This window comes from Cellulomonas sp. NPDC058312, from assembly GCF_042880135.1.
GTDB lineage: Bacteria > Actinomycetota > Actinomycetes > Actinomycetales > Cellulomonadaceae > Cellulomonas.
Genome location: NZ_JBHVZE010000005.1, coordinates 110,042 through 159,724 on the forward strand (window position 1 = coordinate 110,042; position 49,683 = coordinate 159,724).

Annotated in this window: 44 protein-coding genes (1 of these 44 running past the window's edge); 24 read left to right on the forward strand and 20 right to left on the reverse strand. The window is 75.6% G+C overall.

Features of this window, described 5'->3' with window-relative positions:
• On the forward strand, positions 1 to 365 hold the final stretch of the coding sequence (locus tag ACFVXN_RS15625) for a uracil-DNA glycosylase (RefSeq protein WP_389234399.1). It extends 418 nt beyond the left edge of the window; 365 of the gene's 783 nt are visible here — the last part of the coding sequence; its start codon lies off the left edge, out of view; its stop codon occupies positions 363 to 365.
• Positions 366 to 448: 83 nt separating this feature from the next.
• On the opposite strand, the gene ACFVXN_RS15630 is transcribed toward ACFVXN_RS15625, so the two are convergent.
• On the reverse strand, positions 449 to 1,342 hold the full coding sequence (locus tag ACFVXN_RS15630; RefSeq protein WP_389234402.1) for an SDR family oxidoreductase: 894 nt from the start codon (positions 1,340 to 1,342) through the stop codon (positions 449 to 451).
• Between the two features lie 227 nt (positions 1,343 to 1,569).
• Between ACFVXN_RS15630 and ACFVXN_RS15635 the strand changes: the two genes are divergently transcribed.
• The 9 genes from ACFVXN_RS15635 (at position 1,570) to ACFVXN_RS15675 (ending at position 10,508) form a co-directional block, all read left to right on the forward strand.
• The gene (locus ACFVXN_RS15635; protein WP_389234405.1) at positions 1,570 to 1,812 is read left to right on the forward strand and encodes a hypothetical protein; all 243 of its coding nucleotides are present in this window, start codon (positions 1,570 to 1,572) and stop codon (positions 1,810 to 1,812) included.
• Between the two features lie 8 nt (positions 1,813 to 1,820).
• Positions 1,821 to 3,173: a tripartite tricarboxylate transporter permease gene (locus tag ACFVXN_RS15640; RefSeq protein ID WP_389234408.1), complete on the forward strand. Its 1,353-nt coding sequence runs from the start codon at positions 1,821 to 1,823 to the stop codon at positions 3,171 to 3,173.
• Positions 3,174 to 3,196: 23 nt separating this feature from the next.
• On the forward strand, positions 3,197 to 4,171 hold the full coding sequence (gene mvk, locus ACFVXN_RS15645) for a mevalonate kinase (RefSeq protein ID WP_389234411.1): 975 nt from the start codon (positions 3,197 to 3,199) through the stop codon (positions 4,169 to 4,171).
• Positions 4,168 to 5,193 carry a diphosphomevalonate decarboxylase gene (gene mvaD / locus ACFVXN_RS15650; RefSeq protein WP_389234414.1) on the forward strand — a complete coding sequence of 342 codons (1,026 nt, stop codon included), beginning with the start codon at positions 4,168 to 4,170 and terminating at the stop codon, positions 5,191 to 5,193. Before mvk ends, mvaD begins: the two co-directional genes overlap by 4 nt.
• Positions 5,190 to 6,287 (forward strand): phosphomevalonate kinase, encoded by a 1,098-nt coding sequence (locus ACFVXN_RS15655; protein WP_389234417.1) that lies wholly within the window; start codon positions 5,190 to 5,192, stop codon positions 6,285 to 6,287. The genes mvaD and ACFVXN_RS15655 overlap by 4 nt, the downstream gene beginning before the upstream one ends.
• Positions 6,284 to 7,372: a type 2 isopentenyl-diphosphate Delta-isomerase gene (gene fni, locus ACFVXN_RS15660; protein WP_389234420.1), complete on the forward strand. Its 1,089-nt coding sequence runs from the start codon at positions 6,284 to 6,286 to the stop codon at positions 7,370 to 7,372. The genes ACFVXN_RS15655 and fni overlap by 4 nt, the downstream gene beginning before the upstream one ends.
• A gap of 82 nt (positions 7,373 to 7,454) precedes the next feature.
• A complete protein-coding gene (locus ACFVXN_RS15665; protein WP_389234423.1) occupies positions 7,455 to 8,393 on the forward strand; it encodes a nuclease-related domain-containing protein in 939 nt (312 codons plus the stop codon).
• Positions 8,394 to 8,437: 44 nt separating this feature from the next.
• Positions 8,438 to 9,310, forward strand: a complete 873-nt coding sequence (locus ACFVXN_RS15670) for a DUF664 domain-containing protein (RefSeq protein WP_389234425.1) — start codon at positions 8,438 to 8,440, stop codon at positions 9,308 to 9,310.
• Positions 9,311 to 9,395: 85 nt separating this feature from the next.
• On the forward strand, positions 9,396 to 10,508 hold the full coding sequence (locus tag ACFVXN_RS15675; protein WP_389234428.1) for an NADH:flavin oxidoreductase/NADH oxidase: 1,113 nt from the start codon (positions 9,396 to 9,398) through the stop codon (positions 10,506 to 10,508).
• Positions 10,509 to 10,517: 9 nt separating this feature from the next.
• On the opposite strand, the gene ACFVXN_RS15680 is transcribed toward ACFVXN_RS15675, so the two are convergent.
• Positions 10,518 to 11,261: a DUF2510 domain-containing protein gene (locus tag ACFVXN_RS15680; protein ID WP_389234431.1), complete on the reverse strand. Its 744-nt coding sequence runs from the start codon at positions 11,259 to 11,261 to the stop codon at positions 10,518 to 10,520.
• 260 nt (positions 11,262 to 11,521) lie between these two features.
• Between ACFVXN_RS15680 and ACFVXN_RS15685 the strand changes: the two genes are divergently transcribed.
• Both ACFVXN_RS15685 and ACFVXN_RS15690 read left to right on the forward strand, forming a co-directional pair.
• The gene (locus tag ACFVXN_RS15685) at positions 11,522 to 13,765 is read left to right on the forward strand and encodes a glycoside hydrolase domain-containing protein (protein WP_389234434.1); all 2,244 of its coding nucleotides are present in this window, start codon (positions 11,522 to 11,524) and stop codon (positions 13,763 to 13,765) included.
• Positions 13,762 to 15,084 carry a glycosyltransferase gene (locus tag ACFVXN_RS15690; protein ID WP_389234437.1) on the forward strand — a complete coding sequence of 441 codons (1,323 nt, stop codon included), beginning with the start codon at positions 13,762 to 13,764 and terminating at the stop codon, positions 15,082 to 15,084. The genes ACFVXN_RS15685 and ACFVXN_RS15690 overlap by 4 nt, the downstream gene beginning before the upstream one ends.
• A gap of 15 nt (positions 15,085 to 15,099) precedes the next feature.
• On the opposite strand, the gene ACFVXN_RS15695 is transcribed toward ACFVXN_RS15690, so the two are convergent.
• Positions 15,100 to 15,543 (reverse strand): hypothetical protein, encoded by a 444-nt coding sequence (locus ACFVXN_RS15695; protein ID WP_389234441.1) that lies wholly within the window; start codon positions 15,541 to 15,543, stop codon positions 15,100 to 15,102.
• A 115-nt stretch (positions 15,544 to 15,658) separates the two neighbouring features.
• Between ACFVXN_RS15695 and ACFVXN_RS15700 the strand changes: the two genes are divergently transcribed.
• Together ACFVXN_RS15700 and ACFVXN_RS15705 are read left to right on the forward strand one after the other, a co-directional pair.
• The gene (locus tag ACFVXN_RS15700) at positions 15,659 to 16,711 is read left to right on the forward strand and encodes a TIGR03885 family FMN-dependent LLM class oxidoreductase (protein WP_389234444.1); all 1,053 of its coding nucleotides are present in this window, start codon (positions 15,659 to 15,661) and stop codon (positions 16,709 to 16,711) included.
• Positions 16,708 to 18,468 (forward strand): alpha-amylase family protein, encoded by a 1,761-nt coding sequence (locus tag ACFVXN_RS15705; protein ID WP_389234447.1) that lies wholly within the window; start codon positions 16,708 to 16,710, stop codon positions 18,466 to 18,468. Before ACFVXN_RS15700 ends, ACFVXN_RS15705 begins: the two co-directional genes overlap by 4 nt.
• 84 nt (positions 18,469 to 18,552) lie before the next feature.
• Here the strand turns inward: ACFVXN_RS15705 and ACFVXN_RS15710 are convergent, their stop codons facing one another.
• A complete protein-coding gene (locus tag ACFVXN_RS15710; RefSeq protein WP_389234450.1) occupies positions 18,553 to 19,905 on the reverse strand; it encodes an alpha/beta fold hydrolase in 1,353 nt (450 codons plus the stop codon).
• Between the two features lie 197 nt (positions 19,906 to 20,102).
• On the opposite strand from ACFVXN_RS15710, the gene ACFVXN_RS15715 reads away from it, so the two are divergent.
• Positions 20,103 to 21,173 (forward strand): phosphotransferase enzyme family protein, encoded by a 1,071-nt coding sequence (locus ACFVXN_RS15715; protein WP_389234453.1) that lies wholly within the window; start codon positions 20,103 to 20,105, stop codon positions 21,171 to 21,173.
• Between the two features lie 140 nt (positions 21,174 to 21,313).
• Complete coding sequence (locus ACFVXN_RS15720; protein WP_389234456.1) at positions 21,314 to 21,682, forward strand: nucleotide pyrophosphohydrolase; 369 nt, start codon at positions 21,314 to 21,316, stop codon at positions 21,680 to 21,682.
• A 100-nt stretch (positions 21,683 to 21,782) separates the two neighbouring features.
• Here ACFVXN_RS15720 and ACFVXN_RS15725 read toward each other — a convergent pair whose 3' ends face one another.
• On the reverse strand, positions 21,783 to 22,205 hold the full coding sequence (locus ACFVXN_RS15725; protein WP_389234459.1) for a DUF2809 domain-containing protein: 423 nt from the start codon (positions 22,203 to 22,205) through the stop codon (positions 21,783 to 21,785).
• 138 nt (positions 22,206 to 22,343) lie between these two features.
• Between ACFVXN_RS15725 and ACFVXN_RS15730 the strand changes: the two genes are divergently transcribed.
• Entirely contained in the window at positions 22,344 to 23,075 is a 732-nt protein-coding gene (locus ACFVXN_RS15730; protein WP_389234462.1) for an HNH endonuclease family protein, read from the forward strand.
• A gap of 18 nt (positions 23,076 to 23,093) precedes the next feature.
• Here the strand turns inward: ACFVXN_RS15730 and ACFVXN_RS15735 are convergent, their stop codons facing one another.
• The 4 genes from ACFVXN_RS15735 to ACFVXN_RS15750 form a co-directional block, all read right to left on the reverse strand.
• A complete protein-coding gene (locus ACFVXN_RS15735) occupies positions 23,094 to 23,678 on the reverse strand; it encodes a PIN domain-containing protein (protein WP_389234465.1) in 585 nt (194 codons plus the stop codon).
• Between the two features lie 44 nt (positions 23,679 to 23,722).
• Complete coding sequence (locus ACFVXN_RS15740; RefSeq protein ID WP_389234468.1) at positions 23,723 to 24,148, reverse strand: helix-turn-helix domain-containing protein; 426 nt, start codon at positions 24,146 to 24,148, stop codon at positions 23,723 to 23,725.
• 72 nt (positions 24,149 to 24,220) lie between these two features.
• A complete protein-coding gene (locus ACFVXN_RS15745; RefSeq protein WP_389234471.1) occupies positions 24,221 to 24,964 on the reverse strand; it encodes a M50 family metallopeptidase in 744 nt (247 codons plus the stop codon).
• Positions 24,961 to 25,662 (reverse strand): DUF2993 domain-containing protein, encoded by a 702-nt coding sequence (locus tag ACFVXN_RS15750; RefSeq protein ID WP_389234474.1) that lies wholly within the window; start codon positions 25,660 to 25,662, stop codon positions 24,961 to 24,963. The genes ACFVXN_RS15745 and ACFVXN_RS15750 overlap by 4 nt, the downstream gene beginning before the upstream one ends.
• A gap of 137 nt (positions 25,663 to 25,799) precedes the next feature.
• Here ACFVXN_RS15750 and ACFVXN_RS15755 point away from each other — a divergent pair, with 137 nt between their 5' ends.
• Positions 25,800 to 26,039 carry an antitoxin gene (locus tag ACFVXN_RS15755; protein WP_389234476.1) on the forward strand — a complete coding sequence of 80 codons (240 nt, stop codon included), beginning with the start codon at positions 25,800 to 25,802 and terminating at the stop codon, positions 26,037 to 26,039.
• Between the two features lie 11 nt (positions 26,040 to 26,050).
• On the forward strand, positions 26,051 to 27,481 hold the full coding sequence (locus ACFVXN_RS15760; RefSeq protein ID WP_389234478.1) for a glucose-6-phosphate dehydrogenase: 1,431 nt from the start codon (positions 26,051 to 26,053) through the stop codon (positions 27,479 to 27,481).
• Here the strand turns inward: ACFVXN_RS15760 and ACFVXN_RS15765 are convergent.
• Positions 27,468 to 30,011: an ABC transporter permease gene (locus tag ACFVXN_RS15765; RefSeq protein ID WP_389234481.1), complete on the reverse strand. Its 2,544-nt coding sequence runs from the start codon at positions 30,009 to 30,011 to the stop codon at positions 27,468 to 27,470. The two genes, ACFVXN_RS15760 and ACFVXN_RS15765, sit on opposite strands and share 14 nt — an antisense overlap.
• The gene (locus tag ACFVXN_RS15770; RefSeq protein ID WP_389234484.1) at positions 30,011 to 30,772 is read right to left on the reverse strand and encodes an ABC transporter ATP-binding protein; all 762 of its coding nucleotides are present in this window, start codon (positions 30,770 to 30,772) and stop codon (positions 30,011 to 30,013) included. Before ACFVXN_RS15770 ends, ACFVXN_RS15765 begins: the two co-directional genes overlap by 1 nt.
• Before the next feature lie 193 nt (positions 30,773 to 30,965).
• Between ACFVXN_RS15770 and ACFVXN_RS15775 the strand changes: the two genes are divergently transcribed.
• On the forward strand, positions 30,966 to 31,409 hold the full coding sequence (locus tag ACFVXN_RS15775) for a hypothetical protein (RefSeq protein ID WP_389234487.1): 444 nt from the start codon (positions 30,966 to 30,968) through the stop codon (positions 31,407 to 31,409).
• Between the two features lie 48 nt (positions 31,410 to 31,457).
• Here ACFVXN_RS15775 and ACFVXN_RS15780 read toward each other — a convergent pair whose 3' ends face one another.
• The 5 genes from ACFVXN_RS15780 to ACFVXN_RS15800 all read right to left on the reverse strand — a co-directional run bounded on the left by ACFVXN_RS15780 (position 31,458) and on the right by ACFVXN_RS15800 (position 38,623).
• Positions 31,458 to 34,568, reverse strand: coding sequence for an AAA family ATPase (locus tag ACFVXN_RS15780; RefSeq protein ID WP_389234490.1), 3,111 nt, complete (start codon positions 34,566 to 34,568; stop codon positions 31,458 to 31,460).
• Positions 34,568 to 35,761, reverse strand: a complete 1,194-nt coding sequence (locus ACFVXN_RS15785; RefSeq protein ID WP_389234493.1) for an exonuclease SbcCD subunit D — start codon at positions 35,759 to 35,761, stop codon at positions 34,568 to 34,570. The genes ACFVXN_RS15780 and ACFVXN_RS15785 overlap by 1 nt, the downstream gene beginning before the upstream one ends.
• 80 nt (positions 35,762 to 35,841) lie before the next feature.
• Positions 35,842 to 36,189 carry an STAS domain-containing protein gene (locus ACFVXN_RS15790; protein WP_389234496.1) on the reverse strand — a complete coding sequence of 116 codons (348 nt, stop codon included), beginning with the start codon at positions 36,187 to 36,189 and terminating at the stop codon, positions 35,842 to 35,844.
• A 274-nt stretch (positions 36,190 to 36,463) separates the two neighbouring features.
• Positions 36,464 to 36,982 (reverse strand): aminoacyl-tRNA deacylase, encoded by a 519-nt coding sequence (locus tag ACFVXN_RS15795; RefSeq protein WP_389234500.1) that lies wholly within the window; start codon positions 36,980 to 36,982, stop codon positions 36,464 to 36,466.
• A 21-nt stretch (positions 36,983 to 37,003) separates the two neighbouring features.
• On the reverse strand, positions 37,004 to 38,623 hold the full coding sequence (locus tag ACFVXN_RS15800; RefSeq protein ID WP_389234503.1) for an ABC-F family ATP-binding cassette domain-containing protein: 1,620 nt from the start codon (positions 38,621 to 38,623) through the stop codon (positions 37,004 to 37,006).
• Between the two features lie 403 nt (positions 38,624 to 39,026).
• Here ACFVXN_RS15800 and hrpA point away from each other — a divergent pair, with 403 nt between their 5' ends.
• Together hrpA and ACFVXN_RS15810 are read left to right on the forward strand one after the other, a co-directional pair.
• Positions 39,027 to 43,427: an ATP-dependent RNA helicase HrpA gene (hrpA, locus tag ACFVXN_RS15805; RefSeq protein ID WP_389234506.1), complete on the forward strand. Its 4,401-nt coding sequence runs from the start codon at positions 39,027 to 39,029 to the stop codon at positions 43,425 to 43,427.
• A 72-nt stretch (positions 43,428 to 43,499) separates the two neighbouring features.
• Positions 43,500 to 44,237, forward strand: a complete 738-nt coding sequence (locus ACFVXN_RS15810) for an NYN domain-containing protein (RefSeq protein ID WP_389234509.1) — start codon at positions 43,500 to 43,502, stop codon at positions 44,235 to 44,237.
• A gap of 133 nt (positions 44,238 to 44,370) precedes the next feature.
• Here ACFVXN_RS15810 and ACFVXN_RS15815 read toward each other — a convergent pair whose 3' ends face one another.
• The gene (locus tag ACFVXN_RS15815) at positions 44,371 to 45,756 is read right to left on the reverse strand and encodes an MFS transporter (RefSeq protein ID WP_389234512.1); all 1,386 of its coding nucleotides are present in this window, start codon (positions 45,754 to 45,756) and stop codon (positions 44,371 to 44,373) included.
• 251 nt (positions 45,757 to 46,007) lie between these two features.
• On the opposite strand from ACFVXN_RS15815, the gene ACFVXN_RS15820 reads away from it, so the two are divergent.
• Together ACFVXN_RS15820 and ACFVXN_RS15825 are read left to right on the forward strand one after the other, a co-directional pair.
• Positions 46,008 to 46,613 (forward strand): DNA-3-methyladenine glycosylase I, encoded by a 606-nt coding sequence (locus tag ACFVXN_RS15820; RefSeq protein WP_389234515.1) that lies wholly within the window; start codon positions 46,008 to 46,010, stop codon positions 46,611 to 46,613.
• Positions 46,614 to 46,684: 71 nt separating this feature from the next.
• A complete protein-coding gene (locus tag ACFVXN_RS15825; protein ID WP_389234518.1) occupies positions 46,685 to 47,062 on the forward strand; it encodes a hypothetical protein in 378 nt (125 codons plus the stop codon).
• A gap of 36 nt (positions 47,063 to 47,098) precedes the next feature.
• Here the strand turns inward: ACFVXN_RS15825 and ACFVXN_RS15830 are convergent, their stop codons facing one another.
• The 3 genes from ACFVXN_RS15830 to sigJ form a co-directional block, all read right to left on the reverse strand.
• Complete coding sequence (locus tag ACFVXN_RS15830) at positions 47,099 to 47,422, reverse strand: hypothetical protein (RefSeq protein WP_389234521.1); 324 nt, start codon at positions 47,420 to 47,422, stop codon at positions 47,099 to 47,101.
• Positions 47,423 to 47,543: 121 nt separating this feature from the next.
• Entirely contained in the window at positions 47,544 to 48,575 is a 1,032-nt protein-coding gene (locus ACFVXN_RS15835; RefSeq protein WP_389234524.1) for an SMP-30/gluconolactonase/LRE family protein, read from the reverse strand.
• Positions 48,576 to 48,612: 37 nt separating this feature from the next.
• Positions 48,613 to 49,515, reverse strand: coding sequence for an RNA polymerase sigma factor SigJ (gene sigJ, locus ACFVXN_RS15840; protein WP_389234527.1), 903 nt, complete (start codon positions 49,513 to 49,515; stop codon positions 48,613 to 48,615).
• Positions 49,516 to 49,683: the final 168 nt, after the last annotated feature.

The following is a 49,683-nucleotide window of genomic DNA, read 5'->3' on the forward strand; positions in this document are numbered from 1 at the left end:
GGATCACCGCACCGGTGCACTGCGCGCCACCGGACAACAAGCCCCTGCCGGAGGAGCGGCACCGCTGCGGTCCCTGGTTGGCGCGCGAGCTCGAGCTGGTGCGGCCGCGGGTGGCGGTGGTGCTCGGCGGGTTCGGCTGGGACGCGCTGCTGCGGACCCTCGCCGAGCAGGGCTGGGCGGTCCCGCGCCCCCGCCCGCGGTTCGCCCACGGCGCCGAGGAGGTGCTCCACCGCCCCGGCACCGGGGAGCGGCTGACGCTCCTGGGCTGCTTCCACGTCAGCCAGCAGAACACCTTCACGGGCCGCCTCACCCCCGCGATGCTGGACGCCGTCCTGCGCCGCTCCCTCACCCTCGCGCGTGGGTGAGGGGGCCGAGGTCGAGGGTTTCGTGCTGGAAGGCCCGCTGAAACCCTCGACCTCGCGCGAAACCCTCGACCTCGGCCGGCGAGTCAGCCGACGATGCGGCCGCCCGTGACGACGATGCGCTCGCCCGTGATGTAGCTGGCCTCCTGGCTCGCGAGGAAGACGTACGCGGGGGCGAGCTCCGCGGGCTGGCCGGCGCGGCCGAGCGGGGTGTCGCCGCCGAACTCCTTGACCTTCTCGCCCGGCATCGTGGCCGGGATCAGCGGCGTCCAGATCGGCCCCGGCGCGACCGCGTTGACCCGGATGCCCTGCTCGGCGACCTGCTGCGCGAGCGCCTTCGTGAAGTTGAGGATCGCCGCCTTGGTGCTGGCGTAGTCGATGAGCTGCGGGCTCGGCTCGAACGCCTGGACCGACGTCGTGCTGATCACCGAGGACCCCGGGCGCAGGTGCGGCAGCGCGGCCTTCGTGATCCAGAACAGCGCGTAGACGTTGGTCTTCATCGTCCGGTCCAGCTGCTCGGTGGTGAGGTCCAGCAGCCCGCCGTCCTGGGCCATCTGGTAGGCGGCGTTGTTCACCAGCACCTCGAGCCCGCCGAGCTCCGCGACGGTCCGCTCGACGACCTCGGCGCAGAACGCCTCGTCGCGGATGTCGCCGGGCAGGGCGAGCGCGCGCCGGCCCGCGGCCTCGACCAGGCGCACCGTCTCCTGGGCGTCGGGCTCCTCCTCGGGCAGGTAGACGATCGCGACGTCCGCGCCCTCCCGGGCGTAGGCGATCGCGACCGCGCGTCCGATGCCCGAGTCGCCGCCGGTGATGAGCGCGCGCTTCCCCTCGAGCCGGCCGGAGCCGACGTAGGTGTCCTCGCCGTGGTCCGGCTGCTGCTGCATGTCCCCGGTGAGGCCGGGGTGCGCGATGTCGCGGTCGGGCTGCTGGGGAGCGGGGTGCTGGGTGGTCGGGTCCTGGGGTGTCGTCTGGTCGCTCATACCTCTCCATGCTCCGGGTCCTGCCGCCGGGCGCCACCGGAGGGGTGATCTCGCTCCCCCGAGTTGCCGCACCGGGCGCCGCCCGCGCACAGTGGCCCCCGGCCACCCGCGCCACCCCGCCCCGCGTCCGCGCAGGAGAACGTGCACGACGCACGCACACCCGCCGCACAGGGTCCGCGCAGGTGGCGCCCTAGGGTGTCGACCCGGACATGACGGCAGGAGCGGACGTGAGCGACGACGAGCAGTACGTCGAGATCTGGGGTGACCGGGTGTCGATGCGGGACCTGGTCGTCGCCCTCGCGGCGTGCGCGGCCGCGACGGTCGCCGCCGTGGTGCTGGGGCGCGTGCTCGGGCAGTCCGAGTTCTTCTGGGGGCTCGGCGGCGCGGTCGTCGGCTTCGCCGCCGCGGTCGCCCTGGTGCGCCCGAAGCGCGACGTGCAGATCGTCGCCGACGACGACCCCGCCGCCTGAGCCCGGCCGTGGACCTCACGCTGCTGCTGCCGATGGTCGGCGCCGCCCTCGCGGCGGTCGCGCTCTACACGCTCATCGGGTTCATCCCCGGCACCGACGAGACCTCCGTGCTGCTGCCGGTCACGCTCGCCCTGGTCCTGGCGGGGACGGACCCGCAGGTCGTGCTGGCGTTCTTCATCGCCGCCGTCGTGACGCTGAACCTCACCAACTCGATCCCGACCGCGCTCGTCGGCCTGCCCGGCGGGGTGCTGTCGGCGCCGATGATCGACCACGCGCTGCACCTCAAGCAGCAGGGCCGGGCCGCGGAGACGATCCGCAAGATGGCCGCCGGCTCGGTCGTCGGGACGCTGATCTCGGTGCCGCTGGCGCTGCTGATCGCCGGGGCGATCACCCCGTTCGCGGACCAGCTGCGCGAGTACGGGTCGCTGCTGTTCGTCGGCGGCGCCGTGGTCCTGGCGCTGCTCGGCCGGAACAAGGTGCTCTCGCTGCTGGCGATCGTGCCGCTGGGCCTGCTGTTCCAGGGGGTGCAGGCGCTCTACCGGCAGCAGGGAGTGATCCCCGAGGACGGCACGATCACCGTGTCGTTCTTCCTCGCGATCACCGCGGGTCCGCTGCTGCTGTCGCTCACCACGCTGCTCAACCCCACGCTGCGCGCCGCGCTCCCCCGCGCCGGCCGGACGCCGGTGCGGATCACCCGCACGGAGCTGAAGGGCGCACCGCTGAGCCCGCGGCGGCTGCTGACCCGCGCCGAGCTCGGCACCAGCGCCGCGGTGTCCGCCGCGTCCACGCCGCTGTTCTTCCTCAGCCCGGTCGCCCTGACCCTGCTGATGGGCGAGGCCGCGGGCAGCCGCGCGAAGGACCCGGTGCAGCGGTCGTCGCGGGTCATCACGGCGATGGCCGCCCTCGCGCACTCGACGTACCTGGCCGGGGTCATCATCCCGCTGCTGGCGATCGGGCTGCCGCTGTCCCCCGTCGCGGTCGGCCCGGCCAACGCGCTGTTCAACGCGCCGCCGGTGCTGACCCTCGACCAGAACCTGCACCACCTGCTGTCGACGTCGCAGTTCGTCGTCGCGGTGCTGGTCGGCGGGGTGCTCGCGCTGGTGCTGTCGTACGTGCTCGCGGTCCGGTACTCGTTCCGGCTGACCGCGATCGTGACCCGGTACGTGCCGCACGAGGCCGTGCTGGCGCTGTTCGTGGTGTTCGTCCTGCTGCTGGCGTACCTGGACACGGGACTCGTGAACGTCTTCGCCGTGCTGCTCGTCGGGCTGACGTGCGGCACGCTGAACCGGTTGGGCGTCAACTTCGGGGTGCAGTTCATGTCGCTGTACGCGGCCCCGTGGTTCGTCCTGCACCTGATGTGAAGGAGCCGACCATCCCGAGCCCCGTGCCCAGCCGCACCCGCGGCACCGGCAGCACCCGCGCCAAGGCGATCCTCGTCGGCGAGCACGCCGTCGTGTACGGCGAGCCCGCCATCGCGCTGCCGCTGGCCAGCCTGCCGATGCGGGCCACCGCGCGCCGCGAGGAGGGGCCGCTCGTGCTGGAGTCGGTGCTGTACTCGGGGACCCTCGCGGACGCCCCCGAGGTGCTGGCCGCGCCGCGGGCCGCGATCGAGGCGACCCTCGACCACCTCGGCCTGCCGCACACCGGCATCACGCTGTCGACGGAGTCGACGATCCCCGCGGCCCGCGGCCTGGGGTCCAGCGCCGCGACCGCCGGTGCGCTCGCGCTCGCGCTGGCGGACCTCGCCGGGCGGACGTTGACGGCGCAGGAGCACTTCGACCTCGTCCAGGTCGGCGAGCGCGTCGCGCACGGCAACCCGTCGGGGCTCGACGCCCGCACGACCGCGTCCACCGAGCCCGTCTGGTTCCAGGCCGGGGAGATCCGGTCCCTGGACCTGCGCCTGCAGGCGCACCTGGTCGTGGCCGACACCGGTGTGCACGGGCGGACCCGGGTCGCCGTCGCGGACGTCCGGTCGTTCCGGGAGCGGCACCCGGCCCGGGGGGCGGAGCTGATCGCCGAGCTCGGGCAGATCACCCGGGACGTCGTCGACGACCTCGCGCTGGACCGGCCGACGGAGCTCGGCGTGCGGATGACCCGCGCGCACCGGGCGCTCGCCGAGCTCGGGGTGTCCTCCGTCGAGCTGGACCGCCTGGTGGACGCGGCGCTCGACGCGGGCGCCCTCGGGGCCAAGCTCACCGGCGGTGGCCAGGGCGGATGCCTGCTCGCGCTCGCGACCGACGCGGACGCCGCTGGTAAGATCGCCGCTGCCCTGCGCCGCGCGGGCGCGGCGCGCACCTGGTTGCACCGGACCGACGTGCGGCTCCCCTCCGCCCCCTCCGCCCAGGTGTCCCCCGGATGACGAACTCCGCGACCGCGGTCGCGCACGCCAACATCGCGCTCGCCAAGTACTGGGGCAAGCGCGACGAGACCCTGGCGATCCCCGCGACGTCCAGCCTGTCCCTCACGCTCGACGCGTTCCACGCGACGACGACCGTGACCGTGGGCGGCGACGCCGACGCCGGCACCCTCGACGGCCGGCCGATGTCCGACGGCGAGCTGGGCCGGGTCAGCGCGTTCCTCGACCTCGTGCGCGAGCGCGCCGGGTCCGCCGAGCGGGCGACGGTCACCTCGACCTCGACCGTGCCGACCGGCGCCGGGCTCGCGTCGTCCGCGAGCGGGTTCGCCGCGCTCGCCGGTGCCGCAGCGGCCGCGTACGGGCTGGACCTCGACCCCCGGGACCTGTCCCGGCTGGCCCGGCGCGGCTCCGGCTCGGCGTCCCGGTCCGTGTTCGGGGGCCTGGTCGTCTGGCACGGCGGGACCGACGACGCGACCTCGTACGCCGAGCCCGTCCCCGGCGGCGAGGCCGGCGGCCCCCTCGACCCGGCGATGGCCGTCGTGGTGCTGGACGCGGGTCAGAAGGCGGTGTCCAGCCGCGTCGCGATGCGCCGCACCGTCGAGACCTCCCCGTACTTCCCCGCGTGGGTCGACGCGACCGAGCGCGACGTCGCGCTGATGCTCGACGCCGTGGCCGCGGGCGACCTCGCGACGCTCGGCGGGCTCGCCGAGTCGAACGCCCTGCGGATGCACGCCACGATGCTCGGCGCCCGCCCGCCCGTCCGGTACTGGACCGCCCACACCGTCGCGGTGCTGGACGAGGTCCTCGCGCTGCGGGCCGAGGGCCTGCCGTGCTGGGCGACCATCGACGCCGGCCCCAACGTCAAGGTGCTGTGCGCCGCCGCCGACCTCGACGTGGTCGCGACCGCCCTGGCCCGCGGCACCGGCGGGGACGAGGCACGCCGCGTCGTCACCGCCCGCCCGGGCCCGGACCTGCGGGTCGTCCCCGGCACCGAGGCACCGTCCCCCACGGAGGTCCCCGCGTGATCGAGGTCTGCGCGTCCGGCAAGCTGTTCGTCGCCGGCGAGTACGCGGTGGTCGAGGCCGGCTACCCGGCGGTGATCGTCGCCGTCGACCGGCACGTCACCGTCCGCCTCGACCGCGCGGAGGGCGCCGGGTCGATCGCGTCCGACCAGTACGGCCGGATGCCCGTCGTCTGGCGCCGGGACGGCGACCGCGTCGTGCTCGACCACGACAGCCGCCCGTTCGACTACGTGCTCGCGGCGATCGACGTCGTGGAGCGGTTCGCCGCCGAGCAGGGCCGCACGCTCGGGTTCTACGACATCACCATCTCCAGCGAGCTCGACGACTCCTCGGGGCGGAAGTTCGGCCTCGGGTCGTCCGCCGCCGTGACCGCCGCGACCGTGCGGGCCCTCGACCTGTTCTACGAGCTGGGGCTGCCCACCGAGCGGCTGCTCAAGCTGGCGCTGCTCGCCACGGTCCAGGTCAACCCGATGGGCTCCGGCGGCGACGTCGCGGCGAGCCTCTACGGCGGCTGGATCCGGTACGCGGCGCTCGACCGGGACTGGCTGCGCGCCGCGATCGCCGCCGGCGGGTCCGGCACGACCCCGCTCACCGACCTGCTCGACGCCGACTGGCCCGGCCTGTCGGTGCGCCGGCTGCCGATGCCGCAGTCGATGCGCCTCGTCGTCGGCTGGACCGGCGTCCCCGCGTCGACGACCCGCCTGGTCGAGGCGATGCAGTCCCGCAAGGGCGCCGCCGAGAGCCACTACCCCGACTTCCTCGCCGCCTCGCGGGAGTGCGTCGACGCGCTGTCCGACGCCATCGAGCGCGACGACGCCCCGGCCGCCAAGGCCGAGATCCGCCGGGCCCGGGGGCTGCTGACGTCGCTGGCCCGGGCCGCGGGGGTCGACATCGAGACGCCCGCGCTGCGCACGCTGTGCGAGACCGCCGAGAGCGTCGGCGCGGCCGCGAAGTCCTCCGGGGCCGGCGGCGGCGACTGCGGGATCGTCCTGGTCGACGCCGACACCGACCTCGAGCCGATGCTGCGCGACTGGGAGCTCTCGGACGTGCGGCACCTGTCGCTGCGGGTCCAGCCGCCGCGGGAGCCGCGCCCGTGAGCCCCGCCCAGGACCCGGGTCCCGCGGAGCAGGACGCCCGCCGCAAGGACGACCACGTCCGGCTCGCCTCCGCCCAGCACGCGGTGCCGCGGGCGCACGACTTCGACCACGTCCGCCCGCTGAACCACCCGCTCGCGGCGGGCGACCGGTCGCGGGTGTCCCTCGCGACGCACGGCCGGGTGCTGTCCTGGCCGGTGCCGCTGTACATCAACGGCATGACCGGCGGCACCGCCCACACGGCGACGATCAACCGCGCCCTCGCCCTCGCCGCCCGCGAGACCGGCGTCCCGATCGCCTCGGGCTCGACCGGCATCCTGCACCGCGAACCGGCCGCGATCCCGTCGTTCCGGGTGCTGCGCGAGCTCAACCCCGACGGGTTCGTGCTCGCGAACGTCAACCCCAACCTCACCCCCGCGCAGGCCCGCCGGTCCGTGGAGATCCTCGAGGCCGACGGCCTGCAGATCCACGTGAACCCCGCGCAGGAGATCGTGATGCCCGAGGGCGACCGCGACTTCACGCGGTGGGTCGACAACATCGCGGCGGTCGTCGCCGCCGTCGGCGTGCCGGTGGTCGTCAAGGAGGTCGGCGCGGGCATGACCCGCGGGACGGTCCAGCAGCTGCGCGACCTCGGCGTCGCGGCCGTCGACGTGTCCGGCCGCGGCGGCACCGACTTCACCGCCATCGAGTCCGCGCGGCGCGACGACGGCGGCATGGACTACCTCGCCGGCTGGGGGCAGTCGGCGGTCGAGGGCCTGCTCGACGCGGCGTCCGTGGACGGCGTCGACCTGCTGGCCTCCGGCGGCGTGCGGCACCCCCTCGACGTCGTGCGGGCGCTCGCCCTGGGCGCCACCGCGGTCGGCGTCGCCGGCGGGTTCCTGCGGGTCCTGCTCACCGAGGGCGAGGCCGCGCTCATCACGCGGATCCAGGCCTGGCTCACGCAGATCGGCGACATCATGACGCTGCTCGGTGCGCACACCGTCGAGGACCTGCGACACGTGGACCTCCTGATCACCGGCCCCGTGCGGGAGTTCTGCGAGCTGCGGGGCGTCGACGCGGCGTCCTACGCCCGCCGCAGCGGCCGCTGACCCAGCCGCGTCCGCACGGGATGCGCCGTTCCGCTCAGCACCGCGCCCCACCCGGCCGATAAGTCATCGGGGTGGTGACGCGATGGTCCAGGGGAACGGTGCAGGGCACCGCACGGCGCGACGCGCACGGCGGCTGACCCGCTGGTGGGGCGCTGACGCGCGCACCTCCGACGTGCCCCGGGCGCGGTCCGGCGCCGACGCCCCCGACTCGTGGTTCGACGACTGGCTCACCGGCGCCCCCGCCGACAGCGCCGGGACCGGCCGCGCGCTCGCTCGGGTCGCCGCGTCCGGCTGGGTCACGCTCAGCGGCCTGAACCGCCCCGGCAGCACCCGCGCGACCGTCGAGCACCTGGCCGTGGGCCCCGGCGGCATCGTCGTCGTCGAGACGCTGCACTGGGACGGCGAGATCGCGGTGGCGGGCGGCACGCTCCGGCACCGCGGCTACGGCCGGACCCCCGATGTCGCGGAGGTCGCAGGAGCCGCCGGTGCCCTGACCGCGCTGCTCGCCCCCACGCACCGTCGCGCCGTGCACGCCGTCGTCTGCCTCGCGGGCCGGGACCTCGAGCCGGTCGCCGTCTGCGGCGGGGCCGTCGCGGTCGGCGAGCACCAGCTCGCGGACTACCTCACCGCCCTGCCGCAGCGCCTGGTCGCCGCCGACGTCCCGCTGGTGGTCGACTACCTGACCGCGGAGCTCGCCGGTCCCGCCAGCCCCGAGCTGCTGACGGTGGACGACGTGTTCCGCCCGGCGGTCGTGTGGGACGCGCCGACCGTCCCCGCGGGCGCACCGGCCCGGACCGCGCGGCCCGCCGAGCCGTCCCACGACGCCCCCGGGTACGACCAGCCGGACAACGTCCACCCCGAGGGCCACCCCGACCAGGACGTCGACCGCCCCGCGCCGAGCGTCGCCCCCGACCGGCGCCGCCCCGCGGTCGGTGACGGGCTGCTGCGGCTCGGCATGCTCGTGCTGGGCCTGCTCACGGTCGGCAACGTCCTGCTGGCCTGGCTGGACGCGACGCACTGACACCCGCCGGGCGCCCTGCGCGACCCGGGTCTACGGTGACGCGCATGGACGGACGGCTGACCGCGGACCAGTTCCTCGCCGCCGACGGGGTCGGTGACTGGCGGGTGGTGCACGGCACCGCCTGCACCCGGTTCCGCACCGGGTCGTTCACGGCCGGCGTCGAGCTGGTCGAGGCCATCGGCGAGCTCGCCGACACCGCGGGCCACCACCCGGACGTCGACCTCCGCTACGGGAGCGTGACGGTCCGCCTGGTGTCGCACGACGTCGGCGGCCTCACCACCCGGGACAGCGACCTCGCCCAGCAGATCTCCGCCGTCGCGCGCGAGCTCGACGTCCCCGCGGCCCCGCAGGAGGTGCTGCCCGCGCCGCCGTCCGACGACGTCCGCCACGACGAGGAGGGCCGACCCGAGATCCCCCTGGACGGCGACGAGCTGGACACCCTGGTCGGGTTCCTGGAGTTCCACCGCGCGACGCTCGAGTGGAAGACCCGGGGACTCGACGCCGCCGGGCTCGGCGCGACGCTGCACCCGACGACCATGACGCTCGGCGGGCTGCTCAAGCACCTCGCGTACGTCGAGGACGACTGGTTCTCCCGCACCCTGCACGACCACGAGCGCGCCGAGCCGTGGCGGTCCGTCGACTGGGCCGCCGACCGCGACTGGGACTGGCACTCCGCCGCGGACGACTCCCCCGAGCAGCTGCGCGCGCTCTGGCAGGCCGCGGTCGAGCGGTCCCGCGCACTGCTCGCGGAGGCGCTGGCGGTCGGCGACGCGGGGGCGCTCGCGCGGCGCCGCCTGCCCGACGGCAGCGCGCCGAGCGTCCGGTGGATCCTCGCGCACATGGTCGAGGAGTACGCGCGGCACAACGGGCACGCGGACCTGCTGCGGGAGGCGGTGGACGGGTCGACGGGGGAGTGACCTCGCCGCGCACGCACGGCGCGAGGCGGCGGGCGCGGGAATGGCCGTCGCGTCCGCGCGGTTCGTCCCGGGTGTGAGCCTGCTGATGAGCCCCCTGACCCTGCGCGGGACGACGTTCCGCAACCGCGTGTGGCTGGCCCCGATGTGCCAGTACTCCGCCGGACCCGACGGCGTGCCCACCGACTGGCACCTCGCCCACCTGGGCGCGCGGGCCGTCGGCGGTTTCGGCCTCGTGATGGCGGAGGCGACCGCCGTCGTCCCCGAGGGCCGGATCTCCCCGCACGACGTGGGCCTGTGGGACGACGCCCAGGTCGCGGCGTGGCGCCCGATCACCGCGTTCGTGCGCGGGCGCGGCGCCGTCGCCGGGGTCCAGCTCGCGCACGCGGGCCGCAAGGCCTCCACGTACCGCGGGTTCGGCGAGGGCTCGGGCACGGTCCCGGTCGACGACGGCGGGTGGGCGACGGTCGGCCCGTCGGCCGAGGCGTTCGCCGGCTACGCCGCACCGCAGGAGCTCACGGCCGCGCAGGTCGCCGACGTCCCGAGGCAGTTCGCCGCCGCCACCCGGCGAGCGCTGGACGCCGGCTTCGACGTGGTCGAGGTCCACGCGGCCCACGGCTACCTGCTGCACCAGTTCCTGTCCCCGCTGTCGAACCACCGCACGGACGCGTACGGCGGCCCGCTCGAGGCCCGCGCGCGCCTGCTGCTCGACACGGTCGACGCGGTGCGCGAGGTCCTGCCCGAGGACCGGCCGCTGCTGGTCCGCGTCTCGGCGACCGACTGGACCGAGGGCGGCCTCACCGTCGAGGACGTCGCCCGGGTGGCCGCCTGGCTCCGGGAGCACGGCGTCGACCTCGTGGACGTGTCCACCGGCGGGAACGTGCACGCGACGATCCCCGTCGGCCCCGGCTACCAGGTCCCCGCCGCCGGGCAGATCCGCGCGACCGCCGGTGTCGCGACCGCCGCGGTCGGGCTCATCACCACCGCGGAGCAGGCCGAGCAGGTCCTCGCGGAGGGCGCCGCGGACGCCGTCATGATCGGGCGCCCGGCCCTGTTCGACCCGAGCTGGCCGCTGCGGGCCGCGCACGCGCTGGACGACAAGACCCCCGCGCTGGACCACCTCGGCGACCCCGGCGCGACCGTCCGCCCGGGCGAGCCCACGGGCTGGCCCGTGCAGTACGCGCGCGGCTCCTGGGGCTGAGGGCCCCGGTCAGGTGCTGGTGAGCGCCCCGCTCACCAGCACCAGGACCATCGCCGCGACGCCGAGCGCGCCCGCGATGATCGCGAACACCGCCCGCCCCCGGCCGTGCCCGCCCCGGCGGCCGACGCGCAGCGCCCAGAAGCCCAGCCCGATCGCGACCACACCGAGCGGCCACAGCAGCAGCGAGAACAGGCCCACGTAGCCGGCGACGATCGACTGCCACGAGCGGCCCACGGGTGCGATCCAGTGCAGCGCGTCCGTGGGGTGCGCGCCGGGACGGTCGGGCGCGGGCTGCCAGGACGTCACCGCGGGCTGGGCCGCGTAGCCGGCGAACCCGGCGTGCGGGGCGTACCCGGCCGACGGCGCCCCCGGCCCGGCCGGGGCGGCGTACGGACCGGCGGCCGGGGCGGCGTACGGACCCGCGGCCGGCGCGGCGTACGGACCGCCGGCCGGCGCCGCGACGGGGGCCGCGGGTGCGCGGCGGGCGTGGGCGGGCGCCTGCTGCCCCGACGCGGAGTGCGCACCGGGACCCCGCACGGGCGCCCAGGAGGCGGCGTCCTCAGCCGTCGCGGGGCCGCCGGCTGCCGCGCTCGCGGGCCCGGGGACGGGGCGGGGCAGGACGGGAGCCGGCGCGGCCGCAGGGTCGGGCGTGACCTGCTCGGTCCACCCCGCACCGTCGAACCACCGCAGCACCCCGGCCGTCACGCCGTCGGAATACCACCCGGGCGCAGGCAGGGGCAGCGACTCCGTCATGGAGTGGGGGTCGGCAGATCGCGGCCCGGTGATGACCCCCGACCTCGACCGTCCCCCGTTCGGCCCAGTCCCCGGACGGGTCACCGACGCGTGATCCCGCGGGGGCAACCGGTTCCCGGGCAACGCCTCCGCGTACGCCGACGCGACACACCCCGCCCCGTAACCCCCCGGACACCTCCGCCGCGTACCGTCCGTCCACCGGCCGCACCGAGGCGCGCGGCGCACCGCAGGACCCGACCGATCGACAGGGGGCACGCCGCGTGTTCGAGCACGTCGACCCGTTCATCGGGACCGAGGCCACGGCCCTGCCGCCGCAGTCCGGGCTGGCCGCGACCTGGTGGTGGCCGAAGCCGCAGGTCGGCAACACCCACCCGGGCGCCACGTACCCGCTGGGGATGGTGAGCGCGTGCGCGTACTCGGGGGCGTACCCGACGGGGTACGGGCGGTACGACCTGTCGACGGAGGGCCGGCCGCCGGAGCTGCACACGTCGCAGCGGGCGTCGGGGTTCACGCACTTCCAGCAGTCGGGGACCGGCGCGATCCGCAAGTACTACAACTACGTGCGGGTGACGCCGATGCTCCAGCCGCTCGACGACCTGGGCCGGCTGTGGGACCTCACCGACGAGACCGCCGAGCCCGGCTACTACGCGGCCACGCTCGAGTCGGGCATCCGGTGCGAGGTGACGGTCGGGCCGAAGTCGGCGGTGCACCGGTACACGTTCCCCGCCCACCGGGACGCGCGCCTCGTCATCGACCTCAGCCTCGGCGGCCTGGACATCCCGTACGGCCGGACCGTGCCGCTGCGGGCGCACCTCGAGTCCCTGGCACCGGGCGTCGCGCAGGGCGAGATCACCGTGGAAGGCGCGCCGCTGGCGGTGCACGTCGAGTGCGACGCACCCGGTGCGGCCCAGTGGCGGCAGCTGCTCTGGTACGACCGCCGCCTGATGCCCGGCGGGACCCGGCTCGACTTCGACCGGATCCGCCCGACGACCCTGCGGCCGTTCGGCCTGATGTGGGCGGGCCGGGCCGAACCGGGGCAGGTCGTCGAGCTGCGGTTCGGGTTCTCGCTGCGCGGCGTGGAGCAGGCGCGCCAGAACCTGGTCCGCGAGTGCGGGCCGGGCCCGTCGTCGTTCTCCGAGCGGCGGGCGCGCACGGCGCACACGTGGCGGCAGCACCTCGCGAAGGTCCAGGTCGACACCCCATCGACGGACAAGCAGACGGTCCTGTCGACCGCGCTCTACCACTCGCTGGTGAAGCCCTGCCTGGCGCCGGACGAGAGCCCGTTCTGGCCGACCGACACCCCCTTCGCGTACGACATCGCGACCATGTGGGACATCTACCGGACCCAGCTGCCGCTGCTGACCGCGCTGGTACCGGACAAGGCGGTCGAGCTGGCGACGGCCATCCTGCACATCGCCGAGGAGGAGGGGAACTTCCCGATCGGCTACCGGATGGCCCGCGGGGCGGACCGGTTCTCCCGGCAGGGCAGCGCGCTGGCGCACACGTTCTTCGCCGACCTGTGCGCCCTCGGGCTGCCGCTCGACTGGGACTGGGCGCTGGTGCACCTGCACAACGACCTGCGCCGGACGTACGGCGAGGAGTTCCTGCTGCACGGCCGGACCCACCCGATCAGCCACACCCTGGACCTCGCGTTCGGGTACTTCTGCACGTCCGTGATCGCCCGGCACGTCGGCGACCGGACGCTCGTCGACCAGTTCGCGCCGCTGGCCGCGCGCTGGCGGAACGCGTTCGACCCCGCGACCGGTCTGCTGGTCGACTCCACGTTCTACGAGGGCGGCCGGTGGAACTACTCGTTCCGGCTGCTGCACGACATGGCGGCGCGGATCGAGGGCGCGGGGGGCGACGACGCCTTCGTGGGTCTGCTCGACCGGTTCTTCGGGTTCGGCGCCGACCCGGTGCGGCAGCCGGGCCTCGCGCCCACCGAGGACGAGATGCTCGCCGGCTACGGCCTGCACCGGTTCGAGGGCCTGAACAACGAGCCCGACATGGAGGCCCCGTGGGCCTACCAGTACGCCGGTCGCCCGGACCGCACCGCCGAGGTCGTGCACGCCGTCACCCAGCAGCAGTTCGGCACCGGACGCGGCGGGCTGCCCGGCAACGACGACTCCGGCGGGCTGTCGTCCTGGTACGTGTGGGCGAGCCTCGGCCTGTTCCCCGTCGCCGGTCAGAACCTGTTCCTGCTCAACGCGCCGGCCTGGCGCGAGGCGCGGATCGACGTGGGCGGCCGGCCGTTCACGATCGAGACCACCGGGTTCGTCGAACCCGAGCCGGACCGGCCGGCGCAGCACGTCCAGCGGATCCGCCTCGACGGCGTCGAGCTGGACCGCACCTGGCTCACCGGCACCGAGCTGCACGCCGGCGGGCGCCTCCAGGTCGACCTCGGCCCGGAGCCCGGCCCGTGGAACGCCGCCGCACGACCCCCCTCGACCAGCACCTCGTCCGCCGCGCAGCCCGCGCCGCACCCCCTCGGAGGCACGCCGTGACCGACACCACCCTGCGCACCACCGAGGACGCCGCCGCGCCCCGGCGGGTCGACCGCCGCCTGGTCATCGTGGTGCGCGCCGACCCGGTGATCTGCGGGCACTCCGGCGAGGCCCGGAACCTCGCCGAGGCGGCGCTGGACCGCGGGTTCGACGAGGTCCGGATCGTGACGTGGCCGATCGACCGCCTGCAGGCGGCCGGGCTGCCGCTGAAGCCGCTGGACCGGGTGCTGCCGTACCGGGACGGCGTGGTCGTCGAGCGCCCCGACCCGGTCGGTGACTACAAGGTCCCGGACGGCCGGTACGTCGCGGGGCTGATCGGCCGCCTGGTCGAGCTGTTCACCGACGGCGTCCCGACCGTCGCGCTGTCGCTGTACCTGAGCCCGCACGCCACCGCCGTCGCGGACGCCGTGCACGTCGCCCGCCGCACCGGCCTGCCCGTGCAGGTCACGACGGTCGCGGAGGCCGTCGGGTCGGACGTCACCAACGTGGTGCGTGCCGCCGTCGAGGCCGACCGGTTCGGTGCCGCCGCGCACGTGCTGACGTCCTACCTGGCCCACGACGTCTGCCTCGCGGTCTCGGAGTACACCCGCGACCTGATCGTGTCCGAGGCGGAGGCCGTCGACGCGAAGCACGGCACCACGTTCGCCGCGCAGTGCCGCGAGCGCGTGCGGATCTCCTACCCCGCGGTCGACGTGCAGCAGTACCTGTCCCGCGACGACGCCGAGACCGACGCCGCGCTCGCCGCGCGCGGGCTCGACCGCGACGGCTACGTGCTCTACCTGTCGCGGCTCGCGGCGGCGAAGGGCGTCGACGACCTGATCGACGGGTACGCCGCCAGCTCGGCGCCCGGCACGCACCGCCTGGTCATCGCCGGGAACGGCCCGGAGGCCGCGGTGCTCCGGGCGCACGCCGCGGCGTCGCCGGTCGCGGACCGGGTGCTGTTCCTCGACGACGTGTCCGACGACGAGAAGCCGCACCTCATGGCCGGCGCCGCCGCCTACGTGCTGCCCAGCAAGCCGCGCCCCGAGTTCGTCGAGACGTTCGGCATCGCGCTGGTCGAGAAGATGCTGTCCGGCGGCGGGCCGGTCATCACGACCGACACGGGCGGCATCCCCGAGGCCGTCGGCGACACGGCGCTGATCGTGCCCGTCGAGGACCCGGCCGCCATCGCCGCGGCGCTCGACCGGGCACTGGGCGTCTCCGCCGAGGAGCGCGAGGCGTGGGCCGGGCGGTCGCGGGAGTTCGCGCTCCAGTTCGACCGGGCCGTCGTGCTCGACAAGATCCTCGAGGCGGTGGACGCGCTCACGCCGGCGGGGTGAGCGCGTCGCGGGGCCTCAGCCGCAGGTGTCGCAGACGCCCGTCGCGGGGAGGATCGTGAAGCACGTCGGGCAGGCGATCTCGACCGGCTCGCGCTTGACCGCGCGGGTGCTGGTCGTGGACGCCGCGCGGGGCTTCGCGGGGGCCTTGGCCCGGGGCGCGCGGGCGGGCGCGGCCGCGCGCTCCGGGACGGGGACCGTGAACCCTCGGCGCCCGAGCAGCGCCTGCGCGGACGTCTCGCCGCCGTGGAACTCGTCGGCCGTCGCGAGCCGTCCGGTCGCGAACCGGTGCGCGACGCCGAGGATCGCCAGGGTCGGGTACTGCTTGCCCTCGTGCTCGAACGTGGCCGTGTCGGTGCCCCCGAAGCCGTAGACGCCGAGGAAGTCCTCGGCACCCCGGGACCGGTGCTCGGCGATCGCCTGGAGGATGTGCTGACGCGTCACCGCGGAGAAGGTTGCCACGTGGCGGCAGTCTACGTCGCCGCCTCCCGGCGACCGTCCGCGGAGGTCCCTCGCGCCGGTCCCCGCGGCCCCTCCCACCGCGCGGACCAGGCCCGCAGCCGGTAGGAACGACGTCATGACCCGCGTCGGATTCCACAACTCGCACGAGCAGGTCCACCCCTCCGCGCTCCTCGCGGCCACCCAGCACGCCGAGCAGGCCGGCTTCGACGCCGCGATGTGCTCGGACCACTGGGCCCCGTGGAGCGTCCACCAGGGCCACTCCGGGTTCGCCTGGACGTGGCTGGGCGCCGCGATGGCGACGACCCGGCTGCCGTTCGGCGTGGTCAACGCCCCCGGTCAGCGGTACCACCCGGCGATCATCGCGCAGGCCGCGGCGACGCTCGGGGCGATGTTCCCGGGCCGGTTCTGGGTGGCGCTCGGGTCCGGCGAGAACATGAACGAGCACATCACCGGCGACGCCTGGCCCCCCAAGGCCGAGCGCGACGCCCGGCTGCGGGAGTCGGTCCAGGTCATCCGCGCGCTGCTCGCCGGGGAGGAGGTCACCCACCACGGGCTCGTCACCGTCGACCGGGCGCAGCTGTGGACGCTGCCCGAGGTGCCGCCGCGGCTGATCGGCCCCGCCGTGTCCGTCGAGACGGCGCGGGCGCACGCCGACTGGGCGGACGGCCTGGTCACGGTCAACCAGGAGCCCGAGAAGCTGCGCCGCGTCGTCGAGGCCTACCGCGAGGCGGGCGGTCGCGGGCCGATCTCCCTGCAGGTGCACGTCTCGTACGCGACCGACCCCGCCGAGGCCTGGCGGCTCGCCCGCGAGCAGTGGGCGGGCAACGCCGCGGGGCCGCCCCGGGCGTGGGACATCGCGACCACCGAGGAGTTCGACCGCGTCGCGCAGACCGTCGACGACGACACCCTCGGCACCTCGGTGGTGATCGAGCACGACCCCGCGCGGCTCCGGGACCGGCTGGTCGACCTGGTCGAGATCGGGTTCGACGAGGTCTACCTGCACCAGGTCGCGACCGACGTCCGCCCCGACCACCACAAGCACGCCGACGCCACCCCCACGGTCACCCACCCGCCGTCGTCGCTGGACGCGTTCATCGACCTCGCCGCCGAGCACCTGCTGCCCGCCCTGCGCCAGGTCGACGCCGGCACCGAGGGGGCGGCCGCGTGAGGATCCGCGACACCGGCGACCTCTGGTGGAAGAACGCCGTCGTCTACTGCCTCGACGTCGAGACCTACATGGACTGGAACGACGACGGCGTCGGCGACCTGCCCGGCCTCGTCCAGCGCCTCGACCACCTGGCCGAGCTCGGCGTCACCTGCCTGTGGCTGATGCCCTTCTACCCGACCGCCGACCGCGACGACGGCTACGACATCACCGACTTCTTCGGCGTCGACCCGCGCCTCGGGGACGCCGGCGACCTCGTCGAGCTGATCCGCACCGCCCGCGACCGCGGCATCCGGGTCATCGCGGACCTGGTCGTCAACCACACCTCCGACCGGCACCCCTGGTTCCGGTCCGCGCGCAGCAGCCCCGACAGCCCCTACCGGGACTTCTACGTCTGGCGCACCGACGAGCCGCCGCCCACGGGCGACGAGGTGATCTTCCCCGACCAGGAGGACGGGATCTGGACGTACGACGAGACCGCCGGCGCCTGGTACCGGCACCGGTTCTACCGCCACCAGCCCGACCTGAACACCGCGAACCCGCAGGTCCGGGACGCCATCGCGAAGGTGGTCGGCTACTGGTCCGAGCTCGGGCTGTCCGGGTTCCGGGTCGACGCCGTGCCGTTCATGCTCGCCGACGCCGCGAACAGCCCCCACGACGACATCGAGCACCCGCACGAGTTCCTCAAGGCGCTGCGGTCGTTCCTGTCCCGCCGGGTCGGCGACGCGATCCTGATGGGCGAGGTCAACCTCCCGTACGACGAGCAGCGGCTGTTCTTCGGCGACCAGGACGGCGACGGCTCCGCCGAGGGCGACGAGCTCACGCTCCAGTTCGACTTCATCGCGATGCAGCAGATGTACCTCTCGCTCGCCCGGCAGGACGCGGGCCCGATCGCCCAGGCGCTGCGCGACCGCCCGGAGATCCCGCACGACGCGCAGTGGGCGACGTTCGTCCGCAACCACGACGAGCTGACCCTCGACAAGCTGTCCGACGACGAGCGCGCCGAGGTGTTCGCCGCGTTCGGCCCCGACGAGGACATGCAGCTCTACGGCCGGGGGCTGCGCCGCCGCCTGCCCCCGATGCTCGGCGGCGACCCGCGCCGGGTGCGGATGGTCTACTCGCTGCTGTTCACACTGCCCGGCACGCCCGTGCTGTTCTACGGCGAGGAGATCGGCATGGGCGAGAACCTCGCCGCCGACGGCCGCCTCGCCGTGCGGACCCCGATGCAGTGGACGTCGGGCCGCAACGGGGGCTTCTCCGCCGCGGAGCGCCGACGCCTCGCCGGGCCCGTCGTCGAGGACGGCTACGCCCCCGAGCACGTGAACGTCGCCGACCAGCGGCGCGACCCCGACTCGCTGCTGACGTTCCTCCAGACGCTGATCCGCCGGTACCGGGAGTGCCCGGAGCTCGGCTGGGCGACCAGCACCGAGATCCTCGACCAGCCGCACCCCGCCGTCCTCGCCCACCGGGCGACCTGGCAGGACGCGTCGATGGTCGCGCTGCACAACCTCGGTCCCGACGCCGTCACCGTGCCGCTGCGGCTCGCGGACCTGAAGCGCGACCCCGGCGACCCCGGACCCGCCGACGGCACCGCGTCGACCCGCAGCCACGCCGCGGACGACCGGTCCGTGCGGCTCGTCGACCTGCTCGAGGACGGCGCGTACCCCGTCGGGGAGGACGGGCGGGTGGACGTCGAGCTGCCGGGGTACGGGTACCGGTGGCTGCGGGTGGTGCGCCCGGGCTCGCGCCGCCTGCTGTGAGCGCGAGCCGGCTGCCGAGATGGCACTCTGTGCGTCTGGGCGCGGGCCCGCGCCGACGCGGACAGTGCCATCTCGGCGGTGGCGTCAGCGGCGGGTGACCGACCACCGCCCCGCCGCGAGATCCACCAGGCGCGGCAGGATCACGTCGCCGGCGGCGCGCAGCCCGTCGTGCAGGTACTCGTTGGTGACCCAGACCTGCGCGTTGCCGACCGTGTCCGCGGTGCCGAGCGCCAGGTCGAGGTCCACGTACGGGTCGTCGACGTACTGCACCGCGGCGAGCGGCACGTCGTTCGCCGCGAGGCGGTCGTGGTCGTACAGCGCGGGCCACGACGTCCGGGCCGCGAGCGCCTCCGCCGCGCCACGGAACGGCCGCAGCGCCCGCACGTCGGCGAACATCCACGGGAACACCGCCTCACCGGTGAGACCGAGCGGGCGCGCGGCGGGGTCGAGCCCGGGTCGACGGTCCAGCTCGGCCTGCGCGGCCCAGCCCCCGGCACGCTCGCCCTGGTGGTAGATCGTCTCCTGCAGGACCGCGTACAGCGGGTTGGCGTCGAACCCGGTCTGCGTCTGCACGGCCAGCGCGAACGCGTCGTCCGGGGTGCCGTCGGCGTCGGCGTCGAGGGTGTCGAGCAGCCAGTGCAGCCCGTCGACGCCGGTGCTCATGCCGAGCGGCATCCCGAGCGTCTGGAGCCGCGGGACGGTGAGCACGTCCCCGTCCGGCAGCCGGACGTCGCCCGCGGCGAGCCGGTCCGCGAGCGCCGACAACCGGGCCACGTCGTCCGGGTACCGGCGCGCGGACGCCGCCACGCGGGCCTCCTGGCGCGGGAACGTGCGCGCGTAGACCTCCTCGGCGGTCGCGGTCGTGCCGGGCAGGCCGCCGGTCACGTAGCAGGCGGTCAGCGCCTCCGGGTGCCGCGACAGGTACGTCAGCGTGAGGAACCCGCCGTAGGACTGGCCGAGCGTCGCCCACCGCCGCCCGCCGTAGACCGCGTGCCGCACCGCCTCGGCGTCCTCGACGACCGCGTCCGCGCGGAAGCACGCGAGGTAGTCGGCCGCGTCGTCCGCCGTGTCGAACCAAGCCATCGTCCGGCCGTCGACCCGGCCCGACCGACCGGTGCCGCGCTGGTCGAGCAGCACCACGCGGTGCGTGCGGAGCGCGGTGGTCCACCAGCCGCCGCCGAGCGGGCGCGGCGACATGCCACCGGGACCGCCCTGGAGGAACAGCAGCAGCGGCAGGTCCTCGCCGTCGCGCGCCGGGTCCACGAGCTCGCGGGCGAACACGTCGATGTCCCGGTAGCGCGTCGGGTCCGCGCGGTCGACGGGCACCCGCACCCGGTGGTCGCGCACCAGCACCGGCGGCACCGCGACGGGTCCGGTCGTCGCGGTCCCGGGACGGGTCGCGGCAGGGCGGGCGGCAGGCGCGGGCGACGGGGTCACGACCAGCACCCTAGGACCCCCGGCGGGACGGTCAGGGGACGGGCGTGTTTCGGTGGCGTCACCGCCCGCCCCGGCGGGTGACACCTGCGTGAAATCCTCCCCGACGTCCTTGTCGGGCCCGATCCCGGCCGCCGAGACTCGCCGCAGCGCGCCCGACGACGGGCGCGGAGACGCGACACACCCGGGGGCAGGTGGCGATGACGACCGACGACACGCTCGGGAGCACCGGGCTCGCGGACCCGGACCCGCCGTTCGGCCTGCTGCCGGTGGGCGCGCCGGCACCGCGCTGGCTGCACGCCGCGCTCTGCGACGCCTGGGGCTGGGACCCGGTGCGGACGGCCGTCGACCTCGTCGGGCTGTCGCACAACGCGACGTTCCGCGTCCGCGTCGGCGCGGTCCCGGTCGCCATGACCCGCGTCGCGCACCCCGCCTACATGGAGGACACGGCGGCCGCGGAGTCGGAGATCGCCTGGCTGCGGGCGCTGGCGGTCGACGGGACCGTCCGCGTCCCCACGGTGGTGCCGACCGTCGACGGCAGCGGCGTCGCGATGGCCACCGACGACCGTGAACGGCACTGGATGTGCCTGACCACGACGTTCACCCCGGGGCTGCCGCTCGACGAGGTGCTGCCGACCGCGCCCGACCCCGCGGCGCTGCACCGCCGGGTCGGGAGGACGGCGGCGCTGCTGCACGACCACGCGCTGGCGTTCCACCGGCCCCGGGACTTCGTCCGCCCGACCTGGGAGCCCGCCGACCTGGTCGGGCCCGACAGCCGCTGGGGTCCGTGGGAGGCCGCTGCGCTGCCGGACGCCGACCGGGCGCTCCTCCTGCGCGCGCGCGCAGCCGCCCTCGCGGTGCTGGACGACGCGTCGCGGGCACCCGACGTCTGGGGCCTCGTGCACGCCGACCTCCGACCGGGGAACCTGCTGGTCGACGGCGACGACCTCACGGTGATCGACTTCGACGACTGCGGGTTCTCGTGGTTCGTGCTCGACCTCGCCGCCGCGCTGTCCTACGTCGAGCACCTCCCCGACGCCCCGGACCGCGCCCGGGCGTGGGCGGAGGGCTACCAGGAGGTCCGGCCCCTGACCGCCACCGACCAGCGGATCGCCTGCGCGCTGTCGATGCTCCGGCGCCTGCAGCTGCTCGGTCGCACCGCCACGGACCCCCGCGGCGGACCGTCCGGTGCCCTCCGCGCGGAGCAGCCCGCCGGGACGGTGCTGGTCGCGGAGCGGTACCTCGCGTCGCCGACGTGGCTCCTGACCTGACCCCGGCCCGGCCCCGCGCGCCGCTGCTGGCGCCGCTGCTGGCGCCGAGATAGGACCGGCGCGCCGAGGTAGGACGCGCGGAGGCCCTGTCTCGGCGCGGAGGCCCTGACTCGGCGTCGGGCCGGTGGCAGGGTGGGGCGATGAGCGACGCGCACCCCGGCACCGGCGACCTCGCCCGCCTGACCGCCCTGATCCGCGAGTTCAGCGTCGAGCGCGACTGGGTGCAGTTCCACGACCCGAAGTCGCTGGTGCTGGCGCTGGTCGGGGAGGTCGGCGAGCTCGCCGAGCTGGTCCAGTGGCTCCCCGCCGACTCCGCTGCCGAGCACTTCGCCGACCCCGACCGGCACCGTCGCGCGGGCGAGGAGATCGCCGACGTCCTCGTCTACCTGCTGCGGCTGGCGGACGTGCTCGGCGTGGACGTGCTCCAGGCGACGCTCGACAAGCAGGCGGAGGCGCGGCGGCGGTTCCCGGTCGACTCGGTGCGCGGGATCGCGCCGCACCGGGACTGACCCGGCTCCGGGAGCGGCCACCGAACCCTCCACAGGCGGCGCCCCCGCGCGTCGTCCCCAGGCCGGTGCCCGGGGCCGAGCGGGCGTCGCCCGCGGGGTGTCAGGGTCGATCCGAGGCGGCGCGCACGGCACCGCCCGGACGACGGGAGAGCCACACGATGACCCCCCACGCCGCCAGCACGCCGAGCGCGTACCAGAGCAGGTCCAGCGGACCGAACGTCGTGCCGAGCAGGTACCGCAGCAGTGGCCACGCCTCGACCGCCCGCGCCGGGCCCCCGGTGGCCTGCGCGACCTCGACCGCCCAGCACAGGCCGACCGCGAGGCCCGCGCGCGCCGCCGACGACATCCGGGGCAGCGCCCACCGGACCAGCAGCAGCACCAGCGCGGCGTACAGGGCGTCACCCAGGGCGTCGCCCACCGCTCCCGAGCCGAGTCGGGCGGTGGCCAGGCCCGCGGTCACCACGGCGGCCCCGGCCAGCGCGGTCGACCGCCAGGGGCGTCGGGGTCGCCCTGCGTCGCCCATCCCACCTCCCACGTCCGCGGCGGAACGGGTCGCACCCCCGCCGTCGACGACGCTAGAGGACGCGCCCGACCGCCGGGCGACGCGCCCGTCAGCAGCGGGAGGAGGTGCTGTGTCGGTGCCGTGTGCGACGGTTCCGCGGTGAGTCGCACCACCCGTCCCCGTCGCCGCACGTCCGCACCACCGCTCCGGGGGCGCCGGCTCGGCTGGGTGTGGCTGGTCCTGGTCCTCGCCGTCGGGCTGGGCACCGGGCTGCCCGTCTGGTCGGAGGCGCGCGAGTCGGCGCGGTTCCCGGTGTCCGCGGCCGACCTGGACCGGGCGCGCACGGAGCTCGACGGCCTGGCGGTCAAGGGCCGCGCGCCACGCACCGGCTACGACCGGGAGCAGTTCGGTCCCACGTGGGCGGACGTGGACCGCAACGGCTGCGACACCCGCAACGACGTGCTCGCCCGCGACCTCACCGGAGTCGCGTTCGAGGAGGGCACGCACGACTGCGTGGTGCTGTCGGGCACGCTCGACGACCCGTACACGGGGACCTCGATCGACTTCGTGCGCGGACCCAGCAGCGCGGCCGTGCAGATCGACCACGTCGTCGCCCTCTCGGACGCGTGGCAGAAGGGCGCCCAGCAGTGGGACGCCGAGACACGGCGGCAGTTCGCGAACGACCCCGCGAACCTGCTCGCCGTCGACGGCCCGACGAACGGCGCGAAGGGCGACGGCGACACCGCCACGTGGCTGCCGCCGAGCACGGGCTACCGGTGCGCGTACGTGGTCCGGCAGGTCCGGGTGAAGGCCGCCTACGGGTTGTGGGTCACCGAGGCCGAGCGCGCCGCGATGGACCGGGAGCTCGACCGGTGCGTCGTGAGCGGGTGACGGGCGCAGGCCTGCGGGTCACAACCGGGTGGTGTCCATGTGCTGCACGTGACGACGCACCCGTTCTGCGAACTCGGGACACCCCGCCCTCCTGAGGGCGGCGCACAGGTCGACCGCGCCGCTCCGCCGGACGTGGTACTCGACCTGTCTCGTCGCGACCTCGCTCACCACCCGAGGTACGGAGTCGTCGACCAGGACGAAGAACTCGTCCGGCAGATAGACCTCGTAGGGGAGGGAATCTGCGTCGCCCTCCGCGAAGAACCCGCGGTCGGCCGTGAGCACGACATCGATGTCACCGGCGATCGCGGCCGCGTGGACGTGCTGGTCGTTCGGGTCGCCCGAGAACGTCCCGTCGACGGCGAAGTCGTCGATGCGACCGCCCTCGAGCACCGCCGTGATCCGGTCCCGGATCGTCGAGGTCGTCGCGCCGTCCCACCCCGGATTCTTGCGACGCAGCTGGTACATGGTCTCCGCGAGGATGTCCTCGGTCCAGTACACCCGGTACGGCCCTGCCCCCGTCTCGAGCTGGATCATCAGCAACCAGTCGCGGAGGGTCCGGGAGAACAGGACGTTCGCGTCGGCCAGGACCCGGGTGGTTCGCACCTCAGGAGGCTACGGACACCTGGTTGAGGGCCCTTCTCGACCACCTACTCGACGTCGAGCGCCAGCAGCTCCTCGAAAGCTCGCCGCTGCCGATCGAGCCGCGCTCTGCGGAACTCGAGGACGTCGCTCGTCTTCAACCGCGTGTGCGACCCGACCCGGTGGGCCTTGAGGTCGCCTGCGGAGACGAGCTTCATCAACGTCGGGCGAGAGATGCCCAGCAGATCGGCTGCGGTCGTGGTCGTGAGCTCGTCGGGCATCGTGCCGATCGTGATGACGCCCCCGTTCGCCACGGTGTCGAGAATCGTCGTGAGCAACCGCGAGAGCTCGGGCGGCACCGCACCGAGCACGTGGCCGGAGCCGAGGAGTCCCCACTGGTCGGACTGGGGTGCGAGCCCGATCAGCTCCTGGGCCTGCTGGCGCTGCAGGCGCGTCGTCACGAGCTTGCTGTCGACCAGAGCGGTGGTGGCCATCGGACGTTCCCCTCGGTCTCGGGTGTTGCAGATATCAGTGTGCCCAGTTGCACCTATAACTGCAAGTTCGAGTCAGAGCAGCGGTCGCTGCAGGATCCACGACCCGCCGAGCACCAGCGCCCCGACGCACACCACCAGGAACGCCCCGACCCAGAACCCGCCCGGCAGCGGTGTCAGCCGCCCGAGCACGTCCGCGTCGGAGGTGCCCCGCCCGCGGGTCCGCCGCCGCTGCGACTGCATCTCCAGCACCGCCCGCGGCGCGCCGAGCAGCAGGTACCAGGTGACCACGTAGGCGACCGCGACCTGCACCGGGGCGCTCCCCCACCAGCTCACGCCGACCAGCACGACCCCGGTCACCAGCACCGACCACAGCCCGTACCAGTTCCGGATCTGCACCAGCACGAGCACCAGCGCCAGCAGCAGCCCCCACAGCAGCCCGACGGCGTAGCCCTGCCCGAGCACCCACGCCGCCCCGAGCCCGAGCACCGCGGGCCCGACGTACCCGGCGAACGCGGTGGCGACCATCCCGGGACCCCGGGGCTTCCCGACGGACACGGTCAGCCCCGAGGTGTCGGAGTGCAGCCGGATCCCCGACAGCCGACGGCCGGACAGCACCGCCACGAGCCCGTGCGCCGCCTCGTGGACGATCGTCAGCACGTGCCGGGACAGGTGCCACAGCGTCGGGACCGCGAGCAGGGCCAGCGCCACCAGCAGCGTGCCGACCAGCACCACCTGTCCGGGCGCCGGTTGCACGGTCGTCGCGCGGTCCCAGATCTCCCCGGGCAGCGACCGCAGGGTGTCGAGCACGCCGCTCACAGCTGGTCGAGGGTGATGTCGTCGAGCTCGACCACGAGGTGCAGGCCGTCCGCGGCGACGGTCGCCCCGGTGATCGAGGCGCCGGCGGGCAGCTCGTCGACGACCCCGAGCTCCGTGAGCCGCCCCGCGATCCCGTCCGGGAGCGACCCCGCGTCGATCGTCAGCCCCGCGAGCGTGGCACCGGTGATGGTCGCGGTCAGCCCTTCGGCCCCGGCGGGCGCGACCGTGAGCCCGACCGAGACGGGCACCCCGGCGAGCGACCCGCCGGCGACCAGCGTCTCCCCGTCCACGGTGAGCTCGAGGTCCCAGCCGGTCTTCTGCCGCAGCAGCGTCTGGAGCACGGCGGTCGACACGGTCGCGGTCGCCACGACGTGCTCGGCGCCACGGGTCCCGCGGATCGCCACACCCGACGCGGCGACGTCGAGGTCGGTGACCTCGAGCCCCTGGAGCACCGCGCCCGACGCGGCGAGGTGCACGTCGTCGAGCGTGCCGCCGACGACCTGGGTGAGGAACGGGAACCCGTCGATGCGCACCGCGAGGTCCGTGGCGGACAGCCGCGAGCGCACGGCGTCGGCGGCGGCGTCCTCGGCGATCCCGTGGGTCACGCGGTCGGCGAGCAGCGCGCCCCCGACGACGACCAGGACGGCGAGCGTGGATCCGATGAGGCAGCCGAGGCGGCGGCGAGGAGAGCGGGTCACGCCCCGAGGGTACGAGGCGCGGCGGGGCGGCGGCTGGGAACGCGACGGTCCTCGCCCGGTTGCGGGCCCCCGCTGCCCGACGTTGACTTCCAGGGAGCAGGGGCACGCAGCGGCACCGAGCGGACGGGAGCGCCAGCATGGGCATCGGGGACTTCGTCGACAAGGCCAAGAAGGCAGTCGCGGGCAACGAGGACAAGATCGCCGGCGCGATCGACAAGGCGGCGGACGCCGTGAAGGCGCGCACCGGCGACTCGACCGACCGGAAGATCGACCAGGCCACCGACAAGGCCCGGGAGTTCCTGGAGAAGCAGCGGCACGACGCCGCCGACCGCCCGCCGGTCCGCCACGACGAGCGCCCCGACCCGCCCGCCCTGTAGAGAGGAACCGCGTGAGCGACACCGGACAGCCGGACCCCACCACCCCCGACCGACCGGTGCTGCTCGTGCTGCACGGCGCGCGCGGCGACCTCGCGCAGCGCATGGTCTACCCCGGCCTGGCGGCGCTCGCCGCGGGCGGGCTGATGCCGGAGCGCTGGCTGGTCGTGGGCACCGGCCGCAAGCCGGTCGGCGACGACGAGATCGCCGACCTCGTGCGGGACTCCCTGCGCGAGCACGGCGACCCGGAGCACGCCGACGCCCTCGACGGCCACGTGCGGTACGCGACGACGTTCACCGAGGACGAGCCGGGCGAGCTCGTGGACGCGATCCGCGACGCTACGCGGGAGCTCGCGGGCGACGACGGCGCGGACGTCCTCGTCGTGCACTACCTCGCCGTACCGCCGTCGGCGTTCGCGCCGACCACCCGCGCGCTGCGGGTGCACGACCTCGCGGACGGCGTCCGCGTCGTGTTCGAGAAGCCCTACGGCACCTCCCCGGAGTCGTTCGAGGAGCTCGACGCCCTGGTGCACGAGGTGCTCGACGAGGAGCAGGTGTTCCGGATCGACCACTTCCTCGGCAAGGAGGCGACCCAGAACCTGCACGTGCTGCGGTTCGCCAACGAGCTGTTCGGCGGGGTCTGGTCGCGCGAGCACGTCGCGCAGGTGCAGATCGACGTCCCGGAGACGCTGGACGTCGCCGACCGTGCGGACTTCTACGACGAGACCGGCGCCGCGCTCGACATGCTGGTCACCCACCTGTTCCAGGTGGCGGCCGAGGTCGCGATGGAGCCGCCGGCCCGGATGGACCCGGACCACCTGGCCGCCGCCCGCGAGGACGTGATCCACCGGTTCCGGCCGCTGGACCCGACCGAGGACGTGGTGCTCGGGCAGTTCGACGGCTACCGGGGCATCGAGGGCGTCGCGGACGACTCGACCACCGACACGTTCGTCGCCGCGCGCCTGTGGGTCGACGCCGACCGGTGGCGGGGCGTGCCGTTCCTGCTGCGGACCGGCAAGCGGATGGCCGCGCAGGCGCAGCGGGTCACGCTGGTGCTGCGCACCCCGGACGAGCTGTTCGGCGAGCCCGCCGGCCCGGGCCGGATCAGCATCTCCCTGGCCGGGGACGGCGCGATCGACATCACCACCACCGTGAAGATGCCCGGGCCCGACCTGCGGCTCGCGACGGGGACGGCCTCGCTGGCCTTGACCGACGTCGAGCCGGGCGACCCGCTGCCCCCGTACGCGTCGCTGCTGCACGACGTGCTGGTCGGGGACCGGACGCTGTTCACGACGCCGGAGGGGCTGCGGTCCGCGTTCGCGGCGTTCGCCCCGCTGCTCGGCCCGGACCGCCCGGACCCCGAGCCGTACGCGCCGGGGTCGTGGGGTCCCGCCCGGGCCGACGCGCTCGCCGGCCCGGACGGGTGGGTCCTCACTCGTAGCTGACGGCGTCCAGCACGCGCATCCGGGCGGCACGGGTGGCCGGCCACACCGCGGCCAGCACACCCACGACCACCGCGAGCACCAGCATCCCCGACAGGTTGCCCCACGGGATCACCAGCTCGGACAGGCCGTCCTCGGCGTAGACGGTCGGCAGGGTCGCGGCCAGCGACACCCCGACCGCCAGCCCGACGACGGTGCCGAACACCGCGGTGAGCACCGACTCGACGACCACCGTCCCCGCGAGCTGCAGGCGCCCGAGGCCGACCGCGCGCAGCAGCCCGATCTCCCGGGTCCGCTCGATGACGGACAGCGCGAGGGTGTTGACGATGCCGAGCACCGCGATCACCACGGACAGCCCGAGCAGCGCGTACAGGATCACGAGCACCTGGTTGACCTGGTCCGCGAGGTTGGACACGAACTCGTCGCGGGTGAGCACGGACACGACCACGTACGGCGAGACCGTCGCGGCGACCGCGTCCTTCAGCACGGCGACGTCGACGCCGTCGGCGGCGGAGACGAGCACCGTGTCGACCGTCTGCTGCTCCGCGGGGACCAGCGCGTCGAGCGTGTCCTGCGCGACCACGACGCCCGCGCCGAGCACGTTGCTGGAGAACACCGCGCCGATCGTGAGCTCCCGGTCGCCGGCGGGGGTGGTGACGACGAGCGTGTCGCCGACCGACCAGCCCTGCGTCTCCGCCGCGGACTCCTGCACCACGGCGTCGCCGCCGGCGATCGCGGCGAGGTCGCCGTCGATCGTCTCGGCGTCCACGGACCGGCCGAACATGTCCTCCGGCACGCCCGCCACGTACTGCACCCCGGCGTCGGTCCCGTCCCCGGAGGTCACGTTCAGCGGCGCGAAGGCCATCGCGTCCGCCTCGCCCACCTCGGGCAGTGCGGCCACGTCGGCGACCGCGCCGGCCGGGATCGCCCGGGTCGCGGACTGCAGGACCAGGTCGGCGTGCGTCTGGGACTCGACCACCCCGGCGACCGACTCCTGCGCCGACACCGCGATCACGGACACGCCGCCGACGAGGGCCATACCGATCATCAGCGCGCCCGCGGTGTTCGCGGTCCGGCGCGGGTTGCGCACCACGTTGCCGCGCGCGAGCCGCCCGACGGGGCGCAGCAGCCGCACGAACGGCCACGCCAGCACCGACAGCACGCTGCGCGCCAGGCTCGGCGCGAGTGCGAGCACCCCGAGCAGCACCCCGGCCGCGCCGGCCCCGAGCGCCGTGCCCGCGGCCTCCGCCTCCGGGTTCAGCACCGCGGCGAGCACCCCGGCGACCCCGAGGCCCACGAGCACCAGGCCGCCGAGGGCCCGCACCCGCATCGAGCGCTCGGGCACGGTCACCTCGTCCCGCATGGCCTCGACCGGCGGCACCAGCGCGGCACGTCGGGCGGGCACCGCGGCGGCGAGCACGCTGACCAGCGTCCCGACCGCGAGCGAGACGCCGATGGTCGCGGCGTCGACGGGGATGTCGCCGCCGAGGTCCATGCCCGCCGAGGCGAGCACGGCCTTCAGCCCCTGGACCAGCCCCAGCCCGCCGGCGACGCCGATGGCCGAGCCGAGCAGGCCGACCACGGCCGCCTGCACCAGGATCGAGGCGAACACCTGCGCCGGCGACGCGCCGACGGCCCGCAGCAGCGCGAACTCCCGCATGCGCTGCCGCACCGACATCGCGAACGTGTTGGAGATGATGAACGCGCCCACGAACAGCGCGATCGCGGCGAACACCAGCAGGAAGGTCGTGACGAACCCGAGCATGTCGTCGATCGCGGCCTTGGAGTCGTCGCGCAGCTCCTGCCCGGTGACCGCCTCGGCGCCCGGCGGTGCCAGCGACGCCAGCCGCTCGACGAGCTGCTCCGGGGTGGTGCCGTCCGCCGCGTACACCGCGATGTCGGCGACCCCGTCGTCCGGGGCGAACAGCGTGTACGCGGTGTCGGCGTCGACCAGCACGATCGTGGCGCCGGCCATCGGACCGCCCATGTCGACCCGGCCGACCACCTCGACGTCGGTCACCTGACCGCCGAGGACCGCCTGGGTCTCGTCGCCGATCGCCAGGCCGGAGGACTCCAGCGTGGCGGTCTCGAGGGCGACCTCCCCGGCGCGCTCGGGTCCGCGGCCCTCGACGACCTCCACCGCCGGGTCCTCGTCGAGGTACGCGAACGCGAAGCTCGGGGCCTGGGTGCTCTGCACCGCGGTGCCGTCGGCGCCGACCAGGACGATCGGGCCCTGCACCTCGGGGATCGCCTGCCGGACGCCGTCGACCCCGGCGACCTCGGTGGCGAGGTCCCGCGGGACGGTGCCCGTCACGGCGGCGTCCTCCACGAGGGACGCGCCCTCGGCGGGGGTCGGACGCAGGTACGCGTCCGCGGGGGCGGCGGCGTCGACGATGCCGGAGAACGTCCCCGACATCATCGCCCGCAGCGAGAAGGTCCCGGCCACGAACGCGACGCCGAGGGCGACCGCGAGCAGCGACAGCAGGAACCGGACCAGGTGCGCGCGGATCCCGCGCAACGCGACGCGCAGCATCAGCCGGCCACCGCGGCGGGGGTGGGACGCAGCGCGGCGAGCGCCGCCAGCACGGAGTCGGGCGTGGGGTCGGTCAGCTCACCGACCAGGTCACCGTCCGCGAGGAACAGCACGCGGTGCGCGTAGGACGCCGCCGTCGGGTCGTGCGTGACCATGACGACCGACTGGCCCAGCTCGTCGACGGACCGGCGCAGGAAGCCCAGCACCTCGCCGGAGGACGTCGAGTCGAGGTTGCCGGTGGGCTCGTCCGCGAACACCACGGACGGCCGGGACACCAGCGCCCGGGCGCACGCGACGCGCTGCTGCTGCCCGCCGGACAGCTCCGTCGGCTTGTGGTCGAGGCGGTCCGCGAGCCCGACGGCCTGCACGACCGCGTCCAGGTGCGCGCGGTCGACCGGGCGGCGCGCGATGTCCAGGGGCAGCGTGATGTTCTCGAGCGCCGTCAGGGTCGGGACCAGGTTGAACGCCTGGAAGATGAAGCCGAGGTGGTCGCGCCGCAGCCGGGTCAGCTGCCGCTCGCGCATCCCGCTGACCTCGAGGCCGTCGACGACCACGGTCCCGGAGTCCGCGCGGTCCAGCCCCGCCATGCAGTGCATGAGCGTCGACTTGCCCGACCCGGACGGGCCCATGATCGCGGTCAGCTCGCCGCGGCCGAAGTCCACGTCCACCCCCGCCAGCGCGCGCACGGTGGTGTCGCCTCTGCCGTACGTCTTCACCAGTCCGCGTGCGCTGGCGATCGGTGTGACCTCGTTGGTCGTCATGGTCCTCAGTTCCTCGGTTGCGGGTGCGGCCCGTCGATCGTCCCGTGGGCCCCGTGACCGGCGGCATCGGTGAAACCCCTGGTCGGCCCCTGATCCTCCCCCCGGGGTGCGCCCGGGGTCCGGGACCCGTGGGCCAGGGATCGCTGTGGCGCGCGTCACACCTGCGTCCTAGTGTGGGGCACGAGGTGCTCCGATGGTGTGGTCCCTGCTGCTGTGGCTGACCCTGCCGGCGCTGACCTTCGCGCTCGCCCTGCGGCTGCTCGGCGGCGGCTGGTCGACGTCGCGTCGCCGCACGGGCCCGACCGCCCGGCTGCGTGCGCGGGTCGCCGGTGCGCTCGACGGGGTCGCGTCCCGGGTCCGGCACGGTCGGCACCCCGCACCCGACTCCGACCCGTTCGACGCCCTGCACGTGCAGGTGCGGCTCGGGATCGTCGCGGACCACCTGCGCGAGCTCGAGGACGACACCCACGCGTGGGCGCGCGCGGAGCGGATCATCGCGAGCCAGCTCGCCTACGACGCGCTGCTCGCGGACGCGTGCCGGCTCGCCGGGGTGGAGGTGCTGCCCCGCGCGAAGGGCGACCCGTGGGAGCGGCTGCGCGAGGAGGTCGAGCTCGCCGCGCGGGGGTGGACCTGGTGAGGCTGGACCTGGTGAGGGTGGATCTGGTGCGCGTAGACCTGGTGGGCGTCAGCCCGCGACGACCGTGAGGGTGCTCGACCCGTCGCCCCGCCGCCGGACCTCGATCCGCTCGGCCACCGCCTGCTTCATCGCCTCGACGTGCGACACCACCCCGACCACGCGACCGCCGGCGCGGAGCCGCCCGAGCTCGCCGAGCACGGCGTCGAGCGTGTGCGGGTCGAGGCTGCCGAACCCCTCGTCGATGAACAGCGTGCCGAGCTCGACGCCACCCGCCTCGGCGGTGACGACGTCGGCCATCCCGAGCGCCAGGCACAGCGCCACGTAGAACGTCTCGCCGCCGGACAGCGTCCGCGGGTCGCGCCCGGCGCCCGTGGTGTGGTCCAGGACCCGCATCGCCAGGCCGGTGCGCCGGCTGCGGACGTCCTCCTTCTCGTCGCTGCGCTCCAGCTCGTAGCGACCGTCCGACATCTCGCGCAGCCGGTCGTTGGCCGCGGCCACCACGTCCTCGAACCGGCGGACCAGGACGTACGTCGCCAGCGACAGCGCGCGGGCGTTGTCGGCGTCGGCGCCCCCGGCGAGCCGGGCCATCCGCGTGACCGGACCGGCGGCGGACGCGGCGGCGGTGAGCGCGGCGGTCGCGGCGCCGACGTGCACGGCGGCGGCCTCGGCCCGCTCGGCGCGGTCCTGCACCGAGCCGAGCGCGGCCGCGGCCACCTCCGCCTCGGCGCGGGTCCGGGCGAGCGCGTCGTCGAGCGCCGCGACCTGGCCCGCGACGGCGGCGGGGTCCTCGTCCGCGACCGCGGCGACCTCGGGGTCGGCCAGCCCGTCGGCGACCCGCGCGACCGCGGCCCGGTGGGCCTGCACGGCCCGCTCCGCGGCGGCGGCGTCGGTCCCGGCGGCGACCGCGGCGCGGGCCGCGTCCTCGTCCGCGAAGCCCTGCTCGTCCAGCAGCCCGGCGAGCTCCTCGGCCCGGGCGGTCACCGCGCGGTCGGCCTGGGCGCAGCGGTCCAGTGCGGCGAGCACCCCGGCGGCACCGTCGACCCGGGCCTGCTCCGCCCCCTGCCGGGCGAGCACGGTGGGGTGGTCCTCGCGGGCCTGCTCGACCTCGACGCGGTCCGCGGCGATCTGCTGCTCCGCGCGCGCCAGGGCGTGCGACGCCTCGACGTGGGCGTCCCCGAGGCGCACCCGGTCGGACCGCAGCTGCTCGGTGTCGCGGTCGTGCTCGGCGACGGCGGCCTTGAGCCGGTCCCGCGCGTGAGCGGCGGCCTCGGCCTCGGCGAGGTCGTCCTGGCGGAGCCGGACCCGCTCGGCGGCGGCCTCGGCGAGCCCTGCGGCGGCGTCGCCGGGCCCTGCGGCGCCCTCCACCGCGGTCAGGCCCTCGATCCGCTCGCGCAGCCCCGTGCACCGGGCGGTCAGCGACACCACGGTCCCGTCGCACGCGTTGACGGCCTGCTCCGCGGTCCGGCGGTGCTGCTCGGCGGCGGTGACGTCCTCCTCGCGGACGTGGTCCGCGCCCAGCGGCGCCGGGTGCGGGTGCTCCGCGCTCCCGCACACCGGGCACGGCTGGTCGGCGACGAGGCCCGCGGCGAGCTCGCCCGCGAACCCGTCCAGCCGGGCGGTGCGCAGCCGCGCCTCCTCCTGGACCGCCGACCGGGCAGTGGTCGCGGCGGCCGACCGCGCCTCGACGGCCGCCGCCAGGTCCTGCTCGGCGGCGACCAGGTCCCGGACCGCGCCGAGCACGGCCTGCGCGTCCGCGAGGTCCCGCGCGCGGGCGGGGGCCGTCGCCGCGAGGTCGGTGGCGGCGTCCAGCTGCTCGACCAGCGTCGCGCGCCCGGCGGGCCGGTCCGCGAGCAGCGCGTCGGCCTCCGCCATCACGCGCACCCGGATCTCGAGCTCGTCGCGGAGCCGGTCGCGCTCGCGCTCCCGGCGGGGCAGGGCGTCCTCGATCGCGACGACCCGGGCGAGCGTGGCGACCAGCGCCGCGCCCGCCTCCCGGACCGCGCGGAGGGCACCGGGCAGGCCCGGGTCCGCCAGGGCGGCGTCGGCGTCACCCGGCGCCAGACCGGTCGGCGCGGCGTCCAGCGCCGCCCGCAGCTCCTTGCGTGCCCCCGACCGGGCGCCCACGGCGTCGTCCAGGCCGCGCAGCGCCGGGCGCACGACAGCGGCCCGGCGGGCCACGTCCACCCGCGCCACGTCGGCGGCGTGCTGCTCGGCCGCGGACTCCAGCCGGAGCTGCTCGTCCAGCAGGGCCACCCGTCGCCGCACGAGCCGGAGCCGGTCGGCCGCCGCCTGCGCCGCGGTGCGCACCTCGGCCGCGTGCGCGGCGGCGCGGGTCGCGAGCAGCCGCGCCTCGTCGACCTGCTGCCGGAGCGCGGCGAGCCGCTCCTCGACCAGCGCCGGCACCGCCGCGGTGTCGTCCGCCGCGGCGTCGCGCAGCACGGCGACCGCGTCCTCGTCCGCCCCCGACGCCCCCGCGAACCGCGCGACGCACTCCTGCAGGTACGCCCGCGCGTCGGTGACGCCCCGCTGGGCCTCGCGACGCAGCTCGTCGAGCCGCTGCTGCACCTGCTCGTAGACCTCGGTGCCGAAGATCCGCTGCAGCAGGCCGCGGCGCTGCTCGGGGTCGGCGCGCAGGAACGCCGCGAACTCGCCCTGCGGCAGGACCATCGTCTGGACGAACTGCGCCCGGTCCAGGCCCACCACGCGCGTGAGCTCGGCACCGGCCTCGTCCAGCCGCGTCGACAGCAGCTCCCCCGCCGGCGGCTCGTCGCCGTCACGCGGGAGCTCGGGCGCCCCGGTCAGCCGCCACAGCTGCACGGTCGCCTGCTGCCGGGCGCGGCCGGTGCCCCGGCGCTTGGCACGCTCGTAGGCCGGCGTGCGCCGCACCCGGTAGACGCCCGCCCCGGTCTCGAACACGAGCTCGACGACGGTCTCCGTGTCGTCCGCCGCGAACGCCGAGCGCAGCCGGTCCTCGCTGGCCGACGCCGACGCGACCTTCCCGTAGAGCGCGAACACGATCGCGTCGATCACCGTCGACTTGCCCGCCCCGGTCGGACCCTCGAGCAGGAACAGCCCGCCCGCGGACAGCGCGGCGAAGTCGACGACGTGCCGACCCGCGAACGGCCCGACCGCCTGCATCGTGAGGTGGTGCAGCCGCATCAGGCGCTCCGACCCGCGGCGGCGACGTGCTCGTAGGCGCGACGCAGCACCGCGGCCTCGACCTCGGAGGGGCGCCGGCCGCTGACGTGCTCGACGAACTCGGCGGCGACCTCCAGCGGGTCGCGCGCGGCGGTGACCTCCGCGGCGCGGGGCGCCCCGACGCGGGCGGGCGGCTGGTGCTGCACCACGAGGGCGTGCGCGAACCGGGCGCGCACGCGGCGGTACAGGTCGGTCGGACGGTGGTCGTCGGTCACGGTCACCCGGACCCAGTCGGCCACGTGCGCGTCGCCGGCGGGGCCGAGCAAGTCCTCGAGCGGGCCCGTCAGGTCGGTGAGCCGCCGCGGCACCGGCGCCGGGACCAGCCGGACCTCGGGCGCGCCGACGCCGCCGAGGTCGACGAGCGCGGTCGACTTGGCCTGCCGGGCCTCCGAGAACGAGTACGCCAGCGGCGAGCCCGAGTACCGCAGCACCGTCGGGCCGTCCGGGTCGCCGACCCGCTGCGCGCCGTGCAGGTGCCCGAGGGCGACGTAGTCCACCCCGTCGAACACCGCCGCCGGCGCGTGGTCGACGCCACCGACCCGGATGTCCCGCTCCGACTCGCTGGCCGCGCCCCCGACGACGAACGCGTGCGCGAGCACCACGGACCGCGGAGCCGCACGGCCGGCGGCGACGGCGGCCGTGGTGCGCGCGGCCAGGTCGGCGCGCACCCGGTCCATCGCCGCGCCGAGCACGGCGGCGTGCGACCGGGCCAGCGGCTGCTCCGCGTCGGGGGCGGCGAGAGCCCGGCGGGCGGCGTCGGGGTCGAGGTACGGCAGCCCGTAGACGAGCACGTCGCCGTCGGGGCCGCTCAGCTCGACCGGCCGGTCCACGTCCTCCACCCGCGCGAGCACCCGCACCCGGTCCTGCATCACGGCCGCGCCGAAGCCCAGCCGGATCGCGGAGTCGTGGTTGCCCGGCGTCACCACCACGACCGCGTGCTCGGCGAGCCGGCGCAGCGCGTCGGACAGCTGGGCGACCGACTCGACCGGCGGGATCGCGCGGTCGTAGACGTCGCCGGCGACCAGGACGACGTCCACGCGCTCCTCGCGCACGACCTCGACCAGGTGGTCGAGGAACGCCTGCTGGTGCGCCGTCAGGTCGACGCCGTGCAGGGTGCGGCCCAGGTGCCAGTCGGAGGTGTGCAGGAGCCGCATGCGTCGAAACTAGCCGGGACCACCGACATCCCCGCAGTCCCCGGGCATCGCCTGTGGACGACGGGCGTGGCGGGAGCCCGTCAGGCGATGGCGCGCTCGGGCTCGACCTCGATCACACCGGCCATGCCGAGCATGTCGAGCTTGTCGAGCACCTCCCGGTGCGGGTCGCGCAGGGTGACCGGCTGGCCGGTCTCGGTCGCCGCCAGGTGGAGCTGCAGCACGAACGCCAGGCCGGAGGAGTCGATGAACGTCACGTCACCGGCGTCGACCACCACCGGGTCGGTGCTCGTCAGGGCCTGCGCCATCGACGAGCTCGCCTCCGCGCGGAGGGCGCCGTCGACCTCGCCCCACAGCCGGACCACCGTGCGCCCGGCGACGGGCAGCACCTCGATGCCCCCGATCGGGGCGGGCTGGTCGGTCGGGTCCATCGGTTCTCGTCTTCTCTCGTCCTGGGGTGGTGCCGTGCGTGCCCTCGGGGGTGGCTGCCCGGGGCCGTGCGCGGGGCCGCGGAGATCATGGACCGCTGCGGAGCGGTGCGCACCCGGAGGTGTCCCGCCCCCGTCGGCCGGCACTGGCTCACGTCGGTCCTGCTCGGGCGCTTCTGCCGTGGTCAACGCGGCCGGGCCGCCGTTCGTTCCCGTGCGCGGGTGATCTTTGACCGTCCCTTGACCGTACGCGTGGTGGCGCGGCGGTGCACGGCGGTCAGCCGGCGTCCTCGGGCATCGGCTCGGTGACGTCCGCCACGGTCGCGTCGAGCACGCGCACCAGGTCGTCCCCCGCCACCGTCGCCCCCACGCCGTGACCGCCGCCGCCGATCGACGCCGGACGCCCCGGCACCCGCGCGTCGGCGACCACGGGCCACGCCCGCAGCGAGCCGAACGGCGTGATCGTGCCGCGCTCGTAGCCCGTCACCTCGCGGGCGGTCGCGGCGTCCGGCATCGACATCCGGCTGACCCCCAGCAGCGTGCGGAGCTTGGGCCACGAGATGGTCCGGTCACCCGGAACCAGCACGAACAGGTAGTCGTCGTCGCCGCGCCGCACGACCAGCGTCTTGACGATCCCCGAGGGGTCGACGCCCCGGGCGGCGGCGGCCTCGGCCAGCGACCCCACGCGCCCGTGCCGGGTGATCGTGTGCGCGATGCCGGACGCCGCGAGCGCGTCGGCGGCCCGCCGCTCGCCCTCGGCCGGTCCCGCCCCGTCGTCCTGCCCCGTGCTCGTCATGGCCGCCACCCTACGAGCCACCTACGACACGAGCCCGCCGTCCACCACGGCGACCGTCGACCCGTGCCACGTCCGCCGCAGCCAGCGGTCGTGCGACGCGACGACCACCGCACCCGGGGCCTGCCGCAGCGCCTCGGCCAGCTCGTCCGCGAGCGCCAGCGAGATGTGGTTGGTCGGCTCGTCCAGCAGCAGCACGTCCGGCGCCTGCGCGACCAGCAGCGCGAGCACCACCCGGCGCCGCTGCCCGACCGACAGCTCCCGCAGCGGCCGGTCGACGTCCCGCGGCGCCACGAGACCGAGCTCCACCAGCGGGACGACGTCCGGCACCCCGTCGGTCACCAGGCCGTAGACCGTCCGGGGCGTGCGCGCGTCGTCGGACAGCCCGACGTCCTGCTCCAGCAGCGCCACCCGGGCGCCGCGGGCCCGGTGCACGACCCCCGCCCCGGCCGCCACGTCACCGGCGAGCAGGTGCAGCAGCGTCGACTTCCCGGAGCCGTTCGGCCCCGTGACCAGCAGGGCGGTGTCCCGGTGCACGTCGAGCGCGGCCACCGTGATCCGGCCGTCGACCCGCGCGCCGCGCACCGCGAGCAGCGCACCGTCCGCCGCGGTGCCGGTCGCGGTGCCGCCGGTCGTGAGCGTGCCCCGGAACCGCAGCGGACGCGGCGGGCGCGGCACCGGCGCGGCCTCGATGTCGTCGAGGCGTCTGCGGGCGTCCCGGACCCGGCGGGACACCTGGTGCGCGACCCGGTCCGCGTAGCGGCCGTAGGACATCTTGTTGCGGTCCGTCATCGCCCGGCCCGGCGCGACCGACCGCGCGGACCCGTCCGAGCCCAGCGACGCGCGCAGCGCCGCGACCTCGTCGCGCTCGGCCTCCCACCGCTCCTGCCACCGCCGGCGCGCCACCCGCTGCGCCTCCCGGTAGTCCGCGAACCGAGCGCCGACCACGCGGACGCCGCCCAGCACCGGGTCGAGGTCGAGCACCTCGGTCGCCACCTCGTCGAGGAACACCCGGTCGTGGCTCGCGAGCACGACGGCGCCCGGCAGGTCGACCAGGGACGCCGCGAGGAACTCCGCGGCCGCGTCGTCGAGGTGGTTGGTCGGCTCGTCCAGCAGCACGGCACCCGGGCGTCGGACCAGCACCGCCGCGAGCGCCAGCCGGCTGCGCTGACCGCCGGACAGGGTGCGGCTCGGGCGCGCGGGGTCCACGCCCGCCAGGCCGAGGCCCGCGAGGACCCGCTGCGCCCGGGCGTCGGCGTCCCAGACCTCGGCGGCCTGCGCGCGGGCGAGCGCGAGGTCGTAGCGGGTCGCCGGGTCGTCGGTGCCGTCGGCGCCCTCGGTCCCGAGCGCCGCCGCGGCGTCCTCGAGCTCGGCCGCCACCGCCCGGACGGCCGCGAGCGCGTCCTCGACGACGTCGTGCACCGTGGCCTCCGGCCCGAACGGCGGCTCCTGGTGCAGGTGCGCCAGGTCGTCGGGCCGGTGCACGGCACCGGAGTCGGGTCGGTCGGCTCCGGCCAGCAGCCGGAGCAGGGTGGACTTGCCCGCGCCGTTTTCGCCGACCACGGCGAGCCGGTGGCCCGGCGCGACGGCGAGGCTGACGTCGGTCAGCACGCGGCGGTCGCCGAACAGGCGGGAGACCCCCACGGCGCGCAGGACCGGGGAGTCGGGAGGACGGACGGGGTCGCCGGGTACCGGCATCGCAGATCACCACCAGGAGCACCGGGGCCGCGTCGGCGGCGTCGGCGCGAGTCGGGACAGGACTCGGGGCGGCTCAGATCCACATGACGCCGACCGTACGGTCGGCCGACCCCGGCCGTCGACCTGTTTCCGGCGTCGCCGGTCCGCTCAGCGCCCCCGGACGCCGCCGAGACAGGACCGCCCCGCCGAGACAGGACCCGCAGACGTCCTGTCTCGGCGCGGAGGCCCTGTCTCGGCGAGCCCGTCGGCGCGGACCGGGCCGGGGGCGGGGCGGGAGCGGGGGCCCGGGATCCGCCCTCGGCGAATCGAGATCGCGTGGACGGGGCGGGTGCGGTGACAATGGACCGCCGTGACTGCCGCCGACCCCACCTCCCCCGCTCCCGCCCCTCGTGGCGGGGACGCCGGCGACGGCGCGGGTCGGCCCCGGCGTCGACGCGGCGGGCGCGGCCGACGCCCGGCCACCGCCACGTCGCAGCAGCCCGACCCGCAGCGCCCGGCCCGCGGTGACCAGGCCCGCGGTGACCGGACCCGCCGCCTCGCCGCGCTCGCCGACGCCCGTCGCGCCGCCGTCCTCCCGCCGGTCACCTACCCGGAGCAGCTGCCCGTCTCGGCCCGCCGGTCGGAGATCGCCGCGGCGATCCGGGACCACCAGGTCGTGATCGTCGCGGGCGAGACCGGCTCCGGGAAGACCACCCAGCTGCCGAAGATCGCCCTCGAGCTCGGTCGCGGCCGGGACGGCCAGATCGGCCACACCCAGCCCCGCCGGATCGCGGCGCGCACGGTCGCGGAGCGGATCGCCGAGGAGCTCGGCACCAGCATCGGCGAGCTGGTCGGCTACCAGGTGCGGTTCACCGACGAGTCGTCGGAGCGGACGCTCGTCAAGGTGATGACCGACGGCATCCTGCTCGCGCAGATCCAGCGGGACCCGGAGCTGCGGGCGTACGACACGCTGATCATCGACGAGGCGCACGAGCGGTCGCTCAACATCGACTTCATCCTCGGGTACCTGGCGCAGCTGCTGCCGCGGCGCCCGGACCTGAAGGTCGTCATCACGTCCGCGACCATCGACTCGGCGCGGTTCGCGGCGCACTTCGCCGGCCCCGCGGACGCCGAGCACCCCGACGGCGTGCCCGCGCCGGTGGTCGAGGTCACCGGCCGCACGTACCCGGTGGAGATCCGGTACCGCCCGCTGTCCCCGGACGTCCCCACGGACGACCCCGACGACCCGACGCCCGCGCGCCCGGCGAAGGGCCCGGGCCGGGGTGCGCCCGCGAAGACCCCGCCGCCGCCCGAGGACCGCGACCTGATGACCGCGATCTGCGAGGCGGTCGACGAGCTCAGCGCGGAGGGCCCGGGCGACGTCCTGGTGTTCCTGTCCGGCGAGCGGGAGATCCGCGACGCGGAGGAGGCCCTGCGCGGGCACCTGGGCGTGCGGGTGCAGGACTCCCGCCGGCCGGACGCGGTCGAGCTGCTGCCGCTGTACGGGCGGCTGTCCGCCGCCGAGCAGCACCGGGTGTTCCAGCAGCACGGCACCCGTCGGGTCGTCCTGGCCACGAACGTCGCGGAGACGTCGCTGACCGTGCCCGGCATCCGGTACGTCGTCGACCCGGGCACGGCGCGCATCTCCCGGTACTCGAAGGCCACGAAGGTCCAGCGGCTGCCGATCGAGCCGATCTCGCAGGCGTCCGCGAACCAGCGGTCCGGCCGGTGCGGGCGCGTCGCCGACGGCATCGCGATCCGGTTGTACTCCGAGGACGACTTCGGTTCCCGGCCCCGGTTCACCGAGCCGGAGATCCTGCGCACGTCGCTGGCGTCCGTGATCCTGCAGATGATCTCCGCGGGCGTCGCGACCGGGCCGGACGACGTCGCGGCGTTCCCGTTCGTCGACCCGCCGGACACGCGGGCCGTGCGCGACGGCGTGCAGCTGCTCACCGAGCTGAACGCGCTGGACGCGGGACCCGCCGGCACGCGGCTCACCGACACCGGCCGCGCCCTGGCGCAGCTGCCGATGGACCCGCGGCTCGCGCGGATGATCGTCGAGGGCGGGCGGCGTGGTGTCGCGCGCGAGGTCATGGTCATCGCGGCCGCGCTGTCGATCCAGGACCCCCGCGAGCGTCCCGTCGAGAACCGCGCGCACGCCGACCAGCTGCACGCGCGGTTCGCCGACCCGTCGTCGGACTTCCTGTCGTACCTGAACCTGTGGCAGTACGTGCGGGACGCCCAGCGCGACCTGTCCGGGTCGGCGTTCCGGCGGATGTGCAAGGCGGAGCACCTCAACTACCTGCGGCTGCGGGAGTGGCAGGACGTCGTCACGCAGCTCAAGGAGATGGCCAAGCCGCTCGGGATCGCCGTGAACCCCCCGCGGCGCACCGACCGGGACCTGGCCGCCGACCGCGACCCGGCCACCGAGGGCCGCGGCGCGCTGCGCCTCGAGTGGGACGGCGACCGCGTGCACGTGGCGCTGCTGGCCGGGCTGCTCTCCCAGATCGGCATGCAGGAGGCCTCCGACCTCACCGGCGGCGGCGCCGCGAAGGGTCGCCAGCAGGGCGGTCGCGACGGCCGCGCCCCGGACCGTCGGGGCCGCAACGAGTACCTGGGCGCGCGCGGTGCCCGGTTCGCGATCTTCCCGGGCTCGGGCCTCGCGAAGAAGCCGCCGGCCTGGATCATGGCGGGCGAGCTCGTCGAGACCTCGCGCCTGTGGGCCCGGGACGCCGCGCGCATCCAGCCGGAGTGGGCGGAGGACCTGGCGTCGCACCTGGTCAAGCGCTCCTACTCCGAGCCGTCGTGGTCGTCCAAGCAGGGCGCCGCGATGGCCGTCGAGCGGGTGATGCTCTACGGCGTCCCGATCGTCACCGGCCGCCGCGTCCTGTTCGCCAAGGTCGACGCCGAGCACGCGCGCGAGCTGTTCATCCGGCACGCGCTCGTCGAGGGCGACTGGACCACCCACCACGCGTTCTTCGCGGAGAACCGCCGGCTCCTCGACGAGGCGGAGGACCTGGAGGCCCGGTCCCGTCGCCGCGGCCTGGTCGTCGACGACGACGCGCTGTTCGCGTTCTACGACGAGCGCATCCCCGAGGACGTCGTGTCGGCGCGGCACTTCGACCAGTGGTGGAAGGGCACCCGGCGCGAGCACCCGGACCTGCTGACGTTCACGCGCGAGCTGCTGGTGGCCGACGACTCCGGTGTCGACGAGTCCTCGTTCCCGTCGACCTGGCCGCAGGGCGACCTGGAGCTGCCGCTGACCTACCAGTTCCAGCCCGGCACCGACGCGGACGGCGTCACCGTGCACGTGCCGCTCGTCGCGCTCGCGCGGGTCCGGCCCGAGGGGTTCGACTGGATGGTCCCGGGGCTGCGCGAGGAGCTGGCGACCGCCACGATCCGCGCCCTGCCGAAGCCGGTCCGGGTCCAGCTCGTCCCGGCGCCGGACGTGGCGCGCGACGTCGTGACCTGGCTGGACGCGCACGCCGCCTCCTGGGCGGACACGGTCCGGGCCGCCGACGCCGCGCCGTCGTTCCACGACGCGTTCCGGCAGGCGGTGCGGGCGCTGCGCGACGTCGACGTGCCGGCGGCCGCGTTCGACGCCGAGAAGCTGCCCCCGCACCTGCGGGTCACGTTCCGCGTGGTCGACGACCGGGGTCGGGTCGTCGACGAGGGCAAGGAGCTGGCCGTGCTGCAGCGCCGGCTCGCCGCGCGCACCCAGGACGCGGTGAGCAGCGCCGTCCGCACCGCGGTCCGGGACGCGATGGCGGACGCCCGCGCAGCCGGCGGCGCCGCACCGGCACCCACGGCGCCGGTGCCCGGCCGACGGCCCGCGCCGACCCCGGCCCTGCCCGGCTTCGACGGCACCGACCTCACCACGTGGCCGGACCTGCCGGGCGGCGCGCTGCCCGAGCGGGTCGAGACCCAGGACCCGAGCGGCCTGACCGTCCGCGGCTACCCCGCGCTCGTCGAGCACGGCGGACCGTCCGGCGTGCGGGTCCGGGTGGAGGTGCTGGCCGACGCCGGCGAGCAGGCCGTCCGGCACCGCGCGGGCCTGCGCCGGCTGCTGCTGCTCGACGTCGGCCTGCCCGCGGGCCGGATCACCAGCCGGTGGACGGGGACGCAGGCGCTGACGCTCGCAGCCAGCCCGTACCCGAGCACGGACGCGCTGGTCACGGATGTGCAGCTCGCCGCCGTCGACCGGCTCCTGACCGCGCACCTCGGCGACCGCCCGGCGACCTCGGTCCGCACCGCGGACACCTACGCCGCCGCGCGCACCGCCGTCCGGGCCGGGCTGGAGGACACGGTGCACGGCGTCGTCGGCGACCTCGTCGCGGTGCTCGCCGCCGCCCGGGACCTCGACGGCGCGGTCCGCGGCACCCGGTCGCTCGCGCTGCTCGGCGCGGTCCAGGACGTGAAGCAGCAGGCCGAGGCGCTGGTCCACGACGGGTTCGTCGCCGAGACCGGGGCCGAGCGGCTGCCGCACCTCGCCCGCTACCTGCGCGCCGCCGCCCGCCGCCTCGACAAGGCCGGCGACAACCCCGCGCGCGACGAGCAGCTCGCCTGGCAGGTGCGCGACCTGGAGCAGCTGCTCGGCCAGACCCGGGCCCGCATCACGTCCCGGACGCTGGTCCCCGCCGACCTGGCCGCGCTCGACGAGGTCCGCTGGCTGCTCGAGGAGCTCCGCGTCAGCCTGTTCGCCCAGCAGCTCGGCACCCCGACGCCGGTCAGCGAGAAGCGCATCCGCAAGGCCCTGTCCGCACTGGCGTGAGGCGCGGTCCGGGGTCTGTGCAGGTGGTCGGAGCGCCCGCCCGTCCCCTCATCGGGCCGTTACGGTCTCGGGATGCGGGTGGGCATCTACGTGGACGGGTACAACCTCTACTACGGGGGGCGGCATCTCGCTGCGTCGAGCACAGCGCACTGGAAGTGGCTGGACGTCCGCCGCCTGCTGTCGGACGTCGTCGGCGCCCAGCGCGGGTGGCCCGGGGCGTCGATCGAGCGGATCGTGTACTGCACGGCGCGCATCGACGCACGGATCAACCCCGAGGGCCACGCCGAGCAGGACGTCTACCTCAAGGCGCTGCTGGCCTCCGCGAGCGTCGACCACATCGAGTACGGCAAGTACGTCACCGGCGTCCGTGCGCGCCCCCTGGCCGTCAGGGGCCCGACGCCCGCGGCGGCGCCGACGCTCGTGCGGGCGGACTGGCCGATCATGGTGCAGTCGGCTCTCGGCACCGCGCAGCCGGACGCCCTGTTCATGGTGTCGACCCTGCACCAGGAGGAGAAGGGCAGTGACGTCAACGTCGCCTCGCACCTCCTGGTCGACGCGCTGAGCGGGCAGATCGACGCCGCGGTCGTGGTGTCGAACGACTCGGATCTGAAGTACCCCGTCCAGCTCGTCCGGACCCGCATCCCGCTCGGCGTGGTGAACCCGCGAGGAGGTCACCATGCCGGCGACCTCCGAGGCCGCCCGGATGACGGCGCCGGGCGGCACTGGTGGCGGCGCCTCGGCCTCGCCGACTTCACAGCGCACCAGCTCCCGGAGACGGTGGGCGGGTACACCCGCCCACCGAGATGGTGAGGTCGCCCGCGGCCGATGGTCCTGTATAGTGGTGCACATAACTCACCCGGTCCCTCGTGGGCCGGGTTTTTCTCTGCCCTCCCGGCCCACGAGGGCGGCGCCGGACGCGCCGGTGGGCGCGGGCCTGCCGGCCTCAGCCCTCGTGCGAGAGCCGCGCGTAGTCCTGGTCCTTGGTCTCCTTGGACAGGAGCAGCGCGACCAGGGTGAGGACGCCCATCGCCGACAGGTACACGCCGACCAGCCACGTCCCGCCGTCCGCCGCCGCCCACAGGGCCAGCGCGACGATCGGCGCGAGCGCCGCACCGAGGATCGACGACACGTTGTACGCGACGGCCGAGCCCGTGTAGCGGACGTTGGTCGGGAACAGCTCGGGCAGCAGCGCACCCATCGGGCCGAACGTCGCGCCCATCAGCATGAACCCGAGCACCAGGAACGCCTGGGTCAGGGCCCCGGTGAAGACGAGGTCCTCGCGGACGGTCAGGAACAGCCCGAACGACAGCCCGAACACGATGATCAGCGACGTCACCCCGATGAGCAGCTTGCGCCGGCCGACCCGGTCCGCGAGCGGGCCGGACAGCATCGTGAAGATGCCGAAGAAGATCACGCCGATGATCTGCATGAGCACGAAGTGCACGTAGGGGATGCCGAGGCCGCCGGGCTCGCCGTCCTCCGGCGCGACCGCGCGGGTGCCGAACGTCAGCGTGAAGTTCGTCATCAGGTAGAACAGCACGTAGGTCGCCAGCATGATGAACGTGCCGAGGATCGTCTCGCGCCAGTGGTACCGCAGCGTCGTGCCGAGCGGGATCTTGGTGATCCGGCCCTTCTTCTCGGCCGCGGAGAACGCCTCCGACTCGACCAGCCGCAGCCGGACCCACAGGCCGATGATCACCATGACGGCCGAGAACAGGAACGGCACGCGCCAGCCCCACGACATGAACGCCGCGGAGCCCTGGCCGAGCACGCCGTTGATGACGAGGAAGATGCCGTTCGCGATGATGAAGCCGAGCGGGGCGCCGAGCTGCGGGAACGTCCCGTACCAGGCGCGCTTGCCGGCGGGGGCGTTCTCGGTGGCGACCAGCGCCGCGCCGGACCACTCGCCGCCGAGCGCGAAGCCCTGGGCGAGCCGCAGCACCAGCAGCAGCACCGCCGCGGAGACGCCGATGTGGTCGAACGTCGGCAGCACGCCGATCAGGAACGTCGCGATGCCCATCGTCAGCAACGAGTAGACGAGGGTCGTCTTGCGGCCCCGCCGGTCGCCGAGGTGGCCGTAGAACACCGCGCCGACCGGCCGGGCGATCATCGCCGCGCCGAACACCGCGAACGACGCGAGCAGCGCGGTGGTGTCGTTGCCGGTGGGGAAGAACAGCTTCGGGAACACGAGCACCGCGGCGGTCGCGTACACGTAGAAGTCGTAGAACTCGATGGTGGTGCCCACGAGGCTCGCGGCGATGACGCGCGACGGCGAGTTCAGCGGCCGGCTCTCGGCCGGCGTGGCGGTGGGCGCTGCGGTGGCGGACATGCGGGTCGACTCCGGTGGTGCGGCGGTGGCGGGCACGCCGGCACCGGCGGACGTCGGTGACGGTCGGCTCGCAGGTCGGCCCCGGGACGGTCGGTGCTCCAGCGCGTCTGCGACCTTACGCCGTCTCAGCCAGCAGACAGAGCGCGTCCACGGAATGGACGGTGCCTCCGCGGGCGTCCACAGCCACTCGGAGCGCGAGGGCTGTGCACGCACGGGCGGGCGTGTCGGACCGGTGCGGCAGAGTGGCAGCCATGACCAGCACCGACGCCCTCGACCCCGGACCCGTCGCCCCGGCACGCCGCTGCTTCGGCGACGGCGACCCGCTGTACGAGGCGTACCACGACGAGGAGTGGGGCGTGCCCGTGCACGGCGACCGCGCGCTGTACGAGCGGATGACGCTCGAGGCGTTCCAGTCGGGCCTCGCCTGGATCACGGTGCTCCGCAAGCGCGAGGGCTTCCGGGCGGCGTTCGCGGACTTCGACGCCGAGGTCGTGGCCGGCTACGACGAGCACGACGTCGAGCGGCTGATGGCCGACACCGGCATCATCCGGAACCGGGCGAAGATCACCGCCGCGATCGCCAACGCCCGCGCGCTGCTGGACCTGCACGCCGCGGGCCGCACGCTCGACGAGGTGTTCTGGTCCGCCGCGCCGCCGCGCGCCGAGGCCGACCGGCCGCGCTCGTTCGCGGACGTCCCGGCCAGCACACCGGAGTCGGTGGCGCTGGCCAAGGAGCTCAAGCGGCTCGGCTTCCGGTTCGTCGGCCCGACGACGGCCTACGCGGCGATGCAGGCGTGCGGGATGGTGGACGACCACCTGGCCGGGTGCCCGGTCGTACTGGCCCGCACGGGCGTCTGACACCACACGCCCGTCGGGGACGGGCAGTTCTTCGACCAGTTCGCGGACGTACTCGGGAAGGGATGGTGGCGGTGACCCGGTACACGGTGACGGCCGAGCGGGGCCGACGGTGGTGGCTGCTGCAGTGCGTCGAGGTCCCCGGAGCCCTGTCCGAGGTGGCCCGGCTCGACCAGGCGGACGACGCGATGCGTGAGGCCATCGCCTTCGTCGCCCAGGTCGAGCCGAGCGACGTCGAGATCGTCCTCCAGCCGGTGGTGCCGCCCACCGTCGACGAGCACGTCGAGCTCGCCGCCCGCTACCGCGAGCAGGCGCAGCGGGCGAACAGCGCGGCAGCGCGCGAGTCGAGGGCCGCAGCCCGGGCGCTGCGCGAGGCCGGGCTGTCGGTCCGGGACGTCGGCACGGTGCTGGGCGTGTCGCACCAGCGCGCGCACCAGCTGCTCACCGCCTGACGCGCGCCCCCGCGCCGAGGTGCGCGTGACCGCCCGTCAGTACGAGGCGGTCAGCGACGAGATGACGACGGACACCACGATCGTCAGCGCCAGCGCGCCGAGCCCGACGAGCAGCCCCCAGCGCCACCACCAGGCCACCGTCACCTCGCGGTCCGCACCGGACGCCGCGACCTCCTCCGGGGACAGCGGCCGCGTGGCCCACCCCTGGTCGGTCGCGGTCGCGAGCGCGTACCGGTACCCGAACGCCACCTGGAACAGCCAGAAGAAGTGGAAGTACCCGTAGTTCAGCACGAGCGCCTGCGTCGGGCTCACCTGCCGCGACACGTTCTTGCGTCCCCAGCCGAAGAAGATCACTGCCACCCCTGTCGTCGACGGCCGCGGCCGGTGCCGCGCCGGGGCGACCCTAGCGGGATCCCGACCGCGGCGGCTCTGCAGTCACCCGCGCGGCGGCACGCACCCGCGCGGCGGGCACCGGCCGCGCTCAGCGGACCGCGACGTCCTGGAACGCGCGCACCGGCGACCCGTCGACGTCCACCGCGAACCGCAGCACCGCCCCGCCCAGCCGCTGCTCCGTGGTCTCCGGACCCGGCAGGGCGTCCCCGCCCGTCCCGGACCCGCCGGTCGAGGCCGTGGTGACGAACAGGTCACCGGACCCGGGCGCCCCGAAACCCGCGCACGTGACGTTCGGCGTCGGCACCGCGTACGCGCCGAGCGGCGTCCCGTCCGCGGCGAACCGGAGCACGTGCCCGCCGCCGTACAGGGCGACCCACAGCCCGCCGTCCGCGTCGACGGTCGTGCCGTCGGGCTGCGGCCCACCGTCCGCGAGCGCCAGGAACGGCTCCGGGGTGCCGACCTCGCCGGTGCCCACGTCGTAGGGCATCCGGAAGACGACGCCCGCGGCGGTGTCGGTGAGGTAGAGGGTCCCGCCGTCCGGGCTCCACGCGAGCCCGTTGCCGAGCCCGACGCCGGTGACCGGCGTGTCCACCCGCAGCGCGCCCCCGCCCGCGCCCCGGCCCGCGCCCGCGTCCGGGTCCGGGTCCGCGACGACCCGGTGCACCACCCCGTCCCCGGCGACACCGGCGCGGGGCATCGTCGTGATCCAGAGCCGCCCGGCCCCGTCGCACGCGCCGTCGTTGAACCGGTAGTCCGCGGGCATGCCGTCCGGTCGGGTCAGCGGACCGAGCCGGGTGCCGTCGTGCACGCCGAGCCCGTCGGCGGTGGCCAGCAGCAGCCCGCCCGACGCGGCCGGCCACGCGAGGCCCACCGGCGACGGGCAGCTGAGGACGCCGTCCCGGTCGGGGTCGGCGTCCGCCCAGCGGTGCACGGCGCGACCGTCGATGTCGACCCAGACGAGCGTCCCGGTCCGGGCGTCCCAGAGCGGGCGCTCGCCGAGCTCCGCGCGCTGGTCGCCCACCACCTCCCCGTCGGTCCGCGCCCCCGTCGTCAGGTCGCGGACGTCGAGGCGGTCGCGGGCGGCGGGACGGGGCAGCGTGGACAGGTCGAGGGGAGTCATCCCCCGCACGATGGCACGGGCTCGTCGGTCCCGCGCCTCAGACGCCCGACCAGGCGGTGAGCTTCTCCGGGTTGAGCACGATCCACACGTCGACCACCGCCCCGGCCGCGACACCGACGGACACCACGCCCAGCAGCCGTCCGGCGTGCCGCAGCAGCAGCACCGGACCGTCGACCGACGCCGCCGGCTCGAGCACCGCCCCGGGGTTCTTGGCCAGCACGCCGAGCAGGAACCGGGCGACCCGGTCCGCGCCGACCACGGGGCGGCGGGCGGCGGACACGTGCCCGCCGCCGTCGGCCCGCAGCTCGACCGCCGGGTCGAGCAGCGCGACGAGCGCACCGAGGTCACCGCCGGCGGCCGCGGCGGCGAACGCGCGGGTCACCTCCGCGTGCGCGGCGGGTGCGGTGTCCAGGGCCGGGTGCGCGTGCACCTTCCGGCGCGCGGACGTCGCGAGCTGCCGGGTCGCCGCGGACGACCGGCCGACCACCTCCGCGATCTCCGCGAACGGCGTGCCGAACACGTCGTGCAGGACGAACGCCACCCGCTCGGCCGGGGTCAGCCGCTCGAGCACGACCAGCAGCGCGCTGCCGACCGCCTCGTCGAGGGTGACCCGGTCCGCGGGGTCGACCGCCGGCGCGCCCGCGAGCGGCGCGGCGCCGGGCAGCGGCTCCGGCAGCCACTCCCCGACGTACCGTTCGCGGCGTGCCCGGGCCGAGCCGAGGACGTCCAGGCACACCCGCCCGGCCACGCGGGTCAGCCAGGCGCGCGGGGACACCACGGCCTCGCGGTCGCGCGGGTCCATGCGGTACCAGCGGACGTAGGTCTCCTGGACCGCCTCCTCGGCGTCCGCGAGCGTGCCGAGCATCCGGTAGGCCAGGGCCAGCAGGTGCCGCCGCTCGCCCTCGACCGCGGCCACGAGGGCGTCGTCGTCGTCGGTCACCGGCTCAGCGTGCCCGAGCGGCGAGCCAGGTGGCCAGGGTCGTGGGGGGGGGGGGGGGGGGCCCCCCCCCCCCCCGGGGGGGGGGGGGGGGGCGGGGGGCGGGCGGCGCGCCCGGGGCGGACCCCTCCCCGGGGGCGGGGCGCTCCCACACGGCGGCCGGGGCGGCGG

What these genes read in the sequence shown, in the direction of transcription:
- ACFVXN_RS15630 (WP_389234402.1), bottom strand. Translation starts at nt 1,342, where the DNA reads ATGAGCGACCAGACGACACCCCAGGACCCGACCACCCAGCACCCCGCT.
- mvaD (WP_389234414.1), top strand. Translation starts at nt 4,168, where the DNA reads ATGACGAACTCCGCGACCGCGGTCGCGCACGCCAACATCGCGCTCGCC.
- ACFVXN_RS15665 (WP_389234423.1), top strand. Translation starts at nt 7,455, where the DNA reads ATGGTCCAGGGGAACGGTGCAGGGCACCGCACGGCGCGACGCGCACGG.
- ACFVXN_RS15670 (WP_389234425.1), top strand. Translation starts at nt 8,438, where the DNA reads ATGGACGGACGGCTGACCGCGGACCAGTTCCTCGCCGCCGACGGGGTC.
- ACFVXN_RS15675 (WP_389234428.1), top strand. Translation starts at nt 9,396, where the DNA reads ATGAGCCCCCTGACCCTGCGCGGGACGACGTTCCGCAACCGCGTGTGG.
- ACFVXN_RS15680 (WP_389234431.1), bottom strand. Translation starts at nt 11,261, where the DNA reads ATGACGGAGTCGCTGCCCCTGCCTGCGCCCGGGTGGTATTCCGACGGC.
- ACFVXN_RS15700 (WP_389234444.1), top strand. Translation starts at nt 15,659, where the DNA reads ATGACCCGCGTCGGATTCCACAACTCGCACGAGCAGGTCCACCCCTCC.
- ACFVXN_RS15715 (WP_389234453.1), top strand. Translation starts at nt 20,103, where the DNA reads ATGACGACCGACGACACGCTCGGGAGCACCGGGCTCGCGGACCCGGAC.
- ACFVXN_RS15720 (WP_389234456.1), top strand. Translation starts at nt 21,314, where the DNA reads ATGAGCGACGCGCACCCCGGCACCGGCGACCTCGCCCGCCTGACCGCC.
- ACFVXN_RS15725 (WP_389234459.1), bottom strand. Translation starts at nt 22,205, where the DNA reads ATGGGCGACGCAGGGCGACCCCGACGCCCCTGGCGGTCGACCGCGCTG.
- ACFVXN_RS15740 (WP_389234468.1), bottom strand. Translation starts at nt 24,148, where the DNA reads ATGGCCACCACCGCTCTGGTCGACAGCAAGCTCGTGACGACGCGCCTG.
- ACFVXN_RS15755 (WP_389234476.1), top strand. Translation starts at nt 25,800, where the DNA reads ATGGGCATCGGGGACTTCGTCGACAAGGCCAAGAAGGCAGTCGCGGGC.
- ACFVXN_RS15765 (WP_389234481.1), bottom strand. Translation starts at nt 30,011, where the DNA reads ATGCTGCGCGTCGCGTTGCGCGGGATCCGCGCGCACCTGGTCCGGTTC.
- ACFVXN_RS15770 (WP_389234484.1), bottom strand. Translation starts at nt 30,772, where the DNA reads ATGACGACCAACGAGGTCACACCGATCGCCAGCGCACGCGGACTGGTG.
- ACFVXN_RS15775 (WP_389234487.1), top strand. Translation starts at nt 30,966, where the DNA reads ATGGTGTGGTCCCTGCTGCTGTGGCTGACCCTGCCGGCGCTGACCTTC.
- ACFVXN_RS15780 (WP_389234490.1), bottom strand. Translation starts at nt 34,568, where the DNA reads ATGCGGCTGCACCACCTCACGATGCAGGCGGTCGGGCCGTTCGCGGGT.
- ACFVXN_RS15785 (WP_389234493.1), bottom strand. Translation starts at nt 35,761, where the DNA reads ATGCGGCTCCTGCACACCTCCGACTGGCACCTGGGCCGCACCCTGCAC.
- ACFVXN_RS15790 (WP_389234496.1), bottom strand. Translation starts at nt 36,189, where the DNA reads ATGGACCCGACCGACCAGCCCGCCCCGATCGGGGGCATCGAGGTGCTG.
- ACFVXN_RS15795 (WP_389234500.1), bottom strand. Translation starts at nt 36,982, where the DNA reads ATGACGAGCACGGGGCAGGACGACGGGGCGGGACCGGCCGAGGGCGAG.
- ACFVXN_RS15810 (WP_389234509.1), top strand. Translation starts at nt 43,500, where the DNA reads ATGCGGGTGGGCATCTACGTGGACGGGTACAACCTCTACTACGGGGGG.
- ACFVXN_RS15815 (WP_389234512.1), bottom strand. Translation starts at nt 45,756, where the DNA reads ATGTCCGCCACCGCAGCGCCCACCGCCACGCCGGCCGAGAGCCGGCCG.
- ACFVXN_RS15820 (WP_389234515.1), top strand. Translation starts at nt 46,008, where the DNA reads ATGACCAGCACCGACGCCCTCGACCCCGGACCCGTCGCCCCGGCACGC.
- ACFVXN_RS15835 (WP_389234524.1), bottom strand. Translation starts at nt 48,575, where the DNA reads ATGACTCCCCTCGACCTGTCCACGCTGCCCCGTCCCGCCGCCCGCGAC.